The sequence below is a fragment of the Serratia sp. A07 genome, assembly GCF_058725505.1.
Genome location: NZ_JBZXDO010000003.1, coordinates 55,636 through 110,682, shown reverse-complemented (window position 1 = coordinate 110,682; position 55,047 = coordinate 55,636). Strand labels below are relative to the sequence as shown.

The 55,047-nt window shown below is 61.7% G+C and carries 57 protein-coding genes and 1 pseudogene (2 of these 58 cut by a window edge); 16 read left to right on the top strand and 42 right to left on the bottom strand.

The genetic code is table 11. The annotated features are described in order from the left end of the window. The 3 genes in view from AC4PR2_RS04240 to phoB are tightly spaced (at most 24 nt apart) and all read right to left on the bottom strand, a layout consistent with a single transcriptional unit that may run on beyond the window. Positions 1-61 carry the 5' portion of a PstS family phosphate ABC transporter substrate-binding protein gene (locus tag AC4PR2_RS04240; RefSeq protein WP_049199839.1) on the bottom strand. Its footprint begins 902 nt before the window's first position, so only the first 61 of its 963 coding nucleotides appear in the window; the start codon lies at positions 59-61; the stop codon falls past the left edge of the window. A 14-nt stretch (positions 62-75) separates the two neighbouring features. Next, positions 76-1,392 (bottom strand): phosphate regulon sensor histidine kinase PhoR, encoded by a 1,317-nt coding sequence (phoR, locus tag AC4PR2_RS04235; protein ID WP_004940434.1) that lies wholly within the window; start codon positions 1,390-1,392, stop codon positions 76-78. A 24-nt stretch (positions 1,393-1,416) separates the two neighbouring features. Beyond that, complete coding sequence (phoB, locus tag AC4PR2_RS04230) at positions 1,417-2,106, bottom strand: phosphate response regulator transcription factor PhoB (protein WP_004940438.1); 690 nt, start codon at positions 2,104-2,106, stop codon at positions 1,417-1,419. A 215-nt stretch (positions 2,107-2,321) separates the two neighbouring features. On the opposite strand from phoB, the gene sbcD reads away from it, so the two are divergent. The 3 genes from sbcD to licT all read left to right on the top strand — a co-directional run bounded on the left by sbcD (position 2,322) and on the right by licT (position 7,882). Beyond that, positions 2,322-3,554 carry an exonuclease subunit SbcD gene (gene sbcD / locus AC4PR2_RS04225; protein WP_147839384.1) on the top strand — a complete coding sequence of 411 codons (1,233 nt, stop codon included), beginning with the start codon at positions 2,322-2,324 and terminating at the stop codon, positions 3,552-3,554. After that, complete coding sequence (gene sbcC / locus AC4PR2_RS04220) at positions 3,551-6,802, top strand: exonuclease subunit SbcC (protein WP_330113321.1); 3,252 nt, start codon at positions 3,551-3,553, stop codon at positions 6,800-6,802. Before sbcD ends, sbcC begins: the two co-directional genes overlap by 4 nt. A 231-nt stretch (positions 6,803-7,033) precedes the next feature. Next, positions 7,034-7,882, top strand: coding sequence for a BglG family transcription antiterminator LicT (licT, locus tag AC4PR2_RS04215; RefSeq protein ID WP_492174914.1), 849 nt, complete (start codon positions 7,034-7,036; stop codon positions 7,880-7,882). Here licT and AC4PR2_RS04210 read toward each other — a convergent pair. The 3 genes from AC4PR2_RS04210 to mak all read right to left on the bottom strand — a co-directional run bounded on the left by AC4PR2_RS04210 (position 7,879) and on the right by mak (position 9,512). After that, positions 7,879-8,265, bottom strand: a complete 387-nt coding sequence (locus AC4PR2_RS04210) for a type II toxin-antitoxin system VapC family toxin (protein WP_038873221.1) — start codon at positions 8,263-8,265, stop codon at positions 7,879-7,881. The genes licT and AC4PR2_RS04210 overlap by 4 nt on opposite strands. Beyond that, positions 8,262-8,495: a type II toxin-antitoxin system Phd/YefM family antitoxin gene (locus tag AC4PR2_RS04205; RefSeq protein ID WP_049199831.1), complete on the bottom strand. Its 234-nt coding sequence runs from the start codon at positions 8,493-8,495 to the stop codon at positions 8,262-8,264. Before AC4PR2_RS04205 ends, AC4PR2_RS04210 begins: the two co-directional genes overlap by 4 nt. 102 nt (positions 8,496-8,597) lie before the next feature. Continuing rightward, the gene (gene mak / locus AC4PR2_RS04200) at positions 8,598-9,512 is read right to left on the bottom strand and encodes a fructokinase (RefSeq protein WP_049199829.1); all 915 of its coding nucleotides are present in this window, start codon (positions 9,510-9,512) and stop codon (positions 8,598-8,600) included. A 216-nt stretch (positions 9,513-9,728) separates the two neighbouring features. Between mak and rdgC the strand changes: the two genes are divergently transcribed. Beyond that, positions 9,729-10,640 carry a recombination-associated protein RdgC gene (gene rdgC / locus AC4PR2_RS04195; RefSeq protein ID WP_004940461.1) on the top strand — a complete coding sequence of 304 codons (912 nt, stop codon included), beginning with the start codon at positions 9,729-9,731 and terminating at the stop codon, positions 10,638-10,640. Positions 10,641-10,705: 65 nt separating this feature from the next. Here the strand turns inward: rdgC and ppnP are convergent, their stop codons facing one another. From ppnP to AC4PR2_RS04125, 14 genes and pseudogenes are all read right to left on the bottom strand, one after another. Then, positions 10,706-10,996: a pyrimidine/purine nucleoside phosphorylase gene (ppnP, locus tag AC4PR2_RS04190; RefSeq protein WP_004940463.1), complete on the bottom strand. Its 291-nt coding sequence runs from the start codon at positions 10,994-10,996 to the stop codon at positions 10,706-10,708. Positions 10,997-11,207: 211 nt separating this feature from the next. Next, a complete protein-coding gene (locus AC4PR2_RS04185) occupies positions 11,208-11,885 on the bottom strand; it encodes an AroM family protein (protein WP_492174913.1) in 678 nt (225 codons plus the stop codon). 4 nt (positions 11,886-11,889) lie between these two features. Further along, entirely contained in the window at positions 11,890-12,819 is a 930-nt protein-coding gene (locus tag AC4PR2_RS04180) for a DUF1177 domain-containing protein (RefSeq protein WP_492174912.1), read from the bottom strand. A 34-nt stretch (positions 12,820-12,853) separates the two neighbouring features. Further along, positions 12,854-14,410: an OPT/YSL family transporter gene (locus AC4PR2_RS04175; RefSeq protein WP_330113319.1), complete on the bottom strand. Its 1,557-nt coding sequence runs from the start codon at positions 14,408-14,410 to the stop codon at positions 12,854-12,856. A 219-nt stretch (positions 14,411-14,629) separates the two neighbouring features. Then, positions 14,630-15,403, bottom strand: coding sequence for an IclR family transcriptional regulator (locus AC4PR2_RS04170; RefSeq protein ID WP_060423304.1), 774 nt, complete (start codon positions 15,401-15,403; stop codon positions 14,630-14,632). A gap of 253 nt (positions 15,404-15,656) precedes the next feature. Then, positions 15,657-16,448, bottom strand: a complete 792-nt coding sequence (locus AC4PR2_RS04165; RefSeq protein ID WP_100396231.1) for an energy transducer TonB — start codon at positions 16,446-16,448, stop codon at positions 15,657-15,659. Between the two features lie 2 nt (positions 16,449-16,450). Continuing rightward, positions 16,451-17,782: an HlyD family type I secretion periplasmic adaptor subunit gene (locus AC4PR2_RS04160; protein WP_060423298.1), complete on the bottom strand. Its 1,332-nt coding sequence runs from the start codon at positions 17,780-17,782 to the stop codon at positions 16,451-16,453. After that, positions 17,779-19,557 (bottom strand): annotated as a pseudogene (locus AC4PR2_RS04155) (type I secretion system permease/ATPase). The gene AC4PR2_RS04160 and the pseudogene AC4PR2_RS04155 overlap by 4 nt, the downstream one beginning before the upstream one ends. 72 nt (positions 19,558-19,629) lie before the next feature. Beyond that, positions 19,630-20,196: a heme acquisition protein HasA gene (locus AC4PR2_RS04150; RefSeq protein WP_033642038.1), complete on the bottom strand. Its 567-nt coding sequence runs from the start codon at positions 20,194-20,196 to the stop codon at positions 19,630-19,632. A gap of 78 nt (positions 20,197-20,274) precedes the next feature. Then, complete coding sequence (locus tag AC4PR2_RS04145; protein ID WP_492174911.1) at positions 20,275-22,974, bottom strand: TonB-dependent receptor; 2,700 nt, start codon at positions 22,972-22,974, stop codon at positions 20,275-20,277. Between the two features lie 156 nt (positions 22,975-23,130). Next, a complete protein-coding gene (locus tag AC4PR2_RS04140; protein ID WP_060440594.1) occupies positions 23,131-24,084 on the bottom strand; it encodes a FecR family protein in 954 nt (317 codons plus the stop codon). Positions 24,085-24,160: 76 nt separating this feature from the next. Next, positions 24,161-24,661, bottom strand: coding sequence for an RNA polymerase sigma factor (locus AC4PR2_RS04135; RefSeq protein WP_060423284.1), 501 nt, complete (start codon positions 24,659-24,661; stop codon positions 24,161-24,163). Between the two features lie 144 nt (positions 24,662-24,805). After that, positions 24,806-25,006: a YaiA family protein gene (locus AC4PR2_RS04130; protein WP_046688340.1), complete on the bottom strand. Its 201-nt coding sequence runs from the start codon at positions 25,004-25,006 to the stop codon at positions 24,806-24,808. Between the two features lie 47 nt (positions 25,007-25,053). Continuing rightward, positions 25,054-25,458 carry a nuclear transport factor 2 family protein gene (locus AC4PR2_RS04125; RefSeq protein WP_070915516.1) on the bottom strand — a complete coding sequence of 135 codons (405 nt, stop codon included), beginning with the start codon at positions 25,456-25,458 and terminating at the stop codon, positions 25,054-25,056. A gap of 96 nt (positions 25,459-25,554) precedes the next feature. On the opposite strand from AC4PR2_RS04125, the gene AC4PR2_RS04120 reads away from it, so the two are divergent. Further along, positions 25,555-26,298, top strand: a complete 744-nt coding sequence (locus tag AC4PR2_RS04120; RefSeq protein ID WP_142109353.1) for a helix-turn-helix domain-containing protein — start codon at positions 25,555-25,557, stop codon at positions 26,296-26,298. Between the two features lie 36 nt (positions 26,299-26,334). On the opposite strand, the gene aroL is transcribed toward AC4PR2_RS04120, so the two are convergent. The 4 genes from aroL to AC4PR2_RS04100 form a co-directional block, all read right to left on the bottom strand. Then, the gene (gene aroL, locus AC4PR2_RS04115; protein WP_033637260.1) at positions 26,335-26,859 is read right to left on the bottom strand and encodes a shikimate kinase AroL; all 525 of its coding nucleotides are present in this window, start codon (positions 26,857-26,859) and stop codon (positions 26,335-26,337) included. A gap of 109 nt (positions 26,860-26,968) precedes the next feature. Continuing rightward, on the bottom strand, positions 26,969-27,487 hold the full coding sequence (locus tag AC4PR2_RS04110) for a GNAT family N-acetyltransferase (RefSeq protein WP_060423270.1): 519 nt from the start codon (positions 27,485-27,487) through the stop codon (positions 26,969-26,971). 53 nt (positions 27,488-27,540) lie between these two features. Next, entirely contained in the window at positions 27,541-29,664 is a 2,124-nt protein-coding gene (locus AC4PR2_RS04105; protein WP_492174910.1) for a TonB-dependent siderophore receptor, read from the bottom strand. Next, complete coding sequence (locus tag AC4PR2_RS04100; RefSeq protein ID WP_060423264.1) at positions 29,657-30,772, bottom strand: ABC transporter substrate-binding protein; 1,116 nt, start codon at positions 30,770-30,772, stop codon at positions 29,657-29,659. The genes AC4PR2_RS04105 and AC4PR2_RS04100 overlap by 8 nt, the downstream gene beginning before the upstream one ends. Positions 30,773-30,987: 215 nt before the next feature. Here AC4PR2_RS04100 and AC4PR2_RS04095 point away from each other — a divergent pair, with 215 nt between their 5' ends. Further along, a complete protein-coding gene (locus AC4PR2_RS04095; protein WP_060423260.1) occupies positions 30,988-31,449 on the top strand; it encodes a GNAT family N-acetyltransferase in 462 nt (153 codons plus the stop codon). On the opposite strand, the gene AC4PR2_RS04090 is transcribed toward AC4PR2_RS04095, so the two are convergent. Both AC4PR2_RS04090 and AC4PR2_RS04085 read right to left on the bottom strand, forming a co-directional pair. Then, positions 31,450-32,007, bottom strand: a complete 558-nt coding sequence (locus AC4PR2_RS04090) for a class I SAM-dependent methyltransferase (protein WP_060423257.1) — start codon at positions 32,005-32,007, stop codon at positions 31,450-31,452. 240 nt (positions 32,008-32,247) lie between these two features. Continuing rightward, positions 32,248-32,532, bottom strand: a complete 285-nt coding sequence (locus tag AC4PR2_RS04085; protein ID WP_038873191.1) for a YdgH/BhsA/McbA-like domain containing protein — start codon at positions 32,530-32,532, stop codon at positions 32,248-32,250. A gap of 309 nt (positions 32,533-32,841) precedes the next feature. On the opposite strand from AC4PR2_RS04085, the gene AC4PR2_RS04080 reads away from it, so the two are divergent. Further along, complete coding sequence (locus AC4PR2_RS04080) at positions 32,842-34,017, top strand: low temperature requirement protein A (RefSeq protein ID WP_492174909.1); 1,176 nt, start codon at positions 32,842-32,844, stop codon at positions 34,015-34,017. A 197-nt stretch (positions 34,018-34,214) separates the two neighbouring features. Here AC4PR2_RS04080 and AC4PR2_RS04075 read toward each other — a convergent pair whose 3' ends face one another. Next, positions 34,215-35,576: an esterase-like activity of phytase family protein gene (locus AC4PR2_RS04075; protein WP_492174908.1), complete on the bottom strand. Its 1,362-nt coding sequence runs from the start codon at positions 35,574-35,576 to the stop codon at positions 34,215-34,217. 427 nt (positions 35,577-36,003) lie between these two features. Between AC4PR2_RS04075 and aqpZ the strand changes: the two genes are divergently transcribed. Then, on the top strand, positions 36,004-36,699 hold the full coding sequence (gene aqpZ / locus AC4PR2_RS04070; RefSeq protein WP_100396238.1) for an aquaporin Z: 696 nt from the start codon (positions 36,004-36,006) through the stop codon (positions 36,697-36,699). Positions 36,700-36,756: 57 nt separating this feature from the next. Here aqpZ and AC4PR2_RS04065 read toward each other — a convergent pair whose 3' ends face one another. After that, positions 36,757-37,527 carry a class I SAM-dependent methyltransferase gene (locus AC4PR2_RS04065; protein WP_087763262.1) on the bottom strand — a complete coding sequence of 257 codons (771 nt, stop codon included), beginning with the start codon at positions 37,525-37,527 and terminating at the stop codon, positions 36,757-36,759. A 117-nt stretch (positions 37,528-37,644) separates the two neighbouring features. On the opposite strand from AC4PR2_RS04065, the gene AC4PR2_RS04060 reads away from it, so the two are divergent. The 3 genes from AC4PR2_RS04060 to AC4PR2_RS04050 all read left to right on the top strand — a co-directional run bounded on the left by AC4PR2_RS04060 (position 37,645) and on the right by AC4PR2_RS04050 (position 39,946). Then, a complete protein-coding gene (locus AC4PR2_RS04060; protein WP_038873182.1) occupies positions 37,645-38,430 on the top strand; it encodes a helix-turn-helix transcriptional regulator in 786 nt (261 codons plus the stop codon). Between the two features lie 125 nt (positions 38,431-38,555). Beyond that, entirely contained in the window at positions 38,556-39,302 is a 747-nt protein-coding gene (locus AC4PR2_RS04055) for a DUF2076 domain-containing protein (protein WP_197827247.1), read from the top strand. A 95-nt stretch (positions 39,303-39,397) separates the two neighbouring features. After that, positions 39,398-39,946, top strand: coding sequence for a GNAT family N-acetyltransferase (locus tag AC4PR2_RS04050; protein WP_197827246.1), 549 nt, complete (start codon positions 39,398-39,400; stop codon positions 39,944-39,946). On the opposite strand, the gene AC4PR2_RS04045 is transcribed toward AC4PR2_RS04050, so the two are convergent. From AC4PR2_RS04045 to AC4PR2_RS04025, 5 genes are all read right to left on the bottom strand, one after another. After that, complete coding sequence (locus AC4PR2_RS04045; protein WP_033642017.1) at positions 39,937-40,188, bottom strand: hypothetical protein; 252 nt, start codon at positions 40,186-40,188, stop codon at positions 39,937-39,939. The genes AC4PR2_RS04050 and AC4PR2_RS04045 overlap by 10 nt on opposite strands. Positions 40,189-40,274: 86 nt before the next feature. Beyond that, positions 40,275-40,727, bottom strand: coding sequence for a thiol-disulfide oxidoreductase DCC family protein (locus tag AC4PR2_RS04040; protein ID WP_330113314.1), 453 nt, complete (start codon positions 40,725-40,727; stop codon positions 40,275-40,277). A 75-nt stretch (positions 40,728-40,802) separates the two neighbouring features. Further along, a complete protein-coding gene (locus AC4PR2_RS04035) occupies positions 40,803-41,132 on the bottom strand; it encodes a hypothetical protein (RefSeq protein WP_025301705.1) in 330 nt (109 codons plus the stop codon). A gap of 154 nt (positions 41,133-41,286) precedes the next feature. After that, entirely contained in the window at positions 41,287-41,913 is a 627-nt protein-coding gene (gene ycaC / locus AC4PR2_RS04030) for an isochorismate family cysteine hydrolase YcaC (RefSeq protein ID WP_060423224.1), read from the bottom strand. Between the two features lie 117 nt (positions 41,914-42,030). Further along, positions 42,031-42,912, bottom strand: a complete 882-nt coding sequence (locus AC4PR2_RS04025; RefSeq protein ID WP_038873171.1) for a pirin family protein — start codon at positions 42,910-42,912, stop codon at positions 42,031-42,033. A gap of 125 nt (positions 42,913-43,037) precedes the next feature. Between AC4PR2_RS04025 and AC4PR2_RS04020 the strand changes: the two genes are divergently transcribed. Then, positions 43,038-43,946, top strand: coding sequence for a LysR family transcriptional regulator (locus AC4PR2_RS04020; protein ID WP_180548153.1), 909 nt, complete (start codon positions 43,038-43,040; stop codon positions 43,944-43,946). Here AC4PR2_RS04020 and AC4PR2_RS04015 read toward each other — a convergent pair whose 3' ends face one another. Further along, on the bottom strand, positions 43,947-44,330 hold the full coding sequence (locus tag AC4PR2_RS04015; protein ID WP_180548152.1) for a VOC family protein: 384 nt from the start codon (positions 44,328-44,330) through the stop codon (positions 43,947-43,949). 2 nt (positions 44,331-44,332) lie between these two features. Next, positions 44,333-45,115: a DeoR/GlpR family DNA-binding transcription regulator gene (locus tag AC4PR2_RS04010; protein WP_070915501.1), complete on the bottom strand. Its 783-nt coding sequence runs from the start codon at positions 45,113-45,115 to the stop codon at positions 44,333-44,335. Between the two features lie 138 nt (positions 45,116-45,253). Here AC4PR2_RS04010 and AC4PR2_RS04005 point away from each other — a divergent pair, with 138 nt between their 5' ends. Beyond that, positions 45,254-45,943, top strand: a complete 690-nt coding sequence (locus tag AC4PR2_RS04005; protein WP_060440611.1) for a ZIP family metal transporter — start codon at positions 45,254-45,256, stop codon at positions 45,941-45,943. A 106-nt stretch (positions 45,944-46,049) separates the two neighbouring features. Further along, complete coding sequence (locus AC4PR2_RS04000; RefSeq protein WP_047728779.1) at positions 46,050-46,667, top strand: hypothetical protein; 618 nt, start codon at positions 46,050-46,052, stop codon at positions 46,665-46,667. 35 nt (positions 46,668-46,702) lie between these two features. On the opposite strand, the gene AC4PR2_RS03995 is transcribed toward AC4PR2_RS04000, so the two are convergent. The 4 genes from AC4PR2_RS03995 to AC4PR2_RS03980 form a co-directional block, all read right to left on the bottom strand. Next, positions 46,703-46,966, bottom strand: a complete 264-nt coding sequence (locus AC4PR2_RS03995) for a putative hemolysin (protein ID WP_004940597.1) — start codon at positions 46,964-46,966, stop codon at positions 46,703-46,705. 50 nt (positions 46,967-47,016) lie between these two features. Next, positions 47,017-47,505: a YjjA family protein gene (locus tag AC4PR2_RS03990; RefSeq protein ID WP_330113313.1), complete on the bottom strand. Its 489-nt coding sequence runs from the start codon at positions 47,503-47,505 to the stop codon at positions 47,017-47,019. Positions 47,506-47,631: 126 nt separating this feature from the next. Then, positions 47,632-48,222 carry a lipid IV(A) palmitoyltransferase PagP gene (gene pagP, locus AC4PR2_RS03985; RefSeq protein ID WP_025301698.1) on the bottom strand — a complete coding sequence of 197 codons (591 nt, stop codon included), beginning with the start codon at positions 48,220-48,222 and terminating at the stop codon, positions 47,632-47,634. Positions 48,223-48,378: 156 nt separating this feature from the next. Then, the gene (locus tag AC4PR2_RS03980; protein WP_060423210.1) at positions 48,379-48,858 is read right to left on the bottom strand and encodes an adenine nucleotide alpha hydrolase family protein; all 480 of its coding nucleotides are present in this window, start codon (positions 48,856-48,858) and stop codon (positions 48,379-48,381) included. A 674-nt stretch (positions 48,859-49,532) separates the two neighbouring features. Here AC4PR2_RS03980 and AC4PR2_RS03975 point away from each other — a divergent pair. Beyond that, the gene (locus tag AC4PR2_RS03975) at positions 49,533-51,212 is read left to right on the top strand and encodes an alpha-keto acid decarboxylase family protein (protein ID WP_330113312.1); all 1,680 of its coding nucleotides are present in this window, start codon (positions 49,533-49,535) and stop codon (positions 51,210-51,212) included. A 53-nt stretch (positions 51,213-51,265) separates the two neighbouring features. Here AC4PR2_RS03975 and AC4PR2_RS03970 read toward each other — a convergent pair whose 3' ends face one another. Then, entirely contained in the window at positions 51,266-52,369 is a 1,104-nt protein-coding gene (locus tag AC4PR2_RS03970) for a DUF1615 domain-containing protein (RefSeq protein ID WP_492174907.1), read from the bottom strand. A gap of 178 nt (positions 52,370-52,547) precedes the next feature. Between AC4PR2_RS03970 and tehB the strand changes: the two genes are divergently transcribed. After that, entirely contained in the window at positions 52,548-53,411 is an 864-nt protein-coding gene (gene tehB / locus AC4PR2_RS03965) for an SAM-dependent methyltransferase TehB (protein ID WP_197658118.1), read from the top strand. Here the strand turns inward: tehB and AC4PR2_RS03960 are convergent. Both AC4PR2_RS03960 and ada read right to left on the bottom strand, forming a co-directional pair. Then, positions 53,406-54,119 carry a 2OG-Fe(II) oxygenase gene (locus AC4PR2_RS03960; protein ID WP_197802454.1) on the bottom strand — a complete coding sequence of 238 codons (714 nt, stop codon included), beginning with the start codon at positions 54,117-54,119 and terminating at the stop codon, positions 53,406-53,408. The two genes, tehB and AC4PR2_RS03960, sit on opposite strands and share 6 nt — an antisense overlap. Then, positions 54,116-55,047: the 3' portion of a bifunctional DNA-binding transcriptional regulator/O6-methylguanine-DNA methyltransferase Ada gene (gene ada / locus AC4PR2_RS03955; RefSeq protein WP_337046506.1), read on the bottom strand. Its footprint extends 124 nt past the window's final position; only the last 932 of its 1,056 coding nucleotides appear in the window; its start codon lies off the right edge, out of view — the gene reads right to left on this strand; the stop codon is at positions 54,116-54,118. Before ada ends, AC4PR2_RS03960 begins: the two co-directional genes overlap by 4 nt.

The window sequence follows — 55,047 nt, the reverse complement described above, 5'->3', positions numbered from 1 at the left end:
GCGCGCCGCGTCCGGCCAGCAGCGCCAGGCAAAGCAACAGCCCTCGGGTTATTCGGGTCATACCGGTGTCTCGCGTTAATTTTTCACCGCATTCTCTGATAAAGCGGCGGGAACAATCAACCGGTTGGGTAAGGTAAAGATAAAGCGCGTGCCGATCCCCGGCTCGCTGAGGATCTCCAGCCGCGCGTCGTGATGGCTGAGCGCGTGTTTGACGATCGCCAGCCCCAGCCCGCTGCCGCCGGTTTGGCGCGAACGGGCCTTGTCGACGCGGTAAAAACGCTCGGTCAGGCGCGGAAGGTGTTCGGCGGCGATGCCCGGCCCGTTGTCGCTGACCTGGAACTGCGCGCCGTGCGCCGTCTGCTGCCAGCTCACTTCGATATGGGTGCCCTTCGGCGTGTGGTTGACCGCGTTGTACACCAGGTTAGACACCGCGCTGCGCAACTGGTCTTCATTACCGAACACGTTGAGCTGTTCGTTCACCCGGAAGGTGATCTCGTGATTGCCACCGCTCAGCGACTGCGCCTCGCGCTGCAACACCCGCAGCATCAGCGGGATATCCACCCGTTCGTTCATGTCGACATTGGGCGCCGCCTCAATGCGCGACAGCGTCAGCAGCTGCTTGACCAACCCGTCCATCCGACGGGTCTGCTCTTGCATGGTGCTGAGTGCCTTGCTGCGCAGCGAGCCGTCCTGCTCTTCATCGCCCATCATCTCCAGGTAGCCCTGCAGCACCGTCAGCGGCGTGCGCAGCTCATGGCTGACGTTGGCGAAGAAGTTGCGCCGCGCGCCCTCCAGCTGGCGCATCTGGGTGACGTCGCGCGCCACCATCAGCAGCTGCCCTTCGGAGTAAGGCATTACGCGGAATTCGACGTAGTGTTCGTTGTTCAGCTGCAGCGTCAGCGGGCGCGAGAACTCCTGCTGTTGCAGGTAGTGGCTGAATTCCGGATAGCGCAGCAGGTTGAGGATGTGCTGGCCGTTGTCTTCCGGCCAGCGGAAGCCGAGCAGATGCTGCGCCAGCCCATTACACCAGAAGATATTGCCTTCGACGGTGGTCATCACCACCGCATCAGGCAGCGATTCGGCCCCGCTGCGAAAGCGCTTGATCAGCAGCGCCAGCTCGCGCCGGCGGCGGCGATTGCGCTGCTGCATCTGATACAGGCCATAGAACAGCGGCTCCCAGCTCCAGCGGCCGGGCGGCGGCGTCATGCTGCGGTCGATCCACAGCCAATGGGAGAGTTTGAGCTGGTTGTAGAAATTCCACACCAGCGCAGCCAGCGCGGAGGCCAGCAGGAACCAGGGCAGATAACCGAAAATCAGCCCCAGCAGTAAGGCGGGCAGACAAAAAAGAGCCAGCTCCAGAGCCAGCCTCTTCCACGACAGACGTTCTAACACGGCATATTCTCCAGCGCGGCGCGATCAGTAGCGCGTTGAGAACCGGTAGCCGGTGCCCCGAACGGTTTGAACCATTTTATCATGCCCACTGGTTTCTAACGCCTTGCGGAGCCGACGGATATGCACGTCAACGGTACGGTCTTCCACATAAACGTTAGTGCCCCAGACGTGATTAAGCAACTGCTCACGGCTATAAACCCGCTCCGGGTGGGTCATAAAGAAGTGCAGCAGCTTGAACTCGGTCGGCCCCATGTCCAGCGCCTGATCGTTAGCCATCACGCGGTGGGAGGACGGATCCAGGCTCAGCCCTTGCATTTCAATCACTTCTTCCACCGCCATCGGTGAAATGCGGCGCATGACCGCCTTGATGCGCGCCACCAGCTCCTTGGGCGAGAACGGCTTGGTGATATAATCATCCGCCCCCACTTCCAGGCCGCGCACGCGGTCTTCCTCTTCGCCGCGCGCGGTCAGCATCATGACCGGAATATCGCGGGTCAGCGCTTCGCGCTTCATATGTTTGATAAACTGAATGCCGGAACCGCCGGGCAACATCCAGTCGAGCAACACCAAATCAGGGAACGGCTCAGACAGGCGCGTCACGGCGCTGTCATAATCCTCGGCTTCCAACGGTTGGTAACCATTCTGTTCCAACACAAAGCACACCATCTCACGGATCGGCGCTTCGTCTTCCACCACCAGTATGCGTCTTGCCATCGTCAATCCTGCCAATGTGTTAGCGACTTTGCGGGCGCCATTATGCGTCAGTTTTGTGACACTTTTATGAAAAAAAGCGGCTGTTATAGGCAGTAAGCATAGCGATTATTTCCCGGTGCAAAGAAAAATCATTCCGTAGTCGTCGCCATTGCGCCGGGACAGGCGCCGCCGCGGCCTTTATAATCATCGCCATTACCTTTGCATCCGGGAGTGTCATGCGCCTGATCCACACCTCTGACTGGCATCTTGGCCAGTACTTTTTCACCAAAAGCCGCGCCGCCGAGCACCAGGCTTTTCTGAACTGGCTGATCGAACAGATCGAGCAGCAGCAGGTGGATGCGCTGATCGTCGCCGGGGACCTGTTCGATACCGGCTCGCCGCCCAGCTACGCCCGCGAGCTGTACAACCGCTTCGTGGTGGAACTGCAGCGCACCGGCTGCCAACTGGTGGTGTTGGGCGGCAACCACGACTCGGTAGCGACGCTGAACGAATCGCGGGAACTGCTCTCTTGCCTGAACACCACGGTGATCGCGAGTGCGCAGGGCTCCCTTGAGCAGCAGATCGTGGTGCTTAACCGGCGCGACGGCCAGCCGGGCGCCGTGCTGTGCGCCATTCCTTTTCTGCGGCCGCGCGATCTGCTCACCAGCCGCGCCGGCGAATCCGGCGCGCAGAAACAGCAGGCGCTGCAGGAAGCCATTGCCGAACATTACCAAGCGCTGTATCTGGCGGCCTGCGAACGCCGCGAGCAGCTGGGCCTGCCGCTGCCGATCGTCGCCACCGGCCACCTGACCACCGTCGGCGTCACCACCTCCGACTCGGTGCGCGACATCTATATCGGCACCCTGGACGCCTTCCCGGCGCAGGCCTTCCCCCCTGCCGATTACATCGCGCTGGGCCACATTCACCGCGCGCAGAACGTCGCCAAGTCGGAACATATTCGCTATAGCGGCTCACCGATTCCGCTCAGCTTCGATGAACTGGGCAAAGCCAAAAGCGTCTTCCTGGTGGATTTCGCCGACGGTGCCCTGCAGCAGGTAGAAGCGTTAACGATCCCGCAGTTCCAGCCCATGCAGCTGATCAAAGGCGATCTGGCCGAGATCGAACGGCAGCTGCAGCAATTTGCCGACTATGCCGGCGAGCTGCCGGTGTGGCTGGATATCGAAGTGGCGACGCAGGACTACCTCAGCGATATCCAGCGCCGTATCCAGCTGATGGCGGATGAGCTGCCGGTGGAAGTGGTGCTGCTGCGGCGCAGCAAAGAACAACGCCGCCAGGCGATCGCGCAGCAGGACAAGGAAACGCTGAACGAGCTGAGCGTCAACGAGGTGTTCGAACGGCGCCTGGCGCAGGAGGCCGACATGCCCGAAGCGCGCCAACGGCGGATGCATCAACTGTTCCGCCAGGTGGTCGATGCGGTGCAGCACAATCCTGAGGAGACCCACCCATGAAGATCCTCAGCCTGCGGTTAAAAAACCTCAACTCGCTGCAGGGCGAGTGGAAAATTGACTTCACCGCCGAGCCGTTCGCCAGCAACGGCCTGTTCGCCATTACCGGCCCGACCGGCGCGGGCAAAACCACCCTGCTGGACGCCATCTGCCTGGCGCTGTACCACCAGACGCCGCGTCTCAACGTCACGCCGAGCCAGAATGAACTGATGACCCGCCACACCGCCGAATCGCTGGCGGAGGTCGAATTCGAGGTCAAGGGCGTCGGCTATCGCGCCTTCTGGAGCCAGCGCCGCGCCAAAAACGCGCCGGACGGCAATCTGCAGGCGCCGAAGGTCGAACTGGCGCGCCGCGAAGACGGCAAGATCCTGGCAGATAAAGTGCGCGATAAGCTGGAGATCACCGCCGCCATCACCGGGCTGGACTTCGGCCGCTTCACCAAATCGATGATGCTGTCTCAGGGGCAGTTCGCCGCGTTCCTCAACGCCGACGCCAACGATCGCGCCGAGCTGTTGGAAGAGCTGACCGGCACCGAAATCTACGGGCGGCTGTCCGAACAGGTGTTCGAATCCCACAAGCAGGCCAAAACCGACCTGGATGCGTTGCACCAGCGCGCCAGCGGCATCGAGCTGCTGAGCGATGAACAGCGCCACTCCCTGACTGAACGGCTGACGGCGCTGAGCGCGCAGGAAAGCGCTCTCGGCAAGCAAACCCAGCAACAGCAACAGGCGCTGAGCTGGCTGCAGCAATGGCAGCGCCTCCAGCAACAGCAAAACGAGGGGCAACGGCGGCTGGAAACCGCCCAGCGCGAGCAGGCCGAGGCCGCCCCGCAGCTGCAGCGGCTGGCGCTGAGCGAACCGGCCGAGAAATTGCGGCCGCTGCGCGGCGAACGCGATCGCTGCCGCGCCGAGCTGCAGACGATACAACAGCAGGCAGCCCAGCTGACGCAGCAACAGGAGCAACACTCGGCGCAGCTGGCGCCGCTGCAGCAGGCGGTGGAAAAGGCCCGTCTGGCGCAGCAAGCCCATGCCGAGCATATGCGGCAGCAGCAACAGCTGATCGATGACCAGGTCGCCCCGCTCGACCATCAGATCGCCCAACTGCAGTCGACGCAGGCCGAGCGGCGACAGGCCGGCGATGCCGCCACGCAGCAGTGCGCCCAGCAGCAGACTGCACTGGAGCAGCTCACCGCCCAGCGCAGCCAGCTGACGGCGCAGGCCGCACAGCATCAGCAGCAGCTGAACGCGCTGACCGAAGCGCTGGCCGCTCAACGGCAACGGCAGCAGGCGCTGGAGGCGCAAACCCCGCTGGCCCCGCTGCGCCAGCGCCTGAGCGCCCTGGCGGATCTGCGCCCGACGCGCCAGCAGTTATTCACGCTCGCTTCCCTTTACCGTCAGACTCGCGAGCGTCTGGCCCGGCAACAGGCAGAGCACGCCGAGCGGCAAACGCAGCTCGCCGGGCTGCAACACCAGCTGGAGAACGCGCGTCAGCAATTCAAACAGCACAAGGCGCAGCTGCAAGAAGTGGAGCGGATCCACGAGCTGGAAAAACGCATCGTCAGCCTGGAAGCGGAGCGCGCCCTGTTGCAAAGCGGCGCACCCTGCCCGCTGTGCGGCTCCACCAGCCATCCGGCGGTGGAGCAATATCAGGCGGTGCAGCCTTCGGCGACGGAACAACGCTTGGTTGAGATGCGCACCCTCGCCGAGAAACTGCAAACCCAGGGCACCGAGCTGCGCACCCGCTGTGAAGGCCTGCAAGAGCAGCAGCAACGCCAGCAGCAGGCTATCGCGCAGGATGAGCAGCAGCTGGCTGCCCAACAGCAGCAATGGCAGCAGCTCAGCGCGCCGCTGGCATTCGACTTTACCCTGGCGGAGGGCGAGCAACTCAGCGCCTGGCTGAGCGGCTGCGACGACGAAGAGCGGCGCGGGCAGCACGCGCTGCAGCAGCATGAACAGGCGGCGCAGGCGGTACAACAGGCAAAAGACGCGCTCGCCGCTCTGCAAACGCAGCAGCAGCAGGCGCAGCAACAGCTGGCGCTGCTCGAAGAGCGCTTTACGCTGCTGCAGAAAACCCACGCCGACAGCCTGCAACAGCAGCAAGACCTGCTTCAACGCTGGCAGGAAGGCGAGAAGACCCTCGCCGAGCGGCGCGCGCAGCGGCTGGCGCTGTTCGGCGAACAGCGAGTCGCCGAGGTGCGGGAACAGCTGCGCGCCAAACAAACCGCCTGTGAACAGGCCAGCTTGCAGGCCGCCGAGCAGTGGCAAAAGGCGCAGGAACTGCGCGAGCGCCTGGCCGGCCAGCAGGCCGGGTTGCAACAACAGCACACCCAAATGCAGGAACGGCTGCAGCAGGCGGAGCAGCAATGGCAGCAGGCGCTGGCCGACAGCGAATTCGCCGATGAAACTGCCTTCGTCGCCGCGCTCCTGGACGACGCCCTGCGCCGCGAATTGCAGCAGCGCAAAGAGCAGCTGCAGCAGCGGCAGGTAGAGGCTGCGGCCCTGCTGGCTCAGGCAACGCAAACGCTGGAGCAGCATCGGCAGAACCGCCCGGAAGGGGTGGATGAAGCCAACGCGGATCTCGACGTACTCACCCAATCGTTGGCCGAGCTGGCACAGCAGTTGAAGGCGCTGCAGCTGAGCCAGGGCGAGCTGCGCAACCAGCTGGAAAGCGACGCCGCCCGCCGTCTCAATCAACAGGCGCTGTTCGAGCAAATCGCCCGCAGCCAGCAAGACTACGACGACTGGAGCTACCTCAACCAGCTGATCGGCTCGAAAGAAGGCGACAAGTTCCGCCGCTTCGCGCAGGGGCTGACGCTCGATCATCTGGTTTATCTGGCCAACCTTCAGCTCGGCCGGCTGCACGGGCGCTACCTGCTGCAGCGCAAAACCAGCGACGCGCTGGAGCTGCAGGTGGTGGACACCTGGCAGGCCGACGCGCTGCGCGATACCCGTACCCTGTCCGGCGGCGAGAGCTTCCTGGTCAGCCTGGCGCTGGCGCTGGCGTTGTCCGATCTGGTCAGCCACAAAACCAGCATCGACTCGCTGTTCCTCGACGAAGGCTTCGGCACGCTGGACGCCGAAACCCTCGATACCGCGCTGGACGCGCTGGACAGCCTGAATGCTTCCGGTAAAACCATTGGCGTGATCAGCCACGTCGAGGCGATGAAAGAGCGCATTCCGGTGCAGATCAAAGTGAAAAAGGTCAACGGGCTCGGCGTCAGCCGGCTGGAGGCGCACTTTAGGCTGGAATGATCCCGCCGTGCGCGGTACAGAAGTGTGACCGCGGCGGCACTCCGCAGTGAAAAGCGTTGAGCCGCGGCGAGCACGGGTTATTATGCAGGCATAACAGGATTGTTACTGTATCCCCTCCGCCGCTCAGGCCGCAGGACAGAAACATAAAATACAGGCAAAACCTGACGCCCGGGATCGCTTCCGGGCGTCAGGTTTTTTCGTTTTCAGGATGCTGAAACACCGGGAAAGACCATGAAAATCGCTAAAATACTCAATAATAACGTGGTGATTACGCTGGACGACCGTCAGGAAGAGACGGTGGTAATGGGAAAAGGAATCGGCTTTAAAAAGAAGCCCGGCGACACGCTGGACGAAAGCCTGATCGAAAAGGTGTTCACCCATAACGGCGGCGAAATCGCCGAGCGCTATAAAGAGCTGCTCTCCGAGATCCCGCTGGCCTGCGTCACCACCGCCGACAGGATTATTACCCTCGCCCGCGAACGGCTGCCGGGCAAGTTGCACAACATCGTCTACATCACGCTGACCGATCATATCCACTTCGCCCTGCAGCACCATGCGGAAGGGTTGGATATCAAAAATGCGTTGCTGTGGGAGATTAAAAAGCTCTATCCGGCCGAGTTCGCCGTCGGCCTGGAGGCGCTGGCCCTGATCGCCCAACGGCTGGATACCGCGTTGCCGGAAGACGAAGCCGGATTTATCGCCCTGCACCTGGTCAACGCCCAGCTTAACGACGAGATGCACAATACGCTGCACATCACCCGCGTGATGCAAGAGATCCTCAACCTGGTCAAATACCACTTCCGCTTTGATTACAACGAGGAAGCCCTGAGCTACCACCGTTTCGTCACCCATTTGAAATTCTTCGCCCAGCGCCTGCTGGGGAAAAACTACGTCGACAGCGACGACGACTCGCTGTATCAGGTGGTGAAAGAGAAATACCGTGAGTCATTCGCCTGCGCCGGCAAGATCAACCGCCACATCGAAAAGCACTATCAGCATCAGCTCACCACGGAAGAGATGATGTTCCTGACCATTCATATCGAACGGGTGCGCAGCGAAAGCGAGGAAAAACCGGCTTAACGGCGGGCGTCCGCCACCCGTACGCCGTACTGCGGAAACACCGCGTCGGCGGAGATCAGCGTCAGGCCTTCGGCCTGCGCCTGTGCGATCAGCATGCGATCGAAAGGATCCTGATGATAGGGCGGCAGTTGCCCGGCCTGTTGGCAGTGAAAGGCGTCCATCGGCAGCGCCAGAAAATCTTCGGCCTCGATGATCGCAAAGATGTCTTCCGGCAGCGCCAGCTTGCCCAGCGCCTGTTTGATCGAGATCTCCCAAATGCTGGCCGCGCTGACGTACACCGCATTGCCCGGATCGGCGATCTGCCTTTTGGCATTCGCGCCCAGGCAGGCGTCATCAATCAGCCACCACAGCAATGTGTGGGTATCCAGCAGCAGACGCTTCATTCATCGCCCTCAAACAGCGCCGCAATGGCCGCATCCCCCGCGTTGAAATCCGCCGGCACGGTGAACTTGCCCTTGGCGGCGCCGGGGCGGCGCGCTTCGCCCTGGATGGCGACCAGCTGTACGTACGGCTTCCCTGCTTTTGCAATAATCACGGTTTCTCCCTCCGCGGCTCTGTCCGCCAGCTGGCTCAGATTGGATTTGGCTTCGTGCATATTGGCCTGAATTGCCATACGCGTCCTCCTTAGCTAAGTTAGCTAAAGCATAAAGCGCCGTCCAGTTTTTGTACAGGGAGTCGTTTAAAGCGCGAGCAGTCTCGCGCTTTGTTGCAACGCTTAGCGCTGCTGTTGCGGCCACAGCCAGGCCGCACCGCGTACGCCGCTGGAGTCGCCGTGCACCGCCTTGCGGATCGGCGTTTCACACTCGCCGCCAAATACCCAACCTTTCACCCTTTCAGGCACCGTGCGGTACAGGCGATCCACGTTGCTCATGCCGCCGCCGAGCACCACCACGTCCGGATCCAGAATGTTGATCACGTGCGCCAACGCTTTCGCCAGCCGCATTTCGTAGCGAACGATCGCCTGCTCCGCCAGCGCATCGCCCCGCTCGCTCAGCGCCATGATCTCGTGCCCTTGCAGCGCGTTGCCGCTCAGGCGCGCATAGTCGGTGGCGAAACCGGTGCCGGAAATAAAGGTTTCGATGCAGCCCGGCTTGCCGCAGTAGCACGGCACTTCGCGGGCGTAACGCAGCTCATCGTCATCCTGCCACGGCAGCGGATTGTGGCCCCATTCGCCGGCGATGCCGTTGCCGCCGGAATGCGCCTGGCCGTTCAGCGCCACGCCGGCGCCGCAGCCGGTGCCGATAATGACCGCAAACACGGTTTGCGCGCCGGCGCCTGCGCCGTCGGTAGCTTCCGACACCGCCAGGCAGTTGGCGTCGTTGGCGATACGCACCTCGCGCGCCAACAGCGCCGACAGATCCTTGTCCAACGGTTGGCCGTTGAGCCATACCGAGTTAGCGTTTTTCACCCGCCCGGTAAACGGCGACAGCGTGCCGGGAATGCCGATCCCGACCGATCCCTGTTCGCCGGTATGATCTTCCGCCAGTTTCACCAGCCCGGCGATCGCCGCCAGGGTTTGCCCGTAGTCATGGCGCGGCGTGGCGATACGATGGCGAAACAACTCCCGCCCGTCGTCCGCCAACGCAATCACTTCAATTTTTGTCCCGCCCAAATCGATGCCAATGCGCACGTTTTTTTCTCCTCGATGCAGCGCAGCGTTGCCACAGCCTAATGTAAGCGCGCGGATGAATCACCTGTTTCCCTCTCCCCGGCCAGGCCTTTTCCGCTGCGTACGGCGACGCAATTCGGAGAGAATGGGGCGATTTTTCAGCGTCAATTCGTTATCATGCCGCCCTGCTTTTGACGAATCAGCGTGCCGAACGCACGCCCAGCCAGGGATAACATTATGCTGTGGTTTAAGAATTTGATGGTTTACCGTTTGAGCCGCGAAGTGGCGTTAAACGCGGATGAAATGGAAAAACAACTCAGCGCGTTCGCCTTCACGCCGTGCGGCAGCCAGGACATGGCGAAGACCGGCTGGGTCTCCCCGATGGGCTCGCACAGCGATGCGCTGACGCACGCGGTCAACGGCCAGATCGTCATCTGCGCGCGCAAGGAAGAGAAAATCCTGCCGTCGCCGGTCATCAAGCAAGAGCTGCAGGCCAAGATTGAGCGCCTGGAGGCGGAACAACACCGCAAACTGAAGAAAACCGAGAAAGACGCGCTGAAGGACGAAGTGCTGCACAGCCTGCTGCCGCGCGCGTTCAGCCGCTTCAATCAGACCTTCATGTGGATAGACACCGTCAACGATCTGATCATGGTCGATGCCGCCAGCGCCAAACGCGCCGAAGATACGCTGGCGCTGCTGCGCAAGAGCCTCGGCTCGCTGCCGGTGGTGCCGCTGACCATGGAAAGCCCGATCGAACTGACGCTGACCGAATGGGTGCGTTCCGGCGAGATGCCGGCCGGCTTCGCCATTCAGGATGAAGCGGAACTGAAAGCGATTCTGGAAGAAGGCGGCGTGATCCGCTGCAAGAAACAGAATCTGATCAGCGACGAAATCGCGGTGCATATCGAAGCCGGCAAGCTGGTGACCAAACTGGCGGTGGACTGGCAGGAGCGCATTCAGCTGATGCTGTCGGACGACGGCTCGCTCAAGCGCCTGAAGTTCGCCGACACGCTGCGCGAACAGAACGACGATATCGATCGCGATGACTTCGCTCAGCGCTTTGACGCCGACTTTATCCTGATGACCAGCGAGCTGGCGGCGTTGATCAAAAACACCATCGAAGCGCTCGGCGGCGAAGCCCAACGTTAATCCCGCCGCAGAAACGACCAGGGCCCAGCATCCGCTGAGCCCTGCGTTCCCCTAACGAACAAAATTTATTTGCTCAGGTAGCGGCACAGATAGGCGGTCGCATCGGCCACCTGCAGGTTGAACTCGCTGTGCCCCGGCACGAAGAACTTCTCGCCCGGCGTAAACACCTGCCAGTCCGGCGCCCCCGGCAGCAGCACTTTCAGCGCCCCGGTGATCACCGTCATTTCTTCCGGTTGCGCGGTGGAGAAGGTGTATTCCCCCTCTTCCATCACGCCCACGCTGGTAAGACCGATGCTGCTACTGTCAAAACCGATAGACTTCACTTTTCCGGCAAAATACTCATTCACTTTCAGCATAGACTGGCACCCGCGTAATCATCTTGATGGAAAATCCATATTGGGGGATTGCGGTTGATCTGTCACTGGTTTTTCGCGCGAAATGCGATCGCGGCGCAGAGGAAAACGCTGCAGGGCCTCTCACCGGCAGCCAGGGCTGCTGAAGCCCTGGGCGATCCCTGGGCGCAAAGCGCCTGAGGCCGCGTCGAGCGGTGACTTATCGCTATTTGAATCAGTCGATTAACTCTGCGGCCAGCTTGGCGACCAGTACGTTCGACAGCAGCACCGGCACCGACAGACGCGCCTGCAAATAGGCGCGATGGCGCTGGTGATAACCGATGCAGTCGAGCACCACCACCTCCGCCCCTTGCCGCAGCAGTGCGCAAGCCGCCTGCTCCAGCGCGGCCTCATCTGCCAGATAGGGGCTGGCGACGGCATAGCTCGGCGGCGTCGCCAGCTGCCGCCATTTACCCGCCTGCTGCCCAACCTGTTCCGCCATCGGCACCACGATGCCGACGCGGTGTGCGCCGACGATCGCGGAGATCAACGGCGGAATAATGCGATCCGGCTCCAGCAACAGCGCCTGTTCCGCCTGCAAGCGGCCGAATTCGCCGGTGCACAGCAACAGGATCACCTGGCACCCCGCCGCCTCCAGCTCGCGGATCTTCTGCTGCAACCCGCTTTCGACGCGAGCGGCACCGAGCGTCACCTGCGTGCCGTCCAACAGGCGCGACACCAGCAGCTTATCGCCCTGTTGCGGCGCATAACGCTCGGCGATCTGCCCGGCATCCAGGCCGTCCAGCAAACCGACGTGCCTCACCCGCTCCGCCGGCAGATAAGCAGACAGCAGCGGCATGATATCGCTGCGCGGCGCCTGACCGAGGGTCAGCGTGGCGAATGAAGCCGTCATGGGTCTATCTCCTTTTTTGCAGGTGGCTCAGGCTGCCGTACAGCGCCAGCAGCTGGCCGTATTCGGCGGCATCGTAAAACCGGCAGGTGCCACGGCCGAATTCTTTGGCGACTTCCACCGCGAATTTGGCCGCCAGCGCGATGTCCGTTTCGTGGCTGGCGCCGGTGCCGCAGCCCGGCACCACCGATTCGCTGCAAATCGCCACGCCGACCACCGGCGCCGCAGTAGCGGTCGAGGGCTGCAGGATGCTGTTGAGGTGATGCACGCCGTTGCCGTAAGGGGTGATGTCCTGTGTGGTGATCGGGAAGGTCACCGCCGGGCGGCCGCTGGTCATCTCCATGATGCGCAGCAGATCTTCCGCCACCCGCAGGATGTAGCCCTCTTTCACCGTCGGCGACAGCGCATAGCCTTTGTGGTTGATGATGCGGTTGCCTTTGGTGGTATCGATCGACAGGATGGCGTCCGCCTCCGGCACCACTTCATTATCGTTCATCGTCACGTCATCGATCGGCGAATCCATAAAATCGACCGGATCGTGCGGGCGGGTCGGCGCGTTCGGGCAAATATGGGTGGTGACGATCACATCGCCCGGCAGCGTATCGCCCTTACGCTGCATCTCCGCCAGCTTCAGCGCGGCGGCAATGGCAGCGATCGCGCCGTCGCCGTCGGACACCAGCCCGATACGCGTCGGCCGCGCGCCGATGCCGCCCAGGCGGCCGATAATGCCCAGCGTCGGCGCCGCACCGCCAGCGAATTTGCCTGCGCTACCGGGGATCTCGATGCGCACGAAATCGGTGCCACCCTTCGGCCCGTCGGCGCGCAAGGTGCTGGCCCGGATCGCCGGGTAAGCCGCAAACAGATCGACGACGTCCTGGCCGCTGACGAATGCGCTATCCATCAATTCAAAAACCTGCAGCGTTTGTTGCAAACTCATGGTCGTTTTACCTCACCAATGTCATCGGCAGGGGCTATTTGCCCTTGCTGGAAAAAATCGAGCTGAAGAAGTTGTAGAGCGCGTCGCCGGCGATAAACCCGGCCGCCATGATCTCCATCGGCGTGCGGCCGCGATCGCCCCAACGGCGCAGGATCGCCACGCGCAGCGCAATGCCCACCAGCACCGCCCACCCGGCCAAGGCGTTGTTGATCAGCAGGCCGGTCGCCAGCAGCACACCGAGCTGGCGCTTAGGACCGCCGATCAGCTGTACCACGGCGCCGGGGATCGCCCAGATCAAAAGGCTCCAGGCGATGCCCGGCTGCACACCGGCCTCGATGGTCTTCGCGTAAACGCGCGCGACCGGCGGGATCAGATCCTGCAGGAAATAGCTGTGATAAGAGAGGTAAACCACCGGAATGGCGATGAGGAAGGCGATCAGCGCCGCAAACAGCTGAATGCGGCGCCCCAGCAGCTCCTGCCGCAGATCCTCGCCGTAGCCGCGCAGGATGAAGCCGGCTTTCAAATCAAAGCCCATGTCGGCGAAAGCCGGCCCGGTGGCGGCGGTAAAACCGGTCAGGATGCACAGCGCCAGCGGTGGGAAACCGATCAGAATACCGACGATCAGGGTGATCAACGCCACCGCGAACGCCGGAAACCAGCCGGAGTGCATGGCGGCGATACCGACGATCAGCTCATGAACGAAAGCGGCGAACGCCGCGTAAATCACGAACAGCGCCAACATCGGCAGCGACATCTCGCTAAACAGCCCGCCGACCAGAGCCAAAAACGCGGCGATGGCGATGTAGCCGACTGCGCCCAGGCCGAGCGCTTTGCTTACCGCACTGTCCGGCTGGGTATAACCGGCGCTATCGGCGCGGCGGCTACGGATCACCTGCGCAACCTGGATCAGCGCCACCAGGCCGGCGCCGACCATCACGCCGTGCGGAATAAAATGGGCATTGATATCGAAACCGGCCACCGGCTCGGCGTAAGCCCGCAGCAATAGCCCGACGCCGAACATGCTCAGCGCCCAGATATTGCCGATAAAGGCGGTGCCGAAGGCCGCCATGGGGATCTTGAGCATTGATCCGGCGATGCCCACCCCTACGCCCACCACCAAAAGCCAGGCCTGCTTGCCGCCGCGATCGCCGGCTTTAATCGCCTCCGCGGCGGCGACGCCGGGCGGCCAGGCATTGGCGGCGGGAAACACTTTGGTATCGAACAGGCGATAAAGCAGATAGGCGTCGAGCAGCATCGCCGCCGCCACGCCGCAGAACATCGGTAAAATAAGCTGCGGTTGCCCCATCACGTAAGGCACCGCAATCGGCATCAGCAGGCAATTGGCCGCGCCGAAGGTGGCGGAGGAGATCACCGTCTGCGCCAGGTTCTGGGTGTGCACCGAGCGGTAGCGTTGGAACATTTGCAGCGGAATACGTGCCAACAGCATGGCGATCAGCGCACCGATGATCGAGGTGTTGGGCGTCACGCCCAGCGTGGTAATCAGCTGAACGCCGATGATCGCTCCCACCACCGAAAGCAGCGCCATGACCAACAGCGTGCCGGCCTCTTTTAGCGGATTATTTGATTTCATGCTTGGTTTCCCTGAATATTCCCTGCCGCGTGGCGGAAATAACGCCAGGCGATAGCTCGCCGCAGCAGTTCCATTATTTGGAACTGCCGGCGTCATAACGTGATTATTTTCTTATTTACCCTATCTATTTATCACCAATAAAACACGGTGAAATATAACTAATGAGTTCCCTGGTGTCGGCGCTCGTTAATTATGATGCAACACGATAGCTCAGGCGCGTTATTTGATCTGCTGCCAATAATCATCGCCATATTTTTCCGCCAGTTGGCGGCTGACTGCGATTAATTCAGCCAGGACTTCCGGTACAAACGGCTGCTCCTCGCCCTGCGAGGGGAAGGACAGGCACAACCCCACCGTCTCGCTGCCGTGCTTGTTCACCAGCGCGGTCGCCAGCGAACTGATGCTGTTCAGGGTTTCATTGCGCGCCAGCGACCATCCCTCACGCCTCACCTGCTGCAACTTCTGCAACAGCGCATCCAACGTTTGCGGCGCATTGGGCGAAGTCGCCCGGTAACCGCCGGCGTAACGCGCCCGAACCTGCTCGTCGCTTTCACGCGCCAATATCGCCCGGCCGACCGAGGTTTCCGCCGCCGGTGAACGGTAACCTGCCGGAGTCACCACCTGCAAAAAGTGGCGGCCGGGGAACATGCGCATCACCATGATTTCCTGCCCTTCCAATATCGAAAGGTAGCCGGTACAGGCCGTCTGGCGGCACAGCTGCGCCATACTGGCCGCCAGGCTGTCCACCAGCGGCATCGACAGGTAGTGGCTGGATGCCGCCAGCAACAGCGCGCCGATGCGGTAACGCCGGCTATCAGGATCGCGCTCCAGCATGCCCTGATTTTCCATGGTCTGCAGCAGGCGCGATACCGTGCTTTTCGGCAAAGCCAGTTGGCCCACCACGTCGCTGAATGCAATGCCCGGCTGGCCATGCATCACGCGTTGTTGAGAAAAGAGTTTTAATACCGCAGCGGCATTTTCCAGCGTTGTCATGATCCGCCTTGTTCCATTATATGGAACTCAGTTCCTGTTTTATAATTAAAAACTAGAACCCGAACTCCTCAGCGTCAAGCTGTTTATTTTTTGTCAGCCGCGAAATAAAAGGCATTCGTGCTTTTTAAATGAAAATATCGCGCAGAACGCCAACTTATCCGCGCCAAATAAAATAACGATACGCTTCGAAAATAATGAATGGCAGGACAAGCTGCTGAAAAATGAGTTTATCAGGAGGAGATATTGTCGCGGCTCAAAAACCCGCGCCGCGCAAACTGAAATCGATCGGCAACGTCAATTCCACCGTGCCGTTGACGTAAGCATCCGCCGGCGGCGTAGGCAACGGCGAAGCGCGCTTGACCAGCGCCTGGATTTCGCGATCCAGCGACGGCAGCCCGGCGCTGCTGACCAGCGTCACCGCCAGCACATGGCCCTGCCTGTCCAACGTGAAACGCACCTGCCCAACGCCCTGGCGCTTCAGCCGCAATGCGTCTTTGGGGTAACGCTTAAAGCGATTAAGGCGGCTGTTGATGCGGCTGCGCCAGCTATCCTCCCCCGCCTGCGCATAGGGCATCAGGCGGGTTTGCGGCGCGGCCGTTTTATCTGCCCGGCCCGGCGGCGGCGCGCCGACGCTTTGCTCCTGAACCTTCGGCGGCGCGATCGTTTTCTCCTGCGGCGGCGTGCGCGGCGGGAGGGTTTTCTTCACCGGCTTGGGCGGTTTTTTCTGCTTCGGCGCTACGGCGATGTTCGGCCGTACGGCTTCAGGCACCTTCACCGTCGGCAAGGGTTCCGGCGGCGCCGGCGGCTCAACCGGAGGCGGGGGCGTCCTTTCTCCCGGCGGTTGTTTTACCTCGGCCGGGGCCTGCGGTGCGGCGGCCATCACCACCATGACCGCCGGCGGCGGCACCCACGGCGGCGCGGCCTTGTCTCGCCAGGGCCAGAGCAGCGCCGCGGCCAGCAGGTGCAACGCCAGCACCAGCACCAGGCAACGGCGCCAGGGCATGGCGGCGCCGGGCGCGGCGAAAGGCAGCGGAGAAACCGACATGCTCACTCTTCCGTCAGCGCCAGGTGAAGGCGATCGGTCAGCGGTTTGAACAGGTAGTTCATCATCGAACGCTCGCCGGTGCGGATGAACCCTTCGACCGGCATCCCCGGGCGGATCTCCAACCCGTTCAACCGCTGCAAACCCGCTTCGCTGACCTTGGCGCGCACGCTGTAATAGGGCGCACCGCTTTTCTCGTCGGTCAAGCGATCGGCCCCGACCAGCGTCACTTCGCCCTCAACGCGCGGCGTGGTGCTTTGGTTAAACGCCGAGAACAACAGCTCGACCGGCAACCCCACCTGCACCTTGTCGATCAGCTCGACCGGGATACGCGCCTCCACCTGCAGCCCCCGATCGCTGGGCACGATCTCCATCAGCTGCTGACCGGCGCCGATCACGCCGCCTTCGGTGAACACGCTCAGCCCCACCACGGTGCCCGCCACCGGCGCTTTCACCTGCGTATGGCCCAGATCGGCCTCCGCCTTGGCCAGGCGGTTATCCAGTTCGTCCAGCTTCATCCGCACCTCGGCCAGCTGGCTGCTGACCTCTTTCTGATACTCTTCCCGCCGCTGGATCGCCCGCAGCTTCAGCTCCAGGATCTGGCGCCCCAGGCGGCCGATATTGCCCGTGTCTTCGGACGCCTGGCCGTCGATCTGCGCATACTGCCCTTCCAGATCCAGCAGCCGGTTGCGCGCCACATACCCCTGCGCCGCCAGCTTGCGCATGCCGCCCAGCTGCTCCTGCAACATGGCCTTTTGCCGCTGTTTGCTGGCGTAAGACTGCCGGATCCCCTCCAGCATCGCCTGCGATCCGGCGATGCTCTCCGCGATCGCCGCCAGCTCGCTCTGCAACGCCGCACGGCGGCTGGTGAACAGCTGCTGTTGCAACAGCATCAACGACATCACCTCCGGCTCCTCCCGCCGCGCTTGCAACAACGCGGGGAAAACGATCGCCTGCAGGCCGTCGCGCTCGGCCTGCAGCCGCGCCCGCTGCGCGGCGTTGCTCAACTGCTGGCTGCGCAGCGCATCGCGCTGGGTGCGGCTGTCGACGGTATCCATCAGCAACAGCACCTGCCCGGCGCGGACCCGATCCCCCTCATGCACCTGAATTTGCGACACCACGCCGCCGCTCGGGTGCTGTACCGCCTTGCGGTTACCGGCCACCACCACGCTGCCGGAAACCGGCACGCCCTTATCCAACGGTGCCAACAGCCCCCACAGCAGGAAGCCGCCAAATCCCAGCAGCACCAGCCAGCTGCCGAGCCGCAGATGACGCCCTTCGTCGAACTGTCGGGAAAGGGCGTCGATATCGCCGGGGATCACACTCTGATTGCTCATACTTTTCGTTCACCGCTGGCCGTTTTGGCAAAGTTGGCGTAGTTGACGTTGAAACCGCCGCTGCTGCGGCCGGCATTGGCCGGTACGGCAGCGGGCGTAAAACCAGGCAGTTTCTTCAGGATGGCGTCGCTGGGGCCGAAGTGCTGCACCTGACCGGCAGCCAGCACCAGCAATTTGTCGGTCGTCGCCAGGATCGCCGGTTTATGAGTCACCAACACGATGGTGGTGCCGCGCGCCTTCAGCGCTTCGATCGCCCGCTGCAGCGCCTCTTCCCCTTCACGATCGAGGTTGGCATTCGGTTCATCCAGCACCACCAACGCCGGAGAGCCATACAGCGCGCGCGCCAGCGCCACCCGCTGACGCTGGCCGCCGGACAGGCCGCTGCCGCTCTCGCCCAGCTCGGTTTCATACCCTTTGGGCAAATGCAGGATCAATTGGTGCACGCCGGCCAGCGCGGCGGCGGCCACCACCTTCTCGGCGTCAACCAGGCCAAAGCGGGCGATGTTTTCCGTCAGCGTACCGGCGAACAGCTGGATATCCTGCGGCAGATAGCCGATATGCGGCCCCAGCTGCTGTTTGTCCCACTGCAGGAGATCCGCGCCGTCCAGCCGCACGTCGCCGCTGAGCGGCGTCAGCGCGCCGACCAGTTGGCGCATCAGCAGCGTTTTGCCGGAGCCGGATGCGCCAATGACGCCCAGCACCTCGCCGGCCTCCAGACGAAAACTGACGCAGTGCAACACCGGTACGCTCCCCCCGGGCGCAGCGGCGGTCAGCTGATTCACGGCCAATGCGCCGCTGGGCGCCGGCAGCGGCAGGCTCGCCGCCTGCGGCGGGTTGGCGGCCAGCATCACCTCCAGCCGCTACAGGGACTGGCGCGCCGACGACCACTGCTTCCAGGCGCCGATCAGCTGATCGATCGGCCCCAGCACCCTGCCAATCAGGATCGATCCGGCGATCATCATGCCCGGCGTAATGTCGCCGTTGACCGCCAGCAGCGCCCCGCAGCCCAACATCAGCGACTGCAGCGCCAGCCGCACGGTTTTCGACCAGGCGGTGACGGCGGCGATTTTCTCGCTGGCGCGGTTCTGCAACAGCAGGAACTGCTGATGCTGCCGTAGCCAGCGCAGGCGCAAGTCGGTCAGCATCCCCATGGCGGCGATGGCCTCCGCATTGCGCAGGTTGCCGTTGGCCTGCTGCGTGGCGCTCAGCGCGACCCGGCCGGCCTCCGCGAGCGGCGCCTGCGACACCCGCTGGTTGAGCCAGGCCAGCAGCACCAGCACGATCACTCCGGCGCTGGCCAACGCGCCAAGCCAGGGGTGGAGCAGAAAAACCACCAGCAGATAAACCGGGAACCAGGGGGCATCGAAAAAGGCGAACAGCGCATTGCCGGTGGCGAACTGGCGCAGGTTGGTCAGATCGTTCAGCGCCTGCCCCGCCAGCGGGTTGCCGGTTTTCAGATTGGTTTCGAAGGCGGCGTCGTAGACCCGCTGATTCAGGCGCATATCCATCTGGGCGCCGAGGCGGATCACCACCTGGCTGCGCACCCACTCCAGCAGCCCCATAAACAGGTAAAGGCCGACCACCATCAGGGTCAGCATCGCCAGCGTCATGCGGTTGCCCGACGGCAACACGCGATCGTAGACCTGCAGCATGTACAGCGCCGGGGCCAGCATCAGCAGGTTGATCACCGCGGTAAACAGCGCGATGCCCCAAAATCCGCGCCGGTATGCGGCCAGCACGTTCATCACTTCTCCGCGCCTGACGGCGTTTTTCATGGCGTTTTCCATCGGCTAAAAACGAGAAAATGCCCGCCGGGGCGCGCGGCACCGGCGGGCAAACGGCCGCGATCAGGCCGCCAGCAGTTCCGGGCTGTCGGCATGCTGCACGCCCACCGCCGTCGCTGCCGCCACCTGATCGAAGGTGGAATTGACGCTCAGGCCGTAGTCGTCGAGGATGCCGTTCAGCGCGGTTTCCAGCGCGCCGGTATCGCCGGACATCAGGCCGTACACCACCTGGTGCACCACGCCATCGTGACCCTGCGCCTGCAGGCTGCTGAGGTTCAGGCCGCCGAAGCTGACGTCAGGCACCTGGATGTTGTACGGCGTGGAGCCGCCGCCGTTCAGGCCGTCGCCGAACGACAGCGAATCCAGCTGGCCGTACAGGGTGTGCGCCGGGGCATTGAACAAGGTGTAGGTCAGGTTGCCGCCCGCCACGAACGAGGTAACGTTGTTGGCGGTGCTGGTCACGGCGTATTGGCTGCCGGACAGGCTGCCGCCATAGAAGCCGCCGCTGTTGGAGTCGGTGACGTTACCGTTGGTGTGGTTGATATCGCCAAATGACGACGCCCACTCGTTCAGATAGTTATGGATGCTGTAGCTGCCGAAGCTGCTGTCATAGTTGACTGAAAATGCCATTTCTCTATCTCCATTGATGAATGGCGCCCCTTGCGAGGCCGCCCTTGTGCTCAAGAATGAGCAACGCCCTTTTACTGCTTAAAAACGGTATTCCACCCCGCCCTGCACGGTGCGGCCACGCCCCAGCGTGTTGGCCAGCGTCTCGCCGTAGCTGACGACGTAGGCGCGGTTGGTCAGGTTCTCCACCGAGCCGCGCAGCGTCAGGCTGTCGGTCAGCTTGTAGCTGGCGTACAGATCGAACAGGGTATACTTCGGCCAGTCGGCCAGGTACGGGTAGTTGGACGGCACCGAGCTGTCCTGATAGCCCGGCGCGAAGCGCACGGTCACCCCGGCGTCCAGCTTGCGATCGAAAGCGCGGCCGCCCAGCGTCACCGAGCCGCGATCGCCCGGCAGATAGGCGGCCGTGCCGAACTGCGAGCCCCCGTCGCACGTGACGGCATCATTGGACGCGGCATCCGGTTCAACATAGAAGTTGCCGCGGCGCGAACCGTCGCCGTAGCGCAGACGCCCTCCCAGCCAGGCTTTGTTCGAGCAGAACTCGTTTTTGCCGATCATATGGGTGTAGGTCAGGTCGGCGTAGAACACCCCGGCGTCATAGTTGAGCTGATACTCCAGCCCGCGGAAGCGGGTTTTCGACAGGTTGTTGACGTAAGCGGCATTGCCGATGCTCGGCTGCACCAGCCCCGGTTTATTGCGGTCTATCGCCAGGTTGATGTAGTTGTCCACTTTGGTGTCGAAGTAGGCCACCTTGGCCACCAGCCGATCGCCCTCAAACCACAGATCCGGCTGCTGCACGTTGAACCCGACTTCCCAGGCGCGCGAGCGTTCGGCCTGCAGGAACGGGTTGGGGTATTGCGTGGAAGAACTGTGCGCGCTGCCGTTGGTCAGCGTTTCGGTGATCGCCGGCGGCCGCCAGGATTTACCGTAGGTGGAATACAGCTCCAGCCACTCCACGCCGGGGCGCACCGCCACCGCCAGCGTCGGCGACAGTTTGCCCTGATCGCGGTCAACCGCCCAATCCTCGCGGGTGGTGGTTGAACAGCCGGTCAGACGCAGCGCTTTGCAAGGATTGTCAATCGTGTAGCGTTGACCATCCTTAGCCAAATCCGGATAGCTCAGGCCGGTCTGGCCGCGCAGGCGATAGCGGTCGTAACGCAGCCCGCCCTCCAGTGTCAGCCAGCCGTCGTAGTCGTAGGTCAGGTTGGCGAACAGGCTGGCTACCGAACGGTTGCCGGCCGGCGTCACCCCTTCCATGCCCTGACGGGAAGAGTCGCTGGTCGCTTTGTCGTAATAGAACTCCAGCCCGTAGTTGGCGCGGAAGTCGTGCCCCGGCGCCAGGCTGAAGCGCGAGGTGTTTTGCGCCTGCGCGCCATAGGTACGCAGACGAGTGCGCGTCGCGTAGCCGTTGTCCAGCAGCGAGCTGGTGCTGTAGGTGTCGCTGTCGTCCTGAGTATCGACGTAATACAGCTTGGCCTGAAAATCGAGCCAGTCGACGCCTTCCGGCGCCAGGCTGTAGTCAAACGCCGCGTTGCGCGCCATCACGTCGCTGTAACCGGTGCGCTTCCAGCCCAGTTCATAGGGCGGCCGGCTGCCCAGGTTGGTCAAGGTGCCGGCGATCGGCGACGCGGTCTGGGTCTGCAGATAGCTCAGCTGCAGGCGCTGGTTGGCGGGCAGATTCCAGCCCACCTTGGCCAGCCGCGAGTGCATGCGGTAGTTTGTGTCGGGGATTTTGTTGTTCTTGATGCTCTCGGCGTAGCGATCGTAATTGCCGGTGTCATTATTGATACTAATGTTGCCGATATCGCCCTTGTTGCCGGGCCAATAGTCGCCGAGGTGGCGTTCGCTGGCGGCCAGCAGGATATCGCCGGTTTCGTTGCCCAATGCCAGTATGCCGCTGCCGATGAAGTGGGTGCCGTTATCGCCGGTGCTGGCGTGCAGCTTGCCGCCCAGTTCTTTGCCCGGCGCCAGGAAATCGCTCGCGCTGACGGTATTGAAGGTGGCGATACCGCCGAGCGTACCGGCGCTGCCCATGCCGCCGGAGGTGCCCTTGTCGATGGTCACGCCGGACAGCAGTTCGGAATCGATGTACATGGTGCCATTACGCTGGCCATGGCCGCTCTTTTGAAAATTCTGCCGCATGCCGTCGATATTCATGTTCACCCGGCCATAGTCTTGTATGCCGCGGATGTTGACCGACAGCGCCGGATCTTGCTGGCTGACGCTGGAATAGGCCCCCGTCGTCTGCTCCAGAATATCGGCCGCGTGTCGCGCCGGGCGGTTATCCATCTGTTCGCGGCTGATGACGCTGACCGAGCGCGGTTCGTCGTAAACCCAATCGTTGGCGTTGATGCCGCCGGCGCCCAGCACCGTCAGGCTATCCAGCGCCAGCGCACCGCCGTCGCCGTTTGCCGTCGGCAGCCGGCTCAATACGATCTGCCCCTGCGGCTGCAGGCGGAAAGCCACCGGATTGTCGCCAATCAAGCGCCGCAGGCCCTGTTCAACGCTCATGCTGCCGTTCAGCGCCGCCGCCTGCATGCCGTCGAGCTTCACCTCGTCGAAAAATACCTGCATATCGGCCTGCTCGGCGAAGCGCAACATGGCGCTCTGCAGCGGCTGCGCCGCAATGTTGAAATGCTTTTGCTGTGCGGCCTGCGCGCTGCTCGCGTCAGCCTGGGCGGCGAGCGCCACCGCCGGCTGAGTCAGCATCATCGCCGCCAGCGCAGCGCGTACCGCCGTGGCCAATCGGCCGGCCGGCGTGGTTCCCTTGTGAATAAACATGCGTGTGTGTTCCACCCGAAAGAATGCCAAACCAAGTGATAATGGAAATCAATCTCGTTTAAACATAAGGACGTTCCGGGAGGCAAAAACCCGTAAAGATTTTTTACAGAAAGTGAAAATAGCGGCGAAACGGGCATCCCGGCCCGCCTTTGCCGCTCAGTACAGCAGCGTGATGCCGGGGAGATTCAGCTGACGGGCGGAGAGTTCCTGACGAATGGCGCCGACGCCGTCATCGAGTTTATTGAGCGCGAACACGCCGCTCACCGTGCGTGCTCTTAGCGCGGGGTTGACCGCCACGATGCGGGTTTCGCGATAGCGATTGAGCTGCGCGAGCGCCTGCGCCAGCGGTTGGCGGTCGATCACCAGCCAGCCGCGCCGCCAGGCGTCATCACCGGCCGCTTGCCGCGTCAGCCACAGCAGGCCGCTGCGGTAATGCGCCGCCTGACGTTGCGCGACCACCAGCGAGCGCTCGCCGCGCTCGAGCGTCACCCGCACACTGTGCTGATGCACGCTGACATCCACGCCCTGCTCGGTGCGCGCTACGCTGAACTCGGTGCCCAGCGCCTGCGTGACGCCATTTTCCGCCTCCACCCTGAACGGGCGACGTTCCGCCCCGCCCAGCGGCGCGACGATAAAATAGGCGGTGCCGCGCAGCAATCGCACCTTGCGCTCGTCTGCAGAATACGCCAGCGCGATCGCGCTGCCGCTGTCCAGCGCCACCCGGCTGCCGTCCGGCAACGCAACTTCGCGCACCTCGCCGCGAACGGTTTGATAATCCGCCTGCATGCCGATCCACAGATCCGGCCCGCGATAAACGCCGAAGGAAACGGCGATCGCCACAGCCGCCGCCACCGCCCAGCGTGGCCATCGATGGCGAGAGGGCGTTTTCAGCGCCGCCACCTGCGGCTGTAAGGCCTGCCGCTGCTCTGGCGGCAACTGCCCCAGCGTCGTCCAAAGCTGGCGCGCCTGACGCAGCGCCGCCGGATGCTGCGGATCATCGGCCAGCCAGGCGTCCAGCGCTTGCCGCCGTTCGGCGGGCAGCGCCCCTTCGGCCAGGCGTACGGCCCAGGCGGCCGCCTGCTGTCGCGCCTGCGCGGTTAGCGGTTTCATGATGACGTAGCCCCCTGTTTTTTCTGGTTATAGGTTAAGACGTCTGAGGGCGGATAAACCGGTAAAAAAATTGCCATTATTGTTCTTCCATACGCGCCATCAGCCGCTCGAGCGCGCTGGCCAGGTGTTTTTCCACCGTGCTGAGCGACACGCCCAGCTGCGCCGCCACCTGCGCCTGGGTCAGGCCATCGAGCCGGTTAAGGCGGAAAATCTGCTGCGTGCGCGACGGCATGCCCGCCAACGCCTGTTGCAACAGCTGCAGCAGTTGGCTATCGATCGCCAGTTGTTCAAGCGCCGGTTCGCCGGAGGGATACTGCGCCAGAATGTCGTCTTCTACCGCTTCGGTCTGCCGCCGCTGCTGCTGGCGCAGATGGTCGAGCATCAGGTTTTTGGCGGTTTTATACAGGTAGGCCTCAATATCGAGAATGTTACCCTGCGGATATTGCTCGGTAAGGCGGGTAAAACTTTCCTGCGCCAAATCCGCGGCCAGCTGAGGGTCGCGCAGTTTGGCGTTCAAATAAGTTTGCAGCGGCCGCATGTGGCGCAGAAACAGCGCCTGCAACTCGGAATTGGACATCTCTTTTCCCAGAAGTGAAACACCCAATAGGGGCGATAAAAATCACACAAATGATTATCATTATCAATATTGTTCTGGGAAATATGTGCTAAGGCGGGGATAAACAGGAAACCGGCCTGACGCCGGTTTCCGCTGGGCTGCAGGTCAGAGCTCTAACGCCTCGTCCTCATAGCGATGCTTGGCGTCGAGCGCTTCCTGCTCGGTTTCATGTTCACTGAGCAGCGTATTCGGCTCAATGTCGTCGGTGCGCACTTCAAAACGGCGCAGATGCAGGCTCGGGTCGCCCCGAAACACCTCTACGACGCGGGCGCTCCGTGGATAAGCAGGTTGATCATTTTCGCGCATGCCGTTCTCCCGTGTGTTTCACACAGTAGCAAGTATAGCAGCCGCCCTCATTCCGACACGCGCGAGCCAAGATCGCGATCGCCGGGGGAGCCCGCCAACAGCTCGGTCAGTTCGTCACAGGCGCAAATGCGGCCCTCACGCACGGTGAAGTGCGCCAGCACCCGCACGCGGCTGCAAGAACCATCGCACTTTTCCAGCTCGACCAGATGGTGGGTCAGCACCGCCTCGCCCTGCTCCGCCGCCGCGATCACGCTCAGCGTCATGCGGCGGGTTTGCCGCTTCAGCAGCGCCATGTGTTGCTCAAACTGCTCGAAGTTCAGCACCTTGCCATCCACCTGCTGGCGGTAGTCTGCGCTGAAACGGGCGGCGAGCTGCGTCGGCCGGTGCTCCGGGCTGGCGACGACCTGCTGCAGCGTATCGAGTACCAGATCCAGTGGGGTAAGTTGAGTCATCATGTTTCTCCGAAATAGGGTGAACGACGATCCTATCCCGCTCAAGCGATGGCATAATAACCACATCAAGACTTTTAATAACGTTAAACGGCCAACATGACGCAGATCCGCAGCCAACGCCTTCAGCATGAAAAAAAACACCTGACGCCCTGGCACCGGCACGAAGGCGGCCAGATCTATCTCTTGACGCGCGGCATGCTGGCCATGGAACTCCCAGGCCGGCAATGGGCGATCACCGGCGGTACGCTGGGCTGGCTGCCGCCGGGATACGCCCATCAGGCGCTGGCCTGCGGCGACGTGGCGGGCTGGAGTCTGTATCTGCCGGTGGAAAGCCTGCCGGAGATGCCGCCGCAGCCGCAGCTGTTCACGGCCTCTGCGCTGTTGCAAGCCCTGGTGGAGCGCATCGCGCAGTTCCCCGCCGGCCCGCTGAGTGCGCCGCAACAGCGGCTGCTGCAGGTGCTGCTGGACGAAATGCACGCGGCAAGCCGCGCCCCTTTGCAATTGCCGCTGCCGCAGGACGCACGGTTGCTGAACATCGCCCGGGCGCTGCTGAACGATCCCGCCAGCCTGCGCAGCCAGTGCGACTGGGCCACCTGGGCCGGGCTCAGCCCGCGCACCCTGAGCCGCCGTTTTCTGCAGGAAACCGGCATCAGCTTCGCGCTGTGGCGCCAGCAGGCGCGGGTATTGCGTTCACTGGAGGGATTATCACGCGGCGAAGCGGTCAGCGAGGTGGCCGACGCCTGTGGCTATGACAACGTCAGCGCCTATATCGCCGCCTTTCGCCGCCGCTTCGGCGTCACGCCCGGGGCGTACTTTGCGCCGGCTCGGCAAACGGAATAAGAAAACGGGCGCCCAGCGCCCGAAGAGAAGAAAGGGTTACTTCACCGTCTCACGCGGCAGCACCGCGAGGATTTGTTCCACCACCCGCTGCGGATCGGCGGCGCCGTCTATCACGTAATGCGCGGCGTCCTGATACAGCGCTTCGCGCGCCGCCAGCACCTCGAGCATCTCTTCGGCGATCGGCCTGCCGGTGAGCGTCGGGCGCTGCGCATCTTCCGGGTACTCTTCCAGCCGCTGCGCCAACACGCTGGCAGGCGCGCGCAGGTAGATAACGGTGCCATGCTGACGCATAAACTGACGGTTCTCCTCCGCCAGGATCGCCCCGCCGCCGGTGGCAACTATAGTTGACGGCTTGGTCACGGTTTGCAACGCGATGGTCTCGCGGCGGCGGAACCCCAGCCAGCCCTCGCGCTCGACCATTTCCGCCACGCTCATCTGCGCCGCCTGCTGCATAAACAGATCGGTATCGACGAACTGATAGCCCAACGCCAGCGCCAATGCGCTGCCTACCGTGGTCTTGCCGGCTCCGCGAGCGCCTATCATGAACAGGGTTTGTGTCATTACGGGTTGTCCCTTATGCGGTGACTTGAGTGCATTGCATACCAAAATACCGAGCGGGTGCGATGGCGTGGTGGCAGCATCATACCCTGCCCGCTCTGTATTTCAATATTTACGACAGTGTAAATTCCATGGCACAGCGACTGCCTGCGGCAAAGCCGTGCGCCAGATCCTCATCCAGATGCCGCCGCAGGGCAGCCGTGAGGCGCGCGTCGTCGAGCGGCCGGAATCCCAGCCGCCGGTAGTAAGGCGCATTCCACGGCACCTCAATGAAGGTAGTGAGCGTCAGGCGGCCGGCGCCCTGCCGTTTGGCCTCTTCCGCCACCGCGCCGATCAGGCGACGGCCGACGCCCTGCCGCTGCCAGGTGCCGGCGACCGACAATTCGGCGATGTGCCAATCTTCCCCCTGAGCCTGCACGGCGATAAAACCGGCGCACTCGCCGTTGTCGCTTTCCGCCAGCCATTCACGGCGTTCGGCAATAAACGCGGCATGCTGCTGCGGGGCCATCACCTCGCCTTCGGCGATAAAGCGCCATTCCGGCTGCTGGCGAAACAGCTGCGCCGCCGAACGTTCAACCGCCATCAGATGCACGATATCCCGCTGCTGCGCCAAACGAATCTGCAGGCTCATGGGTTCTCCTTAACGTTGGGGCGGTTATTTAAGCAAATTTCACCGCCCGTAGCTTAGAAATCGATACTGCCGCGCAGCACCACCTCACGCGGTTCCCCCACCGCCACGCGCAAATTACCGCCGCTGGACGGGTAGTAAGTTTTATCGAACAGGTTCTTCACGTTCAGCTGCCATTTCACCCGATAGCCGTTGATCGGCATGGTGTAAGCGGCGAACGCATCGGCAACGGTGTAAATATCCAGGGAGAAGCTGTTGGCAGCGTCACCCGGGCGGCGTCCTACGTAGCGCGCACCGGCGCCAATGCGCACCTCATCGCCGCTGTAGAAGCCCGGGCTGCCCAGGTTCTGGGTCAGGAACAGCGAGGCGGTGTGGCGCGCCACGTTGGTCATCTCTTTCCCCTTGTTGTCCGGATCGTCCACCACCCGCGCGTCGGTATACGCATAGGAGCCGATCAGGCTCAGCGAATCGGTGAGGTTACCGGCTACGTCCAGCTCCACGCCCTGCGAACGTACGCGCCCGGCGGTACGCGTCACGGTTTCGCCCTCCACCAGCTCATTGACCATCACGTTGCGCTTGGTGATGTCGAACAGCGCCAGCGTGCCGGTGACGCCGTTCGGCAACGCCAGCTTGCCGCCGACTTCCCACGACTTGCCCTGCTCCGGCGGCAGCGAACCAATTTGGGTGGCGATGGAAGAGTTCGGCTTGAACGACTCGGTATAGCTGCTGTACAGCGACACATAAGGCGTCAGCTTGTACACCACCCCGGCGCGCGGCACCAGCTTGCTGTCCGAGCTGTCGGTATTGGCCTGGAACGGCCGCCCCTTGCCGGCATAGACGTCGAAAGCGTCGTAACGCAGGCCGCCCATCACCAGCCATTTATCGGTTAGCTGGATGGAGTCCTGCATAAACCAACCGTAGCTGGTGAGGTTTTCCCGCTGGTCGCTGTCTTTGGCGCTGACCGCCGTCGACGGCGGCATCAGGCCGTATACCGGATGATAGATATTGAAATCGCTGTTCTTTTTGCCGCGGATCATGTCGCCGCGGAAGGTACGGTTATCTTCAAAATCGAAGCCGAACAGCATCTGGTGGTTGATGCTGCCCCAGTCCACGTCGCCATTGAGCGTCAGCTGCACCGCGTTGGCGTGGCTGACGGCGTTGGCAGTCGAGTCGGCCTGGCGGCTCAACACGCCGGTCACCGGGTTCAGCGCCGTGGCGCGCGCCTGGTTGTCGCTGTAGCTGTTGCGGCTGTAGGCGTAGGTCAGTGAGCTTTTCCAGCGCTCGTTGAGCGTTTGATCGATCTGCAGGGTAATGCTGTCCTGATCGCCGCGGGTGGCATTATAGGCTTCGTCGAAACGGCGATCGCGCGGCGTATTCACCGGTTTGCCGGTGCGCGAATCGATAATGGTGCCGCGATCGAACGGCACCAGATATTCCATATGTTCATAGGCCAAGCGCACGGTGGTGTTCTCGCCGTACCACATCAACGACGGCGCGATCACCGTCTGGCGATTGCGGCCAAAGTTGCGCCAGTAATCGGTTTCATCGTGATCGACGATCATGCGATAGGCAAACCCCGACGTGCCGAGCGGCCCGGTAACGTCGAGCTGGCCGCCGCCGCCGTTGAAGCTGCTGCCCCAGCCTTCCACGTGGGTATGCTGCTGCAACTGGGGCTTTTTGGTGATCATGTTGATCATCCCGCCCGGCTCGCCCATGCCGTACAGCATCGAGGCCGGCCCCTTGAGCACCTCCACCCGCTCGGTGGTCGGCGTAAAGTTGCGCGCCTGCACCGAGCGCACGCCGTCGCGCAGAATGGAGCCGTCGCGGTTGTCGCCGAAGCCGCGTTTCATGACCGCGTCCTGGGTGCCGCCCAGCGTGTTGGCCTGGGTAATGCCGCTGACGTTGTACAGCGCTTCGTCCAGGCTGCTGACCGCCTGATCGGTAATCACCTGCTGCGGCACCACGTCGATCGCCTGCGGCACGTTCAGCAGGTTGGTTTCGCTGCGGGTGCCGGTGACGCTGGTCAACGGCTGATAGCTCTGCACGCCGTCGGCATCTTTGCGACCGACCACAACCAGGCTCTCTTCCTGCGGCGCGACTTTCTCCGCCGCCCACGTCGGCGATGTCGCGCAGGCCGCCAAAGGCAATGCGCACCACCAGCCGCGCTTGTTGTTATTCATTATCTAACTGACTCCAATAGGTCCCTGAAAAAGGTAACGGCAAAAACTGCTGATACAGCTGTTGGAAGGTCTGCTGCGGGTTAATGTCGGCGAACAGATCCGGGTAAAACGCTTTGGCGAACATCTCGACCAGCACCACGTGGTACGGGCTGAGGTAAAAGTTGTGCCAGACGCTCCAGGCGCGGTGATGCTTCACCGCCTGCAGGCTGGCCAGCATCGGCTGTGTGGCGATCAGCCGGCGGAAGCTGTCGGCGGCGTCCTGTTGGCTGACCTGCGGCCCGAGGCGCAGATCGGACAGCCGCTTGCCCTGCGGCCCGGCCATGCCGGTGGCGAGGTAAACGTCGGGATTGGCGCTCAGGATGGTTTCCGGGTTCAGCTCACCGTACACCCCTTTGACGCTGGCGTTGGCGATGTTGTCGCCGCCGGCGAAGGTCAGCAGATCGCCAAGGTTGCCATGCGCGGCGGTGGTGCAGCAGGTGTCGCGCCGCCCCAGATGCAGGTGCAGCATCACTTTGGGCTTCGGCCCCTGATAGCCCGCCAGCCGCTGCTGAATCACAGCCATATGCTGCTGATAAAACGCGATGAACTGCTCAGCGCGCTGCTGGCGATTGAGCACTTCGCCCAGCAGCCGTACGCTCGGCACGGTGTTGTTCAGCAGATCGATGCGCAGATCGACGTAGATTACCGCCACGCCGGCCTTGTTCAGCGCGGAAACCAGCAGATCGTTATCGCCGTCTTCACGCGCGTAGCGCGCCAGGATCACCAGATCCGGCTTCAGCTGCAGCAGGCTTTCAATATTGACCTGGCGGAAATTATTGCCGCTGATAATGGGGATCGCGGCGATCTGCGGGAACTTCTGCGTATAGAGCTGCCAGCTTTGCGCATCGAACCGCGCCAGATCCGCCGGCCAGCCGACGATGCGCTGCGCCGGGTTGCCCGGCTCCAGCAGCGCCAGCGTATACAGCATGCGGCTTTCCCCCACCACGATGCGCTGCGGGTTGTCCGGCACCACGACCTGGCGGCCGGTGATATCGGTCACCGTCTTCGCCTGAGCGGAGAACACGCCGAAGCACAGGGAAAGCAGCAGTAAAATGAGGGAATTGCGCATGATTAAGCCGACACGGGGGAAATAGTGTGCGCATGATAATCACTCTCATTAGCACTTGCAATCCTGCACGGCGATTGCCAAAAGAAATCCGGGAAACGGCGCCGGGCGCGCGGCGAAACATGGCGAAACCGCTAAAAGAGCGGCTTTAAAAAGTTAAAAAAATGGCGGGGAAATCGGTTAAATAGAGCGGAAACCACCAAAATAGGGAGACATCCATGGATCAACGCATTATTCCGCTGTCGGAGTGCCCGCAGTTTGCCGATGTGTGCGCCGCCTGGGCCTTCGGCCAGTGGGGTTCACAACGCGGCGGCACGCTGGAGCGCACCCAGCTGCGCTTCGCCCAATGCAGCCGGCCAAGCGACGATCACCTGACGCTGATGATGATCGACGGCGATCGCCCGGTGGGCATGGCCAGCCTGTGGCCCAGCGACGATCATCAGCGCCAGGATCTCACCCCGTGGCTGGCCGGCGTCTTCGTGCATCCCGATCACCGCCGCAAGGGCATTGCCCACCGCCTGGAGATGGCGATCGTCGAAGCGGCGCGGCAGCGCCATCATTCGATTTTGCATCTCATCACCGACAAATCGGAAGCGCTGTACGCCGGCTGGGGTTGGCAACCTCTGGAGCGCCGGCGGCAGTATGACGAAGACGTGGTGGTGATGGTGAAAACGCTGTAGTTAACGCGGCGTACAGACATACACCAGCGCCGGCGGGAAATTGCGCACCACCCGCAGGCGCTTCCAGTGAAAATAGCGGGACAGCAATTTTTCCGACAGGTGGCTGTATTGGAACAGCACCAGCGTGCCGTTGCGCGCCAGCAGCCGCTGCCGGGCCTGCTGAAGGATGCGCACGCTGATCCTGACCGGGATCGACAGCAGCGGCAGGCAGGAAAACACCACGTCATAATCCGTGGCCATTTGTGTCGCCGAATGGGCCATCACCTGCAGCCGCCGATCGTCTATCCCCCGCAGCCGATGCACGAAATGCGGTTGGATCTCGAAAGCCTCCAGCGCCGCATCGGCGCGCATCCGCCCCAGAATGCGTTTGGTCAATACGCCGTCCGCCGCCCCCAGCTCCGCGATCGACAGCGCCCGGGTCCATTCAACCTGGTTCAGCATCGCCTGGCACAGCCACGGGGAAGAAGGCGCCAGCGTACCGACGGTGCGCGGTGAAGCCATAAATTGCTGCAGGTAAGCGAAGTGATTCATCAGTTGCAGCCGGGTCGCATTTAACATTGAGGCCTCCTTGGGTTAAGTCCTCAATGTGAGCCGAATTTCTTAAGTATTCATTAACATGATTCCGAAAGCGGCGGACACAGTTGTAATAAAATGCAACCTCAGCCGCAGCGGAAAAATGAAAAACGGTCGTAATAATGACCTGAAAATAAGCCGCCCACGCGCGCCCTATCAGATAATTATTACGACCGTTTATTTTATTGGCCACGTTGCCGTGGCCAGAGGGTAAAAAACCAACGCTTAGCGATAAATTTCCGCATTGCCGCGCCAGTTGCTGGAATCCCCGGGGGTGTCCAGACCGATAATGCGGTAATGGCCGGCGCCGTCCGCCGCGGCTTTTTCTTTCAGGGCGTGAATGGCGTCATGCGGTGAGCCGCTAATGCCGGAAACCGACACCACGCCGAGGCTTTGCAGATTGGCGGCCTGTTCGCTGTTGACCTGTTTCACCGACGACAGCGGCGCGGCGAAAGTGGAGAAGGAAGCGGCGGCGATCAATACTGCTGCGATGCTTGGGATAAGTTTCATGATTGACTCCAGGTGTTCTTGTTTATTAGCTCGTTGTCAGTGATGTTAATTATCCGCTAGCCAATGAAAACGGACGTCATGCAACGTAAAGAACATCAATCATTGTGAGGAGAATAAGGAGGAAGTGAGAGCGAGTGTGTATTTTAAGGCGGAAATGACTTTATAGGGTTCACCTTACCCTTATTTGATGAACAATTAAAGACGGGGAGAAAGAAAGAACGCGCGCCGCCGCTATTTAAGATTTTTTACCCGCCGGGGCGCGCTGAGCTACGCTGATTTTGTGGCTTACCCTTTTAAGGAAGAACGCTTATGTCGCAAAACCTGCTGCGCGTGCGTGACGGTCAGGGCGCTTCAGTCTCGTTTTCCGAGCTGCTGTTCGATCTGATCTACGTTTTCGCCGTGACCCAACTTTCCCACTATCTGTTGCATCACCTGACGCTGACTGGCGCGCTGGAAACCCTGTTGCTGTGGTTCGCCGTCTGGCTGGCCTGGCAATACACCGCCTGGGTCACCAACTGGTTCAATCCGGATACCCGTCAGATCCGCCTGCTGCTGTTCGCTATCATGCTGCTGGGGCTGTTCGCCGCCGCCGCGCTGCCGCAGGCGTTTGGCGAGCGCGGCCTGATCTTCGCGCTGTTCTATGTCGCCATTCAGGTCGGGCGCTCCGTCACGGTACTGCGCCTGCTGGCGCCCGGTCATCCGTTAAAACGAAACTTTCACCGCATCCTCGGCTGGCTGTGCATCTCCGCCGTCTTCTGGATCGCCGGTGGGCTGGCGGAAGGCAACGCCCGCCTGGCGCTGTGGGCGGTCGCGGTCTTGTGCGAATACGTCTCGCCGATGTTCGGCTTCCGGCTGCCGGTGCTGGGGCGCTCGGACAGCAGCAGCGAATGGACCATCGAGGGTCACCATCTGGCGGAACGCTGCCAGCTGTTCGTGATCGTGGCGCTGGGGGAAACCATTCTGATCACCGGCGCCACCCTGAGCGAGATGGAAAGCTGGAGCCTGCCGGTGCTCATCGCCTCGCTGGTGGCCTTTCTCGGCAGCCTGGCGATGTGGTGGGTCTACTTCGACACCAGCAGCAAAGCCGGCAGCCATGCCATCAGCCAGGCGGAAAACCCCGGCCAGCTGGGCGCTTACTTCCATTACGTGCACGTCGCGCTGGTGGGGGCGATCATCGTCTGCGCCGTGGCCAACGAGCTGGTGATCGCCCATCCCGACGGCCGCATCCAAAACGCCACGGCGGCGGTGTTGCTGCTCGGCCCGGCACTCTACCTGTTCGCCAACGCGCTGTATAAACGGCTGGTGTATCATCGCTTATCGCTGTCGCACCTGGTGGGGCTGCTGGCGCTGGCGGTATTGGCCCCCATCGCCTATTTAACCGATCTGCTGATGGTCAATGGCCTGACGACGCTGATCATGGTGGTGGTGGCGGTGTGGGAGAGCATCTCGCGCGGCAGAGCGCCGCAGCGGCACGCGGAAGCCTGAAGCAAACGGGGGCGTCACCGCCTCCGCTGTGAGATTGATGACAAACCTCATGCCATTGCCGGGTTTGCAGAGAGCAGCGGATAAAAAATAAGGAAAATCAATTTATTGATTTTCGGCTGATGGCCACAAAGGAGGAAAAACCACGTTTTTTCCTCCTTTGCCAACGGTCTGACGGGGGCGCTATCGCCCCCGCTGTCTCACTTCAAGGGATGCGGCAAGGTGAGCACCCAGAGCTCGCTCAGCGACTCCGGCTGCTCTAGCGGGCGCAATTCGATACGGGCGTCGGTCTTGTCGCCATCGAGGCTCAGCCGCCCTTCTTTCTCCAGCTGATAATCGCCGATTTTCTTGCTCTTTGGCGATGCGTCCACCAGCTTGGCCTGCAGGCCGAAATCGTTGTCATTAATCACCGCCAGCGTGCGATCGTCGATCAGCGCCAACCCTTCCGCTTTCTCCTGGCGCCAGCCCAACTGGCGCAGGTCCGCCACTTCCTGTTTCTGCGCCAGCTTCACGCCGCGTTTGGCGAGATCTTTCGCATCGTCGAACTCCAGCGCTTTCCCCTGGCCGTCAAACGCGCTCAGATCGCTGGCCTGCGCGAGATCCACCAGATAGATCTTGTTGATCATCGTCTTATCTTTACCGGTTCCTTGTTCAATCAACAGGATACGCTGGTTGTCCAACGCCACCACATCGCCAATCTTGGCGTCTTTGGCTTTTTTATAGCTGTCGATATCGATGGGATAGCCGTACATGGCGGTTTTGCCACTGCGCGGATCGAAGCTCACCAGCCGGGTAAACTGCGCCTTGTTTTTGCTTTTGCCATCGACATCCAGCGTGCTCTGCACCGCCGCCAGAATGCGCCCATCCGGCATCCGGGTCAGCCCCTCAAAACCACGGTTGGGCTGGCGCCACTTCAGGATGTTCGGCAAACCGCCCGCGACCGCCTGCTCGCCGGCCTGCGGCGTTGGGCCGTATTTGGCGAGAATTTTACCTTTGCCGTCGACATGGATCAGAAACGGACCGTACTCATCACACAGCCAATAACCACCGTTGCCGTCACCGGTAATGCCTTCGGTATCCAACCCGCGGCGATCGCCGGACAGCGGCTGCAACGCGTCGTTCAACGCCACTTCGTTCGTGGAACCAATCAGCTCGCTCGGCAGCGGCAGCCCGCTAATCGGCCCTTTTTCGTCATGCAAGGGCCGTGCATTCTCGGCCACGGCCTTGCCGCCGCCGATGCGAATGTCCATCAACAGGGGCACGAATCGCGGGTTGGCGAAAATTTTGGCTTCTTGCTTGCCCACCGCCGGGGCATCGGCATTCGGGCCGCGATCGGTCAGCGTCGTCAGCACCAGATCGTCGCCCTGCTTGCGATTGAACGTCAGCCCGGAGCCGATCCCCACCGGCAGCCCCTGCGGGAAATTCTTGGCGAACGCCCCCTGATAGGCGACGCGTTCCCCGCCGGGGAAGCCGACCACATAACGCGCTACCTCAATATCTGCAGCGTAGGTGAATACAGGAAACAGTGAAGCCAACAGCAGGGAGAGCGATTTTATTTTCATGGTTTTTACCCGAGGTTGAACGAAGCGTTATCAGGCAGAAGAAGATATTAATTTAGCATGACACTGAGATGACAACAGGCGCTTCGTCAAATGTGCAATAGACAATGAAGGTTGACTGGCAAATAGAAATTAGCAATTAACCTGGGGATATTGAATGGAGAAAACCGCTGGAAAAAAGCGCCTGAAAATAACCCGTCATTTCGCTTAGGGTAAATTCTTATATCAAAGATAAAAAAATCGGCAAACGCGCGCAGGCACGGCGAAAAACGGCGTTTTTCTCATAGACAAAATAAAATACCGGGGATTTAATACCGCCGTTATTCAAGGTGCATTAAGAAAATTCTATAGAATATCTGCATGAACTGAAAAAGCTGTTCTATAGTTTTTAGTGCTAACGCCCGTTAGTCAATTCCGCAGGATGGAATCTATGTCAAAGCGACTTTTTGCTGAATTTTTTGGCACATTTTGGTTGGTGTTTGGTGGTTGTGGTAGCGCAGTATTAGCCGCGGCATTCCCACAGCTGGGTATTGGTTTCCTCGGCGTCGCGCTCGCTTTCGGTCTGACCGTGGTGACGATGGCCTATGCCGTCGGCCATATTTCCGGCGGGCACTTTAACCCGGCGATCACCGTTGGCTTATTCGCCGGCGGCCGTTTCGCGGCGAAAGACGTGATCCCTTACGTTATCGCACAGGTGATCGGCGGTATCGCCGCAGCGGCGGTGCTGTATTTGATCGCCAGCGGCAAAGCCGGTTTCGACGCCACCGCAGGCGGTTTCGCCTCCAACGGTTACGGCGAACACTCACCGGGCGGTTATTCTCTGCAGGCCGCGATCGTGATTGAGCTGGTGCTGACCGCCTTCTTCCTGATCGTTATTCATGGCGTGACCGACAAACGCGCGCCGGCAGGCTTCGCCCCGCTGGCGATCGGCCTGACGCTGACCCTGATCCACCTGATCAGCATCCCGGTGACCAACACCTCCGTCAACCCGGCGCGCAGCACCGGTGTAGCGATCTTCCAGGGCACCTGGGCGCTGCAGCAGCTGTGGGTCTTCTGGCTGGTGCCGCTGGTCGGCGGCATTATCGGCGGCCTGATCTACCGCTGCCTGCTGGAAGATAAAAAATAAGCGCATCGCAGCCGATAGCGTTTCACGGGGCAGCCTTCATCGGCTGGCCCGTTGCTTTCAGCCCTTCGTCACGTCAAACATCATGATATCGCTGGTAAAGGAGCCGTCCGGCTGAATGGCGAAGTGCGCCGCGACCTCCTGCGACACGCTTTGCTGCAGCGCACGGATCGCGGTAACGAAATGCGCCGGCGTGCGCATGCGCGCCACCCAGCTGCCGAACTCCAGCATCAACCGATCCGACGTTACCTCGCGCACCACCAACCCAGCCTCGGTCAATAACGCCAGCCACTCGCCCGGCGCATAGTTGCGCACGTGTGAGGTGTCGCGCAGCACTTCCACGGTTTGCAGATAGATATCCAGCAGCGGATGCCCCGGCGAGACCACGTCCATGAAGATCGCTCTGCCGCCCGGCTTGAGTACCCGCTTGACCTCACGCAGCGCCTGGCCAACGTCGTGCCAGTGGTGCGCCGAATAGCGGCTGATGACCAGATCGAAGCTGGCGTCCTCAAACGGTAAAGACTCCGCCACGCCCTGCTGCAGCTGAATGTTACTCAAGCCTTTTTCCGCTGCCGCCTGCTCCACCACCGCCAACATTTGCGCCGACAGATCGTAGGCCACCACCTGCGCCACCCTGGCCGCCGCCGTGAAGCTGGCGTGCCCGGCGCCGCAGCCCAGATCGAGCAAACGCGCGCCGGCGTGCGGTTCCAGTAACTGTGCAAGGCGTTGTAAATCCTTGCCCTGCGCGTGCACCGCGCTGGTTAAGTAAGCGTTGGCCTGCTCGCCGAACTGCCGGTCTACCGCGTTTTTATGGCTGTTGCTGATGCTCATGTTTGCTCCCGTTATTATCCGGCTTGCGCCTGTGCCTGAAGGCTTTCGGCTACTATAATCAGGCTACTATACGGGTACAATATGAGCAGTTATCCTGGTATAAATAGGTACCACGCTATGTCATCAGAAGCCTTATCCGGGCCAAAGGCCCTCGGCGCATTCCTGCGCGCGCACCGCGAGCGCATCACGCCGGAAATGCTCGGCCTGCCCAGCTCCTCGCGCCGCCGCACCAGCGGCCTACGGCGCGAAGAGCTGGCGCAAATCAGCGGCATCAGCGCCACCTGGTATACCTGGATCGAACAGGGGCGCGAGGTGTCCATTTCCCCCTATACGCTGGCACGCATCGCCAAGGCGCTGCGGCTCGGCCCCGCCGAACGCCACTACCTGTTTACCCTGGCGCGCGTCGCCGATCCCGAGCAGGAAACGCACCGCGAAACCGCCAACGACGCGGTGCTGCAAAGCGTGCACCAAATGACGGTGCCCTGCTACCTGCTGGACGTGACCTGGAACGTCGTCGCCTGGAACCCGCAGGCGGCGGCGCTGTTCAGCGGCTGGCTGGATGTGGCCAACAGCCCCAACCTGCTGCACTTCATGTTCTTCCACCCATTGGCGAAAACGCTGGTCAGCGATTGGGAAGAACGTGCCCGCCGCGTGGTGGCCGAGTTTCGCGCCGAGACCAGCCATCACCAAAACACCGAAGAGATGCGCGCCTTCGTGCGCAACATGACGCACAACAGCGCGGACTTTAATCACTGGTGGAAACAGCATGACGTGATGGCGCGCGAAGGCGGCGAGCGCGCGTTCGAGCACCCTCAGCAAGGTGCGCTGCGCTATCGCCAGCTCACCTTCCATCCGGCGGAGCACGGCGGTCTGAAGCTGGTAATGCTGATCCCGCTGCCGTAATTGGTAACAAATTCATAGACAGGTTTACCCGCCATTTATTTATTGGTTCATGCAAACGCGCTAGGGTGATTGTTACCGATGACAACGATCATCCAGCACCGTTATTTATCTCCCGAGGTACGCCTATGCAATCCGAAGAACAACGCCTTATCGATGGTCTGTTTGGCCGCCTGAAAGAAGCCGAGACCAAGACGGGCCCACGGGATCTCCAGGCAGAACAGCAAATTAATCAGCATATTCGCGAGCAGCCTTCCGCCCCTTATTACATGGCGCAGGCAATGATCATTCAGGAAGCGGCGCTCAAACAGATGGACCAGCGGGTCAAAGAGCTGGAAGCCCAGGTCGCGCAGCTGCAGCAAACCGCCAGCGGCCAACAGAGCAGCGGCGGCTTCCTGGCCGGCCTGTTCGGCGGCGGCAGCCGCAGTACGCCAAGCCCGCGTGAACAGTATCAGGCGCAGCAGCAAAATACGGCGGCCTGGAACAACGCGCAGCAAGGGGGCTACTCACAGCCGCAGCAGCCAGCCTATGCCCAACCGCAGCAGGCGGCGCCTTCGCGCGCCGGCGGCTTCCTGGGTGGGGCTTTGCAAACCGCGGCGGGCGTCGCCGGCGGCGTGGTATTGGCCGACATGCTGACCGGCATGTTCCGCCATTCGCAGCCGCAGGAAATCGTGAATATTATCGAAGAAAACCCGGCACCGCTGGACGACAGCGCGATGCGCAATTTCGACGCCTCCAACAACCTTGATACCTTCAACAACGGCGACGGCGGCAGCTTCCTGAATCAGGACAACGGCTTCCAGAACGCCAACTATCAGGATGACACGGACTACGCCGACGACGATTACAGCGACGACGACGATTCCTTCCTGTAATACTCCTCTCCCCCTCTCACCCGCAGAGGGGGATTTCCCGTTTCGCCGATCTGGACTACAGTGAACGCTGTTCATTGATCCGGCCGGGAGAAACGATGCCGAGCTTTAATCCTTCAGCCCCGTACTTCAGCGAGCGCCTGCAGATGCGGCCGCCGGTGATGACAGACCTCGAACGTTTCTACGCCATCTTTGGCGATCCGCAAACCCAACGCTTCAACCCCGCCGGCCCGCTCACCAGCGAAGCGCAGGCCGCTTCGGCGCTGCAGGAGCGGCTCGCCGTCTGGCGGCAACACGGTTACGGCTCCTGGGCGCTCGCCCTGCGCGAACGGCCGGATTGGGTTATCGGTTTTGGCGGCTTGTCCTGGAAACCGCTCGGCGCGCAGCGCACCGTTAACCTCGGCTATCGCTTCGACACCCGGGTGTGGGGCATGGGGCTGGCCACCGAGATGGCGCGGGCTTCACTGCAATACGGGTTTGTCGGTCTGGAGGTGGGTGAGATTTCTGCCATTGTGCGCGTGGAGAATCAGGCTTCGTGGCGGGTGCTGGAAAAGATTGGCATGCAGCGGGTGGATACGCTGGATGACGTGCCCGGCGCAGCGCCGAGCCTGGTGTATACGCTAAAGCGCGGCGACTATCAGGGCTGATCGTCGCTGATTTTGGCCAACGCCATGCGGTAAGATTTGACCTTCTGACGCTTTTTCAGCCAGGTGGCGGTAGAAACGATGAACACCGCGCCCGACATCGCCAATACGCCGGTCGGGTGGCCGTAAAACACCATCAAGGCAAAGTACACGGCGGAAACGATCGCCACCCATTTCGCCGTATTGCCCATGTCGTTCTTCTCCTGGGTCAAACGGCGGATGTGCTCTTCTTCACTGATTCCCATACGCGCTCCTTGTTGGCTAAACGTTCCATTATATGGAGCTGGAGTGCTGATATTTCAAGCGGTTGGATGGTAAAGAAGCGTAAAGCTCAGGCCGGAGGTTCCCGACGCCGGGGCAGATAGCGCCCGGGCTGGTCGGCGCCCGGCAAACCGGTGCCGTCGTTGCGGCCAAACAGCCGGTAGCGATTGCCGGCGACCGCATCGTAGACCTTGTCCGCCAGCCGCGGCGGCAGGTAACGCGCCAGCGCCAGCGCGCGGTACGGCCACCCCAATTGGCGCAACGCCTGGAACAGCGCCGCCGAACGCAGCCAATAACGCCCCTGCTCAACATAGACCACGGAATCGAAACGATCGGTCGGCAATCCCAGCGCCTGCAGGATCGCCTGCCCTTCGACGGATTGCACCGTCGCCAACAGAATGCGCCGCTGCCGATCGGCGCGAATAAGATACCTCACCAGCCCGTGACACAGATTGCATTCGCCGTCGAACAACAGCGCGCACTCGCCGGACTGGAGATAGGGCAGTTGTGCTAAAAGGGTCATCCCGCCTCCCGATAAACGCTCGCCTTAGCCTAACGCGCCTTGAGCGTGCGAACCAGAGCGGGATGACAGGGCCCGTTAAGGCGCAGGCGGGGCGTCAGGCACGGCCACCACCGCGACGCGCACCTCGTAATGCTTGGCGCTGCCCGCCGGGATCACCGCCGTCAGTTTGTTGATGGTTTCCACCGGATTGTCGCTGGCCGAGGTGGCGCAGAACAGTTCGCCGCCGTGGCAGAACCCCGGTTTGGGCGGGTGCCCGCCCGGGAAAGGCGGCATGCGCATCGGTTCATCCGCCACAGGCGGCAACGCTTTGGCCGCAGGCGCCTCAGGGGCCGACATCGCGCTCGCGCTGAACAACAGCGCCATGCCCATGCAGGGCAGCGCCAGGATCTTGATTGCTTGTTTCATTGAATTAGCCTCATTTGCCGGGTTCGGGATTACGCTACCCCGCCCCCGGCCAATGAGAAAGCCGCTTTTCGCTACCTTTTCGCCCCGCTACGTTTTGCTTACATCCCGCATCTAACGTGATGAAAGGCGAAAGGTGGGGTAAAGGGCCGCCGTGTTACTTACCGCCGGCCAGCGTGTTATAGCTGGTCATCAGATTGCGGTAGTCCGGGATATGGTTGGAGAACAGCGTGCCCAGGCCTTCGATGTCGTTGCGCCAGTCGCGGTGCAGCTCGCAGGCGACGCCGAACCAGGTCATCAGCTGCGCGCCGGCGGCTTCCATGCGGCTCCAGGCCGACTGACGCGTCAGCTCATTGAAGGTGCCGGAGGCGTCGGTCACCACAAAGACCTCAAAGCCTTCATTGAGCGCCGACAGCGCCGGGAATGCCACGCACACTTCGGTCACTACACCGGCGATGATCAGCTGTTTACGGCCGGTGGCTTTTACCGCCTTGACGAAGTCGTCGTTGTCCCAGGCGTTGATTTGGCCGGGGCGAGGAATAAAAGGGGCATCGGGGAATTGGGCCTTCAGCTCCGGCACCAGCGGGCCGTTGGGGCCGTTTTCGAAACTGGTGGTCAGAATGGTCGGCAGATTGAAGTACTTCGCTAAATCACCCAGCGCCAGCACGTTGTTTTTAAACCGATCGGGATCGATATCGCGCACCAGCGAAAGCAGCCCTGCCTGATGATCCACCAGCAATACGGCGGCCTGGTCCTTGTCGAGGCGCTTGTAATTTGCAGTCATGGTTTTACTCCTGTGGGGGTTGATGTTGCGGATGAAACGCCCCGCCGCTGGGACGGGGCGTTGAGGTTTAAGTGTAGCGCCTGGGCCGGGGAACACGTCCCACCCCAGGCACCAAGGTCAGCCGGCGCTCGCTTCGGCGTTCATGCTACCGAACTTGCCGCTGTTGAAGTCGCGGAACGCCTGCTGGATTTCCGCGTCGCTGTTCATGACGAACGGGCCGTAGCCGACGATAGGCTCATCGATCGGTTCGCCGCTCAGCACCAGCAGCGCGACGTCGTTGTTGGCTTCAATCGTGATCGAATCCCCCGCCCGGTCGAAACGCACCATTTGGGTTTCGCGCACCACCTCTTCGCCGTTGACCAGGATCGCGCCGTGCAGCATCACCAGCGCCAGCGTATGGCCTTCTTTCACCGTCAGCGTGGTGGTGTGGCCGGCATTCAGCTTCATATCCCACACGTTGAGCGGGCTGAAAGTGCGTGCCGGGCCGGCGTGGCCGCCAAAGTCACCGGCGATCACCCGCACCTGCCCTGCGCCGTCTGCCAGCGGAACCACCGGAATATCGGCGTTCAGCAGCGTCTGGTAACCGGGCTCGGCCATTTTGTCCTTGGCCGGCAGGTTGACCCACAGCTGCACCATTTCCATGGTGCCGCCCTTGCGCGAGAAGTCCCGCGAATGGAACTCTTCGTGCAGAATGCCGGAGGCGGCGGTCATCCACTGGACGTCGCCGGGGCCAATCACCCCGCCGCTGCCGGTCGAGTCGCGGTGTTCCACTTCGCCCTGATAGACGATGGTCACCGTTTCAAACCCGCGATGCGGATGCTGACCCACGCCGCGGGTGCCGGAGGCAGAGCGGAATTTGGTGGGCGCCGCGTGATCCAGCAGCAGGAACGGGCTCATTTCCGCCCCCAAATCGTTATAAGAGAACAGCGAATTCACCAGGAAACCGTTACCGACCCAATGCGCTTCTGGGCTGTTGTGAATACCGAGGATTTTTTTCATCTTGAACTCCCGTTTCAGACCTCACGGCCTTAAGTTGATGGCAGAAGTTTAATCTGTCGGGGTTTGCTGCAGTAGTAGGCAAGATGTACACTCAGCGTTCTACTGGTAGAACGATAAGGGATACGATGCTGACCGATCTGAACGATCTGTTTTTCTTCGCCAGCGTGGTCGATCACCAGGGATTTGCTCCCGCCGGCCGGGCGCTGGGCATTCCCAAATCCAAGCTCAGCCGCCGCGTGGCGCTGCTGGAAGAGCGGCTGGGCGTGCGCCTGATCCAGCGCTCGACGCGGCGTTTCTCGGTGACCGAGGTCGGCCAAAACTATTACGCACACTGCAAGGCGATGCTGGTGGAAGCGGAAGCGGCGCAGCAGGCGATCGAACAGACGCGCGCCGAGCCCTGCGGCACGGTGCGCATGTCGTGCCCGGTGGCGATCCTGCACACCCGCGTCGGCAGCATGGTGGCGGCCTTTATGGCCGACTATCCGAAGGTGATGGTGCATCTGGAGGCCACCAACCGCCGGGTGGACGTGGTGGGGGAAGGGTTGGATCTGGCGATCCGCGTGCGGCCGCCGCCGCTGGAAGACAGCGATCTGGTGCTGAAGATCCTGGCGCAGCGCACCTGGTGCGTCGCCGCCAGCCCGGCGCTGGTGCGCACCCTCGGGCCGGCGCACACGCCGGAAGACCTGCGTAAATACCCGACGCTCGATCTCGGCCCGGCGCGCGCTCAGCACCAATGGCGGCTGACCGGCCCGCAGGGTGAACGGGTCGAGTGGGAACACACGCCGCGGCTGGTCACCGACGACATGCTGATGCTGCGCACCGCCGCCATCGCCGGCGCCGGCATCGTTCAGCTGCCGGCGATGATGATGCGTGACGACATGCTGCGCGGCGAACTGGTCCAGCTGCTGCCCGGCTGGCAGCCGCAGGGCGGCGTGGTGCATGCGGTCTACCCGTCGCGCCGCGGTTTATTGCCGGCGGTGCGGCTGCTGCTCGATTATCTGGGCGAGCAGTTCGCCAGCATCGAAGAGGAGTGATTAGGCGGTAATTTCGATCGCGTTGCCGTCCGGATCGCGGATGACGGCCTCATAGAAGCCGTCGCCGGTCCAGCGCGGCGCGGACTGCAGGATACCCTCCTGCTGCGCGCGCTGCGCCAACCGGTCGACCTGCCGTTCATCCCCCAGCGACAGCGCGATGTGCGCCCAGCCCACCCGTTCTTCCTGGGCCAGCGCCGGCAACAGCGTCGGCACGCGCATGATCTCCAGCGTCGGCCCGGCCGCCAGGCTGACAAAACGGGAAACAAACCCCTGCCGGTTGCGGCTGACGTACTCCTCACCCGCCTCACCGTTGAAATAGCGCTGCCAAAACGCCAGCTGCGCGTCGATATCACGGGTCCACAGGGCAACATGGGCTATTTTCATCATCATTCTCCGGTCGGTAAATCGCTGTGCCAAACCTGGCCGCCGCCCTGCGCCACCTGCAGCTCGAGCTGCGGGTGCGCGCCGCGCGCCGTCACCAGATGATCCACCCGCCCGGCGGGCAGGAAGGGGTAAGGGGCGTAGGTATTGAGCTTGTCGCGGGTACACAGCACCGCCACGCTGCCGGCGCGCGTCAGCAGCCGCTTTTTGAAGGTGGCGTCCTGGTAGCTCAGCGCGGAGAAGCCGCCGTCCGGGTCGTAGGCGCAGATGCCGGTGAACACCAGATCGAAATGGAAACCATCTATCTCTTCCGCCGCCTTGGCGTCCACGCAGCCGCCAACCTGCGCATCCAGCTCACCGCCGATCAGGATGGTGCGGATCCCCGGCCGTTCCAGCATTTTGCCGGCGATGCTCAATGCATTGGTCACCACCGTCAAACGCCGATCGCGCGGCAACAGATCCGCCAGATACAGGTGGGTGCTGCCGGCATCGAGGAAGATCAGCTGCTCTTCACCGATCAACCCCAGCGCGGTCTGCGCCAGCGTCAGCTTCTCATCGCCGCTGAGCGCCATGCGCGCCGCAACGGGGCCTTCGGCCGGCGTCGGCGCCAGCGCGCCGCCATAGATACGTTTACACAGGTTCTGCGCCGCCAGCTGGCGCAGATCGCGGCGGATGGTGGCTTCGGTGGTATTCAACCGCTGCGCCATCTCCAGGGCCAGCACCCGCCCCTGTTGGCGAAGCGCGTCGAGAATGGCCTGGTGGCGTTCATTCGGTAACAGTTTGGACATCGCGTAAATCCGGTGACGCTAAAGTGATCACAAATGTACACAAACGTACAAAATCGAACAATCATTTTTTTCGCCACGCTGAAGCGGCGGCGCTCGTCTAGACTGAGAGTGACATCACCGATAAGGGATTATGACGCGATGACCTCCGCCGTGCTTTATACGCTGTTTCCCGCCGCAGCCACCGTCATCGGCGCTGCGGTGGCACTCTATCGCCGCCCCGGTGCCGCCACGATGCGCGTCATCCATCACTTTACCGCCGGCATCGTTTTTGCCGCCGCCGCCACCGAAATCCTGCCCGATCTCAAGCAGCAGTCGCCTTTGGCCGTGTTGCTGGGCGGCGCTGCGGGGGTGCTGTTAATGCTGTTGGTTAGGCAACTGGGTGAAAAAGCGCAGGGGCCGGTCGGTTTTATCGCCGCGGTCGGCGTCGATATCTTTATCGATGGGCTGGTGCTGGGTATTGCCTTCGCGGCCGGTGCCAAGGCCGGTCTGCTGTTGACGCTGGCGTTGACGCTGGAAGTGCTGTTCCTGGGGTTGTCGATCGTCGGCGATTTGAAAGACTTTCTCGGCAGGCGGCTGCGGGCCATGGCGGCGATAGTCGGCCTGGCGCTGCTGCTGCCCATCGGTGGCCTGCTGGGGGCGCCGGTGGCCATGCTGGGCGCATTTTGGCTGACCGCCTTTTTGGCCTTTGGCCTGATCGCCCTGCTCTACCTGGTCACCGAGGAGCTGCTGGTCGAAGCGCATGAAGGCGGAAAAGAGACACCGTTCGCCACCGCGATGTTCTTTGCCGGCTTCCTGCTGCTGTTGCTGTTAGAGGAAGGTTTGGGGTAAAAAAACAGGAATTTCATGGCGCATGCCGCCCGGAGGCAACGCTTTGGCTATACTGAGGCAGGCGAAGTTACCGTAGACGTAACGGCTTGGGCGTAAAGGGAAAACGATGTTATTGACGATCGCAAGGTGGCTGTTTCAACTCCCCGGGAAGCTGTTCGGGCTGATTTTTAAAAATCGCCTGAGGATATTTTTGTTCTTTATGCTGGTCGCCATCGCGGTGCTCGGCGCCAAGCGCTATCTGCGCGCTCATCAATATGACGACGAGTTCAGCCTCGCCGCCCCCACCGATTACAACCGCGCGATAAAGCGCGAAATGCCGCTGCGCGAGGCGCGTGAACAGTGCGGGGGGCCGCTGCACGACAATGCCGGGCAGCCGTGGCCCGCCTCAGCCGGTTATCTGCACCAGCCGACGCGGCTGCCCGCGACCGGTCTGCATCGGCTGACGCTGGATAATCAGGGCAACGATTTCGCGGTGCTGGTCAAGCTGGAAACGCCGACGGCACCGCAGCAGCTGGCTGAAGTCTTTATTCCGCCCGCCGGCAGCTTCGAGGTGAAAATCAATGCGGACGCGGAACACGTCATGAAAATCAAGAACATCAAGACCGGCTGCATGTTCCGCTCCCGGCCGTTCAACCTGGATAAACAGAGCGATTGGCGCATGCCGCTGACGCTACAAAAAGACGGCAGCCTGCAGCTGCAGTCGATAGGGGATCGCCAATTCTGATCGGGCGCCGGGCGGAAGCGCCGGCGCCGCGAGGGTTACTTTTTCACCGGGTGATCGCGGCGGAACAGTTCCCAGCTTTCAATTTCCTGCCCACTCGGCAAGGTGCAGGTGGAATACTGGCCTGCCGCGTTCTCTTTGGCATTCAGCTTGCCGCCGATTTGGGTGCAATACACGTCGGCCGGGTTCGCCATGCCGATCGGTTTCACCTGCGGCGGTGGCGGCGCATCGTTGGATTTCACGGAACACCCCTGCAACATCGTCATCCCCGCCAACAGGGAAAGCATCAACGTTTTTTTCATTTTTCCAGCTTATGCAAAAAAGAACGGCGGAGCGCTCCGCCGTTCGTTCATCATGAAATAAAGGATTTGCCCTGTTTCAGCACCAGATCGCAGGCTTTTTGCTTCACCTTCTCGGTGATCTGCGAGGTACCCAGGCTGTTCAGATCCAGGCTCTTGCCTTCGCCGGTCTGCAGCAAGCCGCCCAGGCCCTGCTGATAATCCTGGCTCTTGGCGTTTTCGGTGCTGGTGATGCCCAGCTTGCTGAGCAGCTGATCTTTCACCCCTTCGGCACCGTTAGCCGACAGCACGTTGTTTTTCACACAGTACTGCAGGATACCGGCGGCATTGGTCATGCTGCTGGAGCTCAACGCCGTGTCGCCACCGTTCAACAGGCCGGTCAGCGAGGAGAGCGACATGCCGCCGCTGCTGTCGCCGCCCGACTTGCTCAGTTCGCCCGCCGCGCTGCTGAGGGAATCCATCAGCCCGGCAGCCTGAGTGGCGCCGCTAGCCAGGGTAGCGGACAGCGCCAAGGCCAGCAGTAAACGATGTTTGGTGATCATAGTGGTAAAACTCCTGTAATAACGGCATGCGATCGGCGCAGCGCGCCGGGATACCCTTCCGACGCCGCCGGCGGCGACAAGTTCCTTTTATCTCGCCGCCGCGCCGTTTTTCGGAATTCAGGAAATTTAGAACTGCCAGCGCAGCCAGGCGAAGAACACGTTGCCGTTGTTATAGGTGCCGGGAATGTAGGTCGCCTGGAACGTCAGCCGCTGATAGCCGATAGAGGCCAGCGGCAGCGGTGCCGGGATAGGAATGTATTTCCAGTTGTCACGCGCGGTGACGCTGGCGGTGAAGCCCAGCCCCAGGCGGAAATCCTTGTCATCCAGCGGGCGCCAGATCTTCTCGTAGGCGTAGCCGCCGATCGGCTCCCACTTGTTGAAGGAATCCTTGAACGCCATGATGTAGATACCGTGCCAGTCACCGTCGCTGTCGTAGCGGGAGATACCGTAACCGGCCCCCCACGGGCGCTCGTTGTACTTATCGATATGTTCATCATCGTAAGTCCAACGGTTGTGCCAGGTGATGGCCGGAATATAGAGATCGTGGTTAGGCGAGTTGTTCCAGGTCTCCGCCACGTTATCGGTAAAACGCTGCCATAGACCCGGTTTTTCAGCCTGCGCGGTATTGCCACTTTCTGTACCAACCTCAGCGTAAGAAGGCAGTGCAGGAAATATCAACGCCAGAGAACATGCCAAAAGAGTCCGTTTGAGAAACATCGTAAAGCTCCTGTAAAAATACGGCCGAAGATTCTTACCGATAGCCCAGGCAAGATCAAGCTGTATCTAATTTATCCAACGCCCGTTGTGCTTTGGTTAAGTTTAGCACCGGAAAATTCCCGGTAACTTTTAACAGGTTGTGCCGGCCTGCGTATGCTATCGCCTTTCGGGCGGCAAAGCCGTGGGAAAAGTCCGCTTTGTCGCACACGACTCGCGGGCAAGGTGCTTGACCAACACATCGACATCGAGACGGTTCACAAACTCCAGGGAATAAGAGGAATAGAGACCGAACAGGCGATTCTGGTGCCCGACCACCACCAGATCGATACCGGCCTGATGAATGAAATCGTTGACGTCCTTAAAGCGCCGGATAGTGACGATTTCCTTGACCGCAACCGGCGCCTCGACGGCGCTCACCAGCCGGCTCAGCATCGCCTTGGCGGCGATCACCTCCTGCGCCTGGCGATCTTTGACCAGCGCATCGCTGCCGTACTCCAGCTCCGCATAGTCGGCGTTGAGGTGGCCGACGGTGATGGCGATCGGCAGCCCGCCCACCATCGCTAGCGTTTGACGCAGTAACGGCAGCCCATCGCGCTCATCGTGAATCAGTACCAGAATGTGTCGATAGCTTTTCATCGCTCTTTCCCCCGTCAGTCATTGCCACTGGGGCACCGCCCTCTTTGGTAGGTATACGCCATCTGCGCGCACGTAGAGAAAAGTTTACGTATCACTTCCCACGGAATGTGATGGCCACCACGTTATCTTAGCGACCGTGGCGGCGCATTTTAACGCCGGCCCGACGTGGCGCGCACCGCCGCCCCCGTAAAGCAAAGCTGACGGAAACCGACGAATAAAAAACGATCGCTGTTAATTTTTTGTTTTTAATTGGTTACGGGATAGTTTCTTGAAATAAGCGTGCGGCGGATCACCAAAGTTCCCCTTTACGTCAGCGTCGGCTTTTCTTTTCCAGGCTAACTGCCGGGTACCGCCAGGCAGGATTTAACGCGGCATCAAAAGTACCGGTAAACTCCCCCTGCGTCATGATAAATGCCAACGCGGCGCCGTTTCTCTGCTGATATTCCATCAAGGAAAAATACCGCCGCACTCCAATACACAATACCCCTACTTTTTATGTATTACTCAATCGCGTAAAGCGCCGAATACAAACCGCCCATTTTCCGGCTGCCAACCCTATCTTGAACAAGTCGACGCTTTAAATAACTGTTAAAGCTAACGACACAACATCGCCAGCAATTTATTTTTGCTGATTTTCGCCTGACAAAATAAAGATAAATAATCCGGAGCAATCAATGAAAATAACTATCGGGTCATTCATTCTGCAACAGCTTCACGCCCTGAACGTCGATCGTATTTACGGCGTGCCCGGCGACTATAACCTCAGCCTGCTGGAACTGCTGGAAAGCGACGACCGATTGGCGTTTATCGGCAACTGCAATGAATTGAACGCCTCCTACGCCGCCGACGGCTACGCCCGAATGAAAGGCGCCGGCGCGCTGATCGTCACCTACGGCGTTGGCGATCTGGCCGCGCTGTCCGGCATAGCCGGAGCCTATGCCGAATCCTCACCGGTGGTCTGCATCGCCGGCACGCCGCCGCTGCATGCGATGAAGAATCATCAGCTATTGCACCATACCTTGGGCGACGGCAATTTCGACAACGTCATGAACTGTTTTAAACAATTCACCGTCGCTCAAGCTTTGATTACGCCGGAAAATGCCGCGCAGGAAATCCCACGCGTTATTTCCCGCGCCTGGATAGAGAAGAAACCGGTCTATTTACAGCTGCCTTCCGATATTTGCGACGTCGAAATTGAAATCACCGCAGCCGCAGCGGCGCCGCAGTTGCCGGCCAGCGATAAATACAATGTGCAATTAGCGGCGATGGCGCTGTTAACCAAAATAAAACGCGCACAGCGCCCGATCATGTTGATCGACCAAATGGTGGATCGCTATCAGCTGCAGCAGCGGGTTATCGAGGTCGCTCATCGCTTTGCCATTCCGCTGACCAATATGCCGACCGCCAAATGCATTATTCCGGAAGATACCGCCGGTTGGATGGGCGGCTACAGCGGCAACCTGTCGCGCCCCGAACTGTATGAACGCATGGCCCACTCGGACTGCGTGCTGAGCTTCGGCGTGCGTCTGGTGGACTCCACCACCGGCTATTTCTCGCAGCAAATTCCCGCCGCCGCTCAGGTGGATATCCAACCGTTCTCGCTGAAGCTGGACAACACCTCCTACCCGGCGGTGGCGGCGGCGGATCTGCTGCAGGCGCTGCTGGATCTGAGTGAAGACGCGCCGGTACAGCCCCTGGCGCCGCTGCCCGATCCACGAGAGAAACTGGCGACGCCGAGCGATACCCCCATCGACCAGGCCTATCTGTGGCAACGGATCCAGCGATTTATCCGGGCAGATGACGTGGTGGTGGTGGAAAACGGCACCTCGGGCGCCGCCATCGGCGGCATGCGCATGCCCGGCGGTGTCAAGGTGGTCAACCAACCGATCTGGGGTTCGATCGGCTATACCCTACCGGCGCTGCTCGGCACCCTGATGGCGGCGCCGGAGCGCCGGCATCTGCTGTTCATCGGTGACGGCTCCTTCCAGCTCACCGCGCAGGAAGTGTCTACCCTGCTGCGCTGCGAGCAAAAGCCGATCATCTTCCTGATCAACAACGACGGCTACACCATCGAGCGGTATATCCTCGGCGAAAACTCGTCCTACAACGACATCGGCCCGTGGGACTACGCCAAACTGCCGGCGGTGCTGAATACTCAGGCGCAGCCGTTCAGCGTGGCGGTGGAGACCACGCAGCAGCTGGAAATGGCCCTGGAACGCGCCTCGCGGCAGGATCGGCTGGCGTTTATCGAGGTGAAAGTGCCGATGATGGACACGCCGCCGGTGATGAAAGAGTTCTGCAACCGCTGCAACAGCTTTAACTTCGGCCTGACCAACCCACGCCGCAGCGCCTGAGGCGCTACCGCGCCGCCGGTGGTTCAGGCCACCGGCGGCATTTTTTTATGTCGTTACCCGCCGGCGCGCGCCATGCAACGCTGGCGGCGTTCGTCCACCCGCTTGGCGAACCAGGCGGTGGTCAGCTTGCGGGTGATTTTCGGGCTCTCCAGCTGGATACCCGGCAGCATCTCACGCGGCAGCTTGCCGCCCGCCAACGCGTAGACCTTCTTATACAGGTCGGTGTCGGCAAAGCCGGCCGTGTCGCCTTTCTCGAGCGCCCGGCGAATGGCGCTGTCGCTCATGTTCAGGCGCTTGCCGAGCGTGCGCACCGCCAGCTCGGTCGAGCCGGGCTTGTCGCTGCCGAAATCGATCAGGTCGCCGTCCAGCGCCAGCGGAATCGCGCTCGCCCGGCTGACCGCGTTTTGGAACGCCGCGTTGCGGCTGGCGTACCAGCCGGCGTTGAAGTCAGCAAAGCGATAAATCGGCCGGCTGTAATCGACCGGATACCCCAGCAAATGCATAATGCCGAAGTACATGCCACCGCGCCGGCTGAAGACTTCGCGGCGAATCGAACCGTCGATCGTATAAGGGTACCCTTTGGCGTGCGCCTCGGCGAAGGCGACGCTCACCTGCATCGGGCCGCCGGTATGTACCGGGTTTAAATGCCCGAACAGCTTCTGCCCCATCGGCACGCGGTCGATCATGTCATCGAAGATATCGCTCAGATCCTTCTCGGTACGCACCTTATCCAACCGCTCGCTGTAGCTCTTCCCGTTCGACGACGAGATCTTCAACGCGGTGTGCACCAAAAAGTTCGGGATGTGCATCTGATCGGCACGGCGATCGATCTCCTTCCAGGCGATCTTCGGCAGCCCCGGCACCTGCGGGTTGGCCTGGAACGTCGACTCCTGTTCGGTCACCGCCAGCACCGAACACAGGTTCTCATCGCTCGGCTCGATGCCCTGCGCGGCGAAGGCGGCGGTAATATCGGTAGCCCAGCCCTGACGATCGCCGGCGTTGGCCGGGATCAGCGTCATCAGTCGGGCTTTGACGTCGGCGGGGCGCGCCGCCGGCGCCGTGGTGGGGGTTTTACTGGTACAGCCCGCCAGCGCCAGCAGCGCGGCCAGGCTCAGCCAACGGAAGGGCGTCGGGTGAAATAAACGAGGTATCGGCATCTTTTCCCTGAACGTGATGACATGAACAGCACTGAAATTAGCCCAGCCGCCGCGCACAATCCAGTATAAAGATATCGCCGCGCCTTCCCGTCAGGCCGCTATGTTCAAACGCCTCATAAAGATGTATTTTATATACATCATATAAATCACTTTGCTTGCCCAGCCAGAGGAGCCCCTTATGGAGCAGCAGCTGCTTTGCTATAAAACCCTGCCGGAATGGAACAGCGACACGCTGCCGGAAGCCTTCCGCCAGCGCCACAACACCCAGAGCGGCACCTGGGCGAAGCTCACCGTCCTGAGCGGCAGCCTGACGTTCGCCATGATGACCGAAGACGGCGCCACCACCGAGACCTGGCAGTTCAGCCCCGAAAGCCAGCCGCCGTTTATCGCACCGCAGCAGTGGCATCGCATCGTTTCCTTCTCGGACGACATGACCTGCCGGCTGGCGTTTTACTGCACGCCGGAAGATTACTACCACAAGAAATACGAACTGACGCGCACCCACTCTGAAGTGATCGAGGCGGCGGCGCGCATCGCGCCGGGCAAGGCGCTGGATCTGGGCTGCGGCGGCGGCCGCAATTCGCTCTATCTCAATCTGAAAGGTTTCGACGTCACCGCCTGGGACAAGCACGCGCCGTCGATAGACCGCCTCAATCAGATCATCGATGCCGAGCAGCTGACCCGCCTGAGCGCCAGCGTGCAAGATCTCAATACCCACCGCTTCAGCGGCGAATACGACTTCATCCTGTCCACCGTGGTGATGATGTTCCTCGAACGCCAGCAAATTCCGTCTATCGTGCAAAACATGCAGGACAGCACCGTGCGCGGCGGCCATAACCTGATCGTGGCGGCGATGGATACCGAGGATTATCCCTGCCCGCTGCCGTTCCCGTTCACCTTCAGCCCGGGTGAGCTGAAGCATTATTATCGCGACTGGGAGATCCTCAAATACAACGAAGACGTCGGCCAACTGCACAAGACCGACGCCGCCGGCAACCGCATCTCGCTGCGCTTCGCCACCCTGCTGGCGCGCAAGCTATAGCGCGTCGTGAAAGATCACCCCCAGCGTGTGGCGTTGGCCGGCGCGTATCCGGCTGACGCCGTGGCGCAGATTGACCCGATAGTAGCCTTTCACTCCCGCCACCGGCCGGTGATGCACCGCGAACACTACCGCGTCGCCCTGCTGCAGCGGCACCACCTCAGGCCGGCTCTGCATCCGCGGCCGCTGTTCGGTCAACACGAATTCGCCGCCGGTGAAGTCCCGTTCAGGGGCGGAGAGTAAAAACGCCACCTGCAGCGGAAACACCCGCTCGCCGTACAGATCCTGATGCAGGCAGTTGTAATCCCCCGCTTCGTAACGCAACAGCAGCGGCGTCGGCCGCCGTTGGCCGGCCCGGTGGCATTCGGCCAGGTAGGCCTCGTGTTCGGCGGGATAGCGCGCCGTCAAGCCCAATAAGGTATTCCAGCGGTTGGCCACCGGCGCCAGCCGTGCATACATCAGGCTGCGCACCTCGGCCACCGGTGGCGGCAGCGGATAGGCGAAATACCGGTACTCGCCGCGGCCAAAACCGTGCCGCGCCATCACGACGCGGCTGCGGAAGTGCGCATCGTGCGGGTAGAGCGCCGCCAGCTCGCGGCACAGGTCTTGGCTGAGCACGCCTGGCAACCGCGCGCAGCCCTGCGCATCGAGTTCGCGTTCAATCGCCGCCCAGTCCAATTCGGCCAGCCGCGCCGCCAGCGGGCCGCTCATCGCTGCGCCTCTTTTTCCAGCAAGGCTTGCTTGCGCTCGACGCCCCAGCGATAGCCGGACAGGGCGCCGTCGTTGCGCACCACCCGGTGACAGGGGATCGCCACCGCCAGCACGTTGGCGGCGCAGGCGCCGGCCACCGCGCGCACCGCTTTGGGCGCGCCGATGCGCCGGGCGATATCGGCATAGCTGACGGTTTCGCCGACCGGTATCGCCCGCAGCGCCTGCCAAACCCGCTGTTGAAACGCGGTGCCGCGAATATCCAGCGGCAGCACCAGCCCATTTTCCGGCGCTTCAATCAACCCCACCACCTGCGCCATCAGCGCTTCATACTGCGCATCGCCGCCGATCAGCTCGGCATTAGGGAACTTGTCCTGCAGATCCTGCACCAACCGCTGCGCATCGTCCCCCAGCAGAATGGCGCAGATGCCCACCTCGCTCTGCGCCGCCAGGATCTCACCCAGCGAACAGCGCCCGACGGCGAAATGGATGCGCATGCCTTTGCCGCCCGACCGGTAGGCCTTCGGCGTCATGCCCAGTGCGGCGTTGGCTTGCTGATAGAAGCGGCCGTTGGCGCCATAACCGGCGTCGAAGATCGCGTCGGTCACCGTCTCCTGCTGCGTAAGACCGGTGCGCAGCCGTTGGCTGCGCTGCGCGTCGGCATAGCCTTTCGGCGTCAGGCCGGTGATCGCTTTGAACAGCCGGTGGAAATGGTATTGGCTCAACCCGACGTGGCGCGCCAGCGTCTGCAGCGACGGCGCTTTCTCCGCCCGTTCGATGTAGCGGCAGGCCTCGGCTATCTGCCGCGCATGCTGCTCCGTCAACGGCGTCAGCCCCTGGCGGCAGCGTTTGCAGGGCCGATAACCCGCCGCTTCCGCCTGTTCGGCGTCGTCGAACAGCTCCACGTTTTGCCGGTTCGGCTGGCGTGATG

Coding starts and splice junctions, on each gene's coding strand:
- phoB (WP_004940438.1), bottom strand. CDS start 2,106: ATGGCAAGACGCATACTGGTGGTGGAAGACGAAGCGCCGATCCGTGAG.
- sbcD (WP_147839384.1), top strand. CDS start 2,322: ATGCGCCTGATCCACACCTCTGACTGGCATCTTGGCCAGTACTTTTTC.
- sbcC (WP_330113321.1), top strand. CDS start 3,551: ATGAAGATCCTCAGCCTGCGGTTAAAAAACCTCAACTCGCTGCAGGGC.
- licT (WP_492174914.1), top strand. CDS start 7,034: ATGAAAATCGCTAAAATACTCAATAATAACGTGGTGATTACGCTGGAC.
- AC4PR2_RS04210 (WP_038873221.1), bottom strand. CDS start 8,265: ATGAAGCGTCTGCTGCTGGATACCCACACATTGCTGTGGTGGCTGATT.
- AC4PR2_RS04205 (WP_049199831.1), bottom strand. CDS start 8,495: ATGGCAATTCAGGCCAATATGCACGAAGCCAAATCCAATCTGAGCCAG.
- rdgC (WP_004940461.1), top strand. CDS start 9,729: ATGCTGTGGTTTAAGAATTTGATGGTTTACCGTTTGAGCCGCGAAGTG.
- ppnP (WP_004940463.1), bottom strand. CDS start 10,996: ATGCTGAAAGTGAATGAGTATTTTGCCGGAAAAGTGAAGTCTATCGGT.
- AC4PR2_RS04185 (WP_492174913.1), bottom strand. CDS start 11,885: ATGACGGCTTCATTCGCCACGCTGACCCTCGGTCAGGCGCCGCGCAGC.
- AC4PR2_RS04180 (WP_492174912.1), bottom strand. CDS start 12,819: ATGAGTTTGCAACAAACGCTGCAGGTTTTTGAATTGATGGATAGCGCA.
- AC4PR2_RS04175 (WP_330113319.1), bottom strand. CDS start 14,410: ATGAAATCAAATAATCCGCTAAAAGAGGCCGGCACGCTGTTGGTCATG.
- AC4PR2_RS04170 (WP_060423304.1), bottom strand. CDS start 15,403: ATGACAACGCTGGAAAATGCCGCTGCGGTATTAAAACTCTTTTCTCAA.
- AC4PR2_RS04165 (WP_100396231.1), bottom strand. CDS start 16,448: ATGTCGGTTTCTCCGCTGCCTTTCGCCGCGCCCGGCGCCGCCATGCCC.
- AC4PR2_RS04160 (WP_060423298.1), bottom strand. CDS start 17,782: ATGAGCAATCAGAGTGTGATCCCCGGCGATATCGACGCCCTTTCCCGA.
- AC4PR2_RS04150 (WP_033642038.1), bottom strand. CDS start 20,196: ATGGCATTTTCAGTCAACTATGACAGCAGCTTCGGCAGCTACAGCATC.
- AC4PR2_RS04145 (WP_492174911.1), bottom strand. CDS start 22,974: ATGTTTATTCACAAGGGAACCACGCCGGCCGGCCGATTGGCCACGGCG.
- AC4PR2_RS04140 (WP_060440594.1), bottom strand. CDS start 24,084: ATGAAACCGCTAACCGCGCAGGCGCGACAGCAGGCGGCCGCCTGGGCC.
- AC4PR2_RS04135 (WP_060423284.1), bottom strand. CDS start 24,661: ATGTCCAATTCCGAGTTGCAGGCGCTGTTTCTGCGCCACATGCGGCCG.
- AC4PR2_RS04130 (WP_046688340.1), bottom strand. CDS start 25,006: ATGCGCGAAAATGATCAACCTGCTTATCCACGGAGCGCCCGCGTCGTA.
- AC4PR2_RS04125 (WP_070915516.1), bottom strand. CDS start 25,458: ATGACTCAACTTACCCCACTGGATCTGGTACTCGATACGCTGCAGCAG.
- AC4PR2_RS04120 (WP_142109353.1), top strand. CDS start 25,555: ATGACGCAGATCCGCAGCCAACGCCTTCAGCATGAAAAAAAACACCTG.
- aroL (WP_033637260.1), bottom strand. CDS start 26,859: ATGACACAAACCCTGTTCATGATAGGCGCTCGCGGAGCCGGCAAGACC.
- AC4PR2_RS04110 (WP_060423270.1), bottom strand. CDS start 27,487: ATGAGCCTGCAGATTCGTTTGGCGCAGCAGCGGGATATCGTGCATCTG.
- AC4PR2_RS04105 (WP_492174910.1), bottom strand. CDS start 29,664: ATGAATAACAACAAGCGCGGCTGGTGGTGCGCATTGCCTTTGGCGGCC.
- AC4PR2_RS04100 (WP_060423264.1), bottom strand. CDS start 30,772: ATGCGCAATTCCCTCATTTTACTGCTGCTTTCCCTGTGCTTCGGCGTG.
- AC4PR2_RS04095 (WP_060423260.1), top strand. CDS start 30,988: ATGGATCAACGCATTATTCCGCTGTCGGAGTGCCCGCAGTTTGCCGAT.
- AC4PR2_RS04090 (WP_060423257.1), bottom strand. CDS start 32,007: ATGTTAAATGCGACCCGGCTGCAACTGATGAATCACTTCGCTTACCTG.
- AC4PR2_RS04085 (WP_038873191.1), bottom strand. CDS start 32,532: ATGAAACTTATCCCAAGCATCGCAGCAGTATTGATCGCCGCCGCTTCC.
- AC4PR2_RS04080 (WP_492174909.1), top strand. CDS start 32,842: ATGTCGCAAAACCTGCTGCGCGTGCGTGACGGTCAGGGCGCTTCAGTC.
- AC4PR2_RS04075 (WP_492174908.1), bottom strand. CDS start 35,576: ATGAAAATAAAATCGCTCTCCCTGCTGTTGGCTTCACTGTTTCCTGTA.
- aqpZ (WP_100396238.1), top strand. CDS start 36,004: ATGTCAAAGCGACTTTTTGCTGAATTTTTTGGCACATTTTGGTTGGTG.
- AC4PR2_RS04065 (WP_087763262.1), bottom strand. CDS start 37,527: ATGAGCATCAGCAACAGCCATAAAAACGCGGTAGACCGGCAGTTCGGC.
- AC4PR2_RS04060 (WP_038873182.1), top strand. CDS start 37,645: ATGTCATCAGAAGCCTTATCCGGGCCAAAGGCCCTCGGCGCATTCCTG.
- AC4PR2_RS04055 (WP_197827247.1), top strand. CDS start 38,556: ATGCAATCCGAAGAACAACGCCTTATCGATGGTCTGTTTGGCCGCCTG.
- AC4PR2_RS04050 (WP_197827246.1), top strand. CDS start 39,398: ATGCCGAGCTTTAATCCTTCAGCCCCGTACTTCAGCGAGCGCCTGCAG.
- AC4PR2_RS04045 (WP_033642017.1), bottom strand. CDS start 40,188: ATGGGAATCAGTGAAGAAGAGCACATCCGCCGTTTGACCCAGGAGAAG.
- AC4PR2_RS04040 (WP_330113314.1), bottom strand. CDS start 40,727: ATGACCCTTTTAGCACAACTGCCCTATCTCCAGTCCGGCGAGTGCGCG.
- AC4PR2_RS04035 (WP_025301705.1), bottom strand. CDS start 41,132: ATGAAACAAGCAATCAAGATCCTGGCGCTGCCCTGCATGGGCATGGCG.
- ycaC (WP_060423224.1), bottom strand. CDS start 41,913: ATGACTGCAAATTACAAGCGCCTCGACAAGGACCAGGCCGCCGTATTG.
- AC4PR2_RS04025 (WP_038873171.1), bottom strand. CDS start 42,912: ATGAAAAAAATCCTCGGTATTCACAACAGCCCAGAAGCGCATTGGGTC.
- AC4PR2_RS04020 (WP_180548153.1), top strand. CDS start 43,038: ATGCTGACCGATCTGAACGATCTGTTTTTCTTCGCCAGCGTGGTCGAT.
- AC4PR2_RS04015 (WP_180548152.1), bottom strand. CDS start 44,330: ATGAAAATAGCCCATGTTGCCCTGTGGACCCGTGATATCGACGCGCAG.
- AC4PR2_RS04010 (WP_070915501.1), bottom strand. CDS start 45,115: ATGTCCAAACTGTTACCGAATGAACGCCACCAGGCCATTCTCGACGCG.
- AC4PR2_RS04005 (WP_060440611.1), top strand. CDS start 45,254: ATGACCTCCGCCGTGCTTTATACGCTGTTTCCCGCCGCAGCCACCGTC.
- AC4PR2_RS04000 (WP_047728779.1), top strand. CDS start 46,050: ATGTTATTGACGATCGCAAGGTGGCTGTTTCAACTCCCCGGGAAGCTG.
- AC4PR2_RS03995 (WP_004940597.1), bottom strand. CDS start 46,966: ATGAAAAAAACGTTGATGCTTTCCCTGTTGGCGGGGATGACGATGTTG.
- AC4PR2_RS03990 (WP_330113313.1), bottom strand. CDS start 47,505: ATGATCACCAAACATCGTTTACTGCTGGCCTTGGCGCTGTCCGCTACC.
- pagP (WP_025301698.1), bottom strand. CDS start 48,222: ATGTTTCTCAAACGGACTCTTTTGGCATGTTCTCTGGCGTTGATATTT.
- AC4PR2_RS03980 (WP_060423210.1), bottom strand. CDS start 48,858: ATGAAAAGCTATCGACACATTCTGGTACTGATTCACGATGAGCGCGAT.
- AC4PR2_RS03975 (WP_330113312.1), top strand. CDS start 49,533: ATGAAAATAACTATCGGGTCATTCATTCTGCAACAGCTTCACGCCCTG.
- AC4PR2_RS03970 (WP_492174907.1), bottom strand. CDS start 52,369: ATGCCGATACCTCGTTTATTTCACCCGACGCCCTTCCGTTGGCTGAGC.
- tehB (WP_197658118.1), top strand. CDS start 52,548: ATGGAGCAGCAGCTGCTTTGCTATAAAACCCTGCCGGAATGGAACAGC.
- AC4PR2_RS03960 (WP_197802454.1), bottom strand. CDS start 54,119: ATGAGCGGCCCGCTGGCGGCGCGGCTGGCCGAATTGGACTGGGCGGCG.